Source organism: Bacillus sp. AFS015802, assembly GCF_002561455.1.
Classification (GTDB): domain Bacteria; phylum Bacillota; class Bacilli; order Bacillales; family Bacillaceae_B; genus Rossellomorea.
Genome location: NZ_NTUP01000067.1, coordinates 1 through 48,893 on the forward strand (window position 1 = coordinate 1; position 48,893 = coordinate 48,893).

Sequence of the window (48,893 nt, forward strand, 5' to 3'; positions counted from 1 at the left end):
GAAAATTAAAAAAGGTGAATTTGAGCACCCTCAAATTCACCTTTTTTCTATTAGAGACTAGTTTTGTCCCAGCCTCTTTTATGTTTATTGTACTTCTACTGTTTCCATTGTGTGTTCGTGTATTTCTTCTCCTTTGGTGACATGCACCTGTACATTATAAGAACCTTTTTCCGGGAATGTATAGGCACCGCTGTATTTCCCGGCTTCTGCAGGAGTCAGATCCACCCATTCATGTTTCTCCTGGCCGTCTTGATAAATTTCTAAACGAACTTTGGCGTCTTCCAGTGCAGATTCTTCATTTTCAACATGCACCATCATGTCAGCTTCTTCTCCGGCTGTAATACTGTCAGGTTTCATCAGATGAATGGACACGGTACTTTCATGGTCACCATGGTGGTGATCATCTCCTGCTTTCCCATGTTCCCCTGCTTCTACTTCACCGATCGCAATTTCTGTTTTTGGCATCGTGTGCATGTCGCGGGCGGTCACATGGACCTGCACTGTATACATGCCGTCTTCTTTAAACGTCTTCTCAGCCTTATATACACCACCCTTTTGATGTTTGGCTTCGATCATTTCGCTTTCATCTTTCTGACCATTTTTCCAGATTTCGTATTTCACTTCACCAGCATCGTCGACGTTCTCATCACCTTGTGTGACCTTCGTGGAAAGAGAAATGGTTTCACCCTTATCCCCTTTTTCAGGCACGTCTAACGTTGCCTCGATTGCTTCTAATTTCTCATCATCTTTTGCCCCGTTATTTTCATTTGAATTACCGCATGCAGCGATAATCAAAGCAAGGGAACCTACGAGCATATACAAGCTTATTTTCTTCATGACACTATTCTCCTTTAGACATTTTTACTTCACCATTATGTACCCCTCAACCATTAGTATACACGTTCATGTTCACGAAGGGTTTGTCCATTTAATGAAGAAAAAACGGCAGATGTGTGTGACATCTGCCGTTTTTTTCCTTAAGCTTCTACTGTTTTCGTATATTGTTTCTTGAATAGACCTACAAAGAACACGGCCGTCAATGCGACGAACACAATGAAGTAGCCAAGCAGGATGAAGAGGTTCTGCCACATGAAGGTAAAGTCCCCGCTTGAAATGACCGCTTTGAAGGCTGATACCGAGTATGTCATCGGTAACAGTGCACTGATTGGTTGCAGTGCAGTCGGAATTAGTTCGAGTGGGAATGTACCCGCACTCGTTGTTAATTGCAGAATCAAGATGATGATGGCGACGAATCGTCCCGGATCACCAAGGATTGTAACCAGCATTTGAATCAATGCCAGGAATGTAAGACTTGTAATAATCGTAGAAAGTAAGAATAATGGTACACTTTCCACTTCAAGACCCAATCCAAAGAGTAAGATCGCTGCTGCAATCAGTGATTGGATGATCCCGACTGTCGTCAGGACAGTGAATTTACCCATGAACCAGCTCATTCCGCTTGATGGGCGGTCGGATGGTTCCCGGAGTGGGTACACAATTGAGATTAATAGTGCTCCTACGAATAGCCCAAGAGACAAGAAATAAGGAGCAAATCCAGTTCCGTAGTTTGGAACATGATTGATTTTCTCATTTTTCACGTCCACAGGACCTGCCATCATGTCGTACGTATCATCATCGGCTTTGACACTGTTGGCTTCTTTTGCGGCGTCTTTTAATTTTGTTTCATATTGTGTTGTTCCATTTGATAGTTTCTTTGATCCATCTGCAAGCTCCGTTGAACCATCAGCTAGCTTCTTGGATCCATCTGCCAATTGATTGGAACCGTCATATACCCTGTTCAGACCCGAGCTAAGTTCGTTCGCACCTGAAGCCAGGCTTACTGTACCCTGGTATACGTCTCCAAGTTTTTCATTTAATAACCCGTAGTTTTCCACTACTTTGTTTTGACCGGCTACAAGCTGATTAGAACCTTCATCCAGCTGAGCAGATCCGGCCACAAGCTGATCGACACCGCCTTGTAGCTTCTTCTGACCTTCGTTTAATGCACCAATTCCCCCGGCAAGAGAGTTCGCTCCTTTTTGAAGCTCAGTGGCACCATTGCTTAAAGCACCGGTACCCGTTTCAAGTCCGGAAGCCCCCTGCTTGATTTGATTGATGGCAGCCTTTAATTCAGCCTGCTTTTCTTCAGGCAGGCTTCCCATATATGGAGCCAATTCACTTTCAAGCTTTGAGGCTCCTGCTCCGATTGCCTGAGCACCGGCTTGTGCACTGTCGGCTCCGCCTTTCAGGGCGCCGATCTTTTCAGCCAGGGTTTGAGATCCTGCTTGCAGTTTGGCTGTATTGTCCACCGCGCTGTCAAGTCCAGCATCCACTTGTTCCAATCCGGCCTTGCTTTTATCGATTCCGGCAGCAAGAGAATTTAATCCAGATTGGACATCCTGTGTCCCTTTATACAGTTGTTGAGATTTATCGGTCATGACCCCAACACCGTCAGATAATTCTTGAGAACCATTTGCTAGTTTCTCTGCACCTGCACGGGTTTTCGCCACACCGTCCGTCATCTCGACATTTTTTTCTGCAAGGACCGCTAAATTGTCCTTAAGCTTAGTGGCACCTTGAGACAGATCAATGGCTCCGTTGTTGATTTCGCCCGCTTTATCGCTGGCAGTCTGAAAGCCATCTCCCATTTCCTGAATCTTATCAAACATCGTTTCAGCATATGTTTCTGAAACGGATTTAGAGAGACTGGCTTTGATTTCTTTCATCGCCGTATCCCCGATTTGCGCAGATAAGAAGTTAAAGCTTTCATTCGGTACATATTTCAGAGAAAGCTTTTGAGGATTTTCTTCTAACAATGTTGTACCATTCTCAGAGAAATCCTCTGGAATTTCCACAAGCATGTAATAGTCCTGTTCCTTTAGATTCTTATAGCCTTCCTCTTTATCGACGAAGTGAAAATCGAATTGATCGCTATCCTTCAACTTATCTACAAGATCCGATCCGATATGCAATTCCTTTCCGTCAAACTCCGCGCCCTGATCGCTGTTGACGACGGCTACGGGAAGGTCGGAAAGCTGCTCGTATGGATCCCAGAATGCCCATAGGAACATGCCGCTGTACAGTACAGGAATAAAAAGAACGGCCAGTATCGGGATGAGAAGTTTTTTATTGCGGAAAATCGCTTTGAATTCTGAACCAATAAATGATTTCTTCATGTTTTCCTCCTATTATTTTTAAAATTGAACTATTGACCAATTAGACCAAACGGTCATCAGGGAGCAAAAAAATAAATGACTATTTTATTCGATTGGTCATTTTTTACCAAAAATGAAGGACTATCAATTCGATAACCCTTTAATGATATACAGCTCAAACAAGTTGGCTATTTCATCTTTATCAAGTGGACCGTGGGTACGTTCCCAATCGAAGATCAAGGAAACATAGAGCTTAAGCAAAACGAATGCCGTCATTTCAGGGTTGCATGGCTTAATCGCTTTTGATGCTACCGCCTTTTCGATACGCTTACTCAAGAATTCAACGACCACTTTTTCCATGCGGTCAATGACTTCTGATACAGCAGGTGTACCCATCTCCCTTGCTTCCTGGTACAGCTTGATGGTCAGTTTATGTTCTTTGCGGAATTCGAGTAAACGGAACAGCGCATGATGTACATTTTCCGAAAATGTCGCTTCCGGATCAATCACTTCTTCTGCTTCAAATGTCATTTCATTTATTAATGATGAGACAATTTCGTCGAACAATTCTTCCTTGTTCTTAAAAAACGTGTAAATGGTTCCTTTTCCGACATTCGCCAGTTTCGCTACTTGATCCATCGTTGTCGCTTTATATCCAAACAATGAAAAAGAATTGGTAGCGGCATCGAGAATTTGTTTCCTTCGATCAATCGCCATACACTCACTCCTCACTTTGACCGTTTGACCATATTTGTAATTTAGTCATTTTGTTAACATTGATAAATTTATCACATCTTATATCAATACACAAGTTTTTTTTTCGCTTTCCACTTCATCCTTCCTTCATATCGAATAAGCCCTCTTGAATAGGTTATAGGTATAAGGTTTGTAAGGAGGCGTCATATGAATATTTACGTAGTAAAAAGCGGGGATTCACTATGGTCGATTGCGTCGAGGTACGGGACTGATGTCAACCAGATCGCTTACGGAAATCAATTAAAGAACCCAAATATACTCATAATCGGACAAAGTCTCCTCATCCCGGACCCCTTAAAGGAGTATATCGTGCAGCCAGGGGATACATTGTATAATATAAGCCAAAAGTATCGTACGGATTTCAATGAATTAAAAGCATTCAATCAAATTTCTGACCCTTCCTCACTATTTGTCGGTCAGTTGATCGTGATGCCTGCCTTCCTATACACGGTTAAATCAGGGGATACCCTCTACACCATTTCATATAATTATAAAGTTCCCATTCAAGAGATTCTAAATGCGAATGATATTCCTAATCCTTCCCTTATTTATCCCAATGAACAGATTCGGATTCCTAACAGCAAACGTGTAACGGAAGTGAATGCCTACACGACCCGTACAGACAATGAAGGGGTAGCGGAAGTGAATGGTTTGGGAAGCTATTTCACGTATCTTTCCCCCTTCACCCACTCCATCAAAGAGGATGGCTCCGTAACAGAACTGAACGATAACGGTCTTATTTCTGCCGCGTACAAACAAAATGTCGACCCGTTATTGGTTTTGACCAATTATGTGGATGGAAAGTTCAACTCTGATCTCGTGGCAACGATTTTAAGAAATGAAACTCTGCAAAATACGTTGATTTCTTCCATTCTAAAAAAAATGGAAACAAAAGGTTATAAAGGTTTGAACATTGATTTCGAATACGTTTATCCTGAGGACCGCGAAAATTATAATTCCTTTTTAAGAAGGACCGTGTCCGCATTAAAACCCAAAGGTTATTCCGTCTCTACCGCTCTAGCCCCGAAAATAAAGGGCGATCAAAAAGGGCTTTTATATGAAGCTCATGACTATAAGGCTCACGGGGAAATCGTCGATTTTGTTGTGCTCATGACTTACGAATGGGGATGGGCTGGCGGTAAGCCATGGGCGATCGCTCCCATTAATGAAGTCAAAAAAGTGCTGGACTACGCCGTCACCGTCATTCCAAGCAGGAAAATCCTCATGGGAACTCCTTTATATGGACGTGACTGGAAAGTCCCATGGGTGGATGGCACTTTCGCGAAAACCGTCTCACCCCATGGTGCACTTGATCTGGCAAGCAAATACGGAGTGCGCATTCAATACAATGACCAATATCAGTCCCCGTTCTTTACGTATTGGGATGAAAACGGTCAGCAGCATGAAGTCTGGTTTGAAGATGCACGAAGCATGCTGGCAAAACAAAAAGTGCTTGACGACTATCAATTAAGGGGGCTGAGCTACTGGGTCCTCGGTTCTGCCTTTCCACAGAACTGGTTGCTTCAGCACTCCAGATACCGGGTTATGAAGTGAGGATGGCACCTTCCATTGTGGGGTGCTATCTCGTTGTATGTGTCTCCCTGTAAGGAAACCGAAAAAAAGACCACCAGTCACCCGGCAGTCTTAAAAAAATCATGTTAAATACTCCAACACTTTCAATACGGTCTTCTCCCCCTGACCAATACAGTCGGGAATACTCAAACCATCATATGAGCTGCCGGCGATAAATACGCCTGGAAGAGTGGCTTCTGCCTGACTATACATATCTTGAATACGTTCCCCGTGGCCAACCGTATATTGAGGCATAGAGTTTTTGTATCGGGTGACGATGGTAAAATCCGGTGACCCTTCGATTTCCATGATTTTGCTCAAATCATCGAGGACGATCTGTTCGATGTGATCATCGGACAAATCGACGATGGTTTCATCACCTGACTTGCCAAGGTAGCATCGCAATAAGGCTTTTCCTTCCGGAGCCGTGTGGGGCCATTTTTTATGGGTCCAGGTTCCGGCGGTCAAGGAGTAATCACTGTTTCTCGATACAAGGAATTCTGTTCCGGCGATGTCTTTTTTTATGGCCTCTTGTGAAAATCCCATTGCAACCGTCGCCACTGATGTCGCCGGCATGTCTTTTAAGAACGCTAAGAAAGGGTACGAGGAGAACATGGACTGCAATACATGATGAGGGGTGGTGACGATGACGCTGTCGGCTTCCAGCTGTTCCCCGTTCGTCAAGGTGATCGTATAATCATCACCGGCTTCTTTTTCGATGTTGGTCACTTTCATGCCTTTGTATACTGTATTGGGCCCGAGACCCGCTTCCATGGCATCGATCAGCGATTGGAGCCCCCCGGTGAAGGTCAAGAAATTGCCTTCTTCATTTGAATCAGATGCTTGTCCGCTCCTTTTGATGCCGGCAATCAAGCTGCGATGTTTTTGTTCCAATTCATAGAGTTGCGGGAAGGTGGACATTAAGCTTAATTGGTCGATATCACCGGCGAATATTCCCGTTAAGAGCGGTTCGATCAAATGGTCAACGACCTCATCCCCCATTCTCCTTCTAAAGAATTTCCCCAGTGACTGATCTTCTCTTTCCTGCGAGCGGGGAAGGATGAAATCCGCTGCAGCCCTCATTTTTCCTGATAATGAAAATAAACTTGTTGTAATGAAAGGGGCGATTTGGGTTGGAATCCCTACGATGGAACCACCGGGTATAGGATAGAGTTCACCGCCTGCTATACAGAAGGATGTGCCTTTTCGATTCCGGACGAGCGTGTCCTCCATCCCCAGCTTTTCCGCTAAGCGGGGAACTTCCAGTTTGCTTGATAAACAAGAATCCGGCCCCTTCTCGATCACATAGCCGTCCTTTTTCAGGGTTTGGACTTTTCCGCCTAATCGATGGGTGGCTTCTACAAGCTTTACTTCAATGGGAAGGTTTTTTTCTATTATTTCCTGTTGCAGATAGTAGGCCGTCGTCAATCCGGTGATTCCCCCACCAACGACCACGACCTTTTTGGTTTGTTGTTCCAACACGTTCATCGCCTTCTTTAACAAAATATCTTCCATATCAATAATAGAGAAGGACTAAAGCATTGAGCGTGAACTCATTTGCTTCAGTCCTTCCTTTACAGCCAAAAACGGGAAATTATTTTTTAAGATGTTTTAACACGACATCTGCCATGGCGTCGATGAATTCCGGTTTGGCGTTTGGCATTTCAGGACGATAGTAGGAAGCACCGATATCGTCTGTCACCACTTTGCATTCATAATCATTATCGTAGAGTACTTCCAGGTGATCAGCTACAAATCCTACCGGAGTGTAGACAAAAGTAGTATAGCCCTTTTCCTTATATAAGTCCCTGGTCAGGTCCTGGACGTCAGGTCCGATCCATGGATCCGGCGTATTCCCTTCACTTTGCCAGCCAACTGCGTATTCTTTCACTCCTGCACCTTCTGCAATCATCTTCGCTGTTTCTTCTAACTGCTTCGGATAAGGGTCCCCTGATTGCAGAATGCGCTCTGGAAGGCTGTGTGCCGAAACGATCAGAACCGCTTTGCTTCGTTCTTCGTCTGACATGGCAGCGTAGGTGTCTTTCACCTGATCCACCCAGTATTGAATGAATTTAGGTTCATCATACCAGCTTTCCACCGATGTAATCTGCGGTCCACCGAGTTTTTCAGCCGTTTCTTTCGCACGCCCATTATATGACTTAACGCTGAACGTTGAGAAATGTGGGGCAAGTACAATCGAAACCGCTTCTTCGATACCATCTTTATGCATTTGTTCCACTGCATCTTCAACAAAAGGTTCGATATGCTTCAGGCCGAGATACATCTTAAATTCAATATCATCTTGGGTCGCGTTTAAATGTTCTTCAAGACTTTTTGCCTGATCCAGCGTAATCTTCGCCAATGGAGAAATTCCCCCGATGGCTTCGTAACGTCCGCGGAGGTCTTCAAGTAATTCACTTGAAGGAGCCCTTCCGTGGCGGATATGTGTATAGTAGCGTTCCAGATCTTCTTCTTTATATGGCGTTCCATAGGCCATCACCAATAGACCCATTTTTCTCTTTGACATACCAATTCACCTCATTGTCAGTTTCATACATTATTGTGCCATGTTTTTTTCATAGAATCCATGTAAAGACATGTGTGAATGTGCTATCTGGCACTGTATTCATGTACAAAGGCCGCTAATCGCTTTAATGTATCCGGATTAACTTGAGGAAAGACCCCGTGTCCCAAGTTAAAGATGTGGCCGGGAAGCTCGATTCCTTGATCCAGGATCTCTTTCGCTTTTTCTTCGATTACATCCCATGGGGCTAACAGAATCGCAGGATCCAGGTTACCCATTACTGTTTTGGAGATGCCTCTTTCTCTTGCTTCGTTGATTGGTAATCTCCAATCAAGGCCCACTACATCAATGGGAAGATCATGCCATTCATTAGCCAAGTGACTTGCTCCGACACCAAACATGATCAACGGTACGCTCTCTTCCTTCAATTCATTAAAGATTCTTTCCATTACAGGCTTGATGAACGTGCGATAATCCTGTACATTCAACGCACCCACCCAGGAATCGAATATTTGGAAAGCAGATGCCCCAGCCTTGATCTGGGCTTTTGCATACGTGATTGTCATCGCTGCCAATTTATCCATTAACGCAAACCAGGCTTGTGGTTCTGCATACATGAACGCTTTTGTTTTATTATAATTCTTGGAAGGTCCGCCTTCAATCATATAGCTTGCCATTGTAAAGGGCGCTCCGGCAAACCCGATCAACGGAACGGATAATTGTTCCTTTGTCAATAATTTGATTGTATCCAATACATAAGGAACATCCTGTTCCGGGTTGATTTCACCCAGCTTTTCAACATCCGCAGTCGTTCGGATGGGGTTATCGATTACAGGGCCGATCCCTGACTTGATCTCTACATCCACTCCTATCGAAGGAAGCGGTGACATGATGTCCTTGTAGAGGATGGCTGCATCGACATCGTATTGTTCAACCGGAAGCCTTGTCACATACGCACAAAGTTCAGGCTGATGTGTAATTTCAAACAGGGAATATTTCTCCTTGATCTTCCGGTATTCAGGTTGTGAACGACCGGCTTGCCTCATATACCAAACCGGAGTGTAGTCCGTTTTTTCTCCCCTTGCCGCTCGTAAAAATGTATCATTCATCTGTTTCATACCTTTGTTCGTCCACCTTTCTATGTAACTCCATTAATCCCATTGTAAACTAATTTGAGTAGATTCAAAAATTGTCCTATGTATAATATGACCGTACGAATTGTAACCCTTTTAAACTATAGACGTTTTAGGGAGAATTGTATAGTTATCATGGGAAAATGTCATAAATTTGCCGATTTTCCCGGGGTGGGGAAAAAATATCGGGGAATCATGTTACATGCAGGAAAGAAAAGGGAAGAGTATAATAGAAGTAACTAATTTACTTGAGGTGATTTGAATGAAGCTATATATGACGACAGGAACACACGATTTCCTTCAAAAGATAATGGATCAGCATTCGAATGAAAAGATGGTCCTTATGCAGGGCGAGGATGCACTGCTTTTACATGAAACCAGCGGGGAAAGTATCTTTGAAGCACCCCGCAGCTATGAAGTGGTCGACCAATCCGGCGAACTTGAAAGGAAGGGATACGTGGTATTCAATAACATCCCCGTATCGGATGAGGGAAGGCCGCTATTTGAGTACCGTTTTAAAAACCGTGCAGGATTGATTGAAGAAGTACCGGGCTTTACAGCCATCCGTGTCCTGCGTCCCCTGAACAGCGATACATATGTGATCATGACCCAATGGGAGGATGAAAAAAGCTTCCTTGATTGGCAGGAATCCAAGCAATACGAAAAAGCCCACGCCAAGCGGGGGACAGAAGAAGGAATCGATAACCAAAAGGATATCTTCCCTCGTGCTTCTTATGTAAGTAAATATTACGTGTCAGGTCAATCCTGACAATAGGGCCTCCGGAATTCCGGAGGCTTTTTCTTTATTTCAATCTTAACCATTACAGTTCAGGTGTACATACATAATTACAAATTATTAACAGTATACTTTATCGTATTGGTCACAGGCATCCTGAATGAAAGGAGAGGAGTTCCAATGAGTCAAACATGTCTGCTTCTGATTGATTTTCAAAAGGCATTCAGTGAACATGCATGGGGAAGGCGAAACAACCCAAATATGGAAACCAAGGCTTATCAGCTGCTTCAAGGCTGGAGAGAAAAAGCCTGGCCCGTTGTTCACGTGCAACATTCATCCCTTGATATGGAATCACCACTGCATTCAAGCTCGGCAGGTTATGATTTCATCGAAAATTTCCGGCCATTGCGAAATGAAAAACACATCATCAAGCATGTCCACAGCGCATTTGTCGATACAGATCTTGACTTGTATCTAAAACGGGAAAAGTTTGAATCCCTTGTCATAATGGGCTTTACGACAAATCACTGTATCTCCACCACCGTCCGCATGGCTTCTGATCTCGGATATGATGTGACGGTTCCAAATGACGCCACTGCCTGCTTTGAAACATACTCGTTTGACGGTTCCCTGTTTTCCGCTGAAATCGTTCACGGCCTGTCCCTGGCAAATCTTCATCATGAATTTGCCACCATTTCTTCAGCAGAATCCCTGCTGTCATCACGATTGAAATTAAGTAAGCCGGCCATTTTTTAATAAACGTATCTGATACGAGCAGGAGGGGCTTAGTCAAGGGGAATGATCCCATTCCTTTTGACTAAGCCCCTCCTGCATTTCCCCAAGCACGTCTGTAAAAAGCGTTTCTACTCCTTCCTGCCGGCTCTGTAAAGAATCCCGTTACGATTCGCATAAATCGCTGCCTGAGTACGATCGGCCACCCCGAGCTTACTCAGAATATTACTGACATGGGTCTTGACGGTCTTGATCCCGATGAATAACTCTTCGGAAATGTCCTGATTGGTCATTCCCTCGCCCAGACATTTCAGGACATCCATTTCCCTTGACGTCAATTCCTCATGAGGCTTCCTATCCTGAGGGCGGAACCGGTTCATCATTTTATCGGCTACCTTGGAGGCGATGACGGACTCTCCCTTCACCGCTTTATAAACCGCTCTTGTCACTTCTTCCGCACTGGCTGTTTTCAATAAATAACTGTGGGCACCCGCTTCAATGGCGGGAAACACTTTTTCATCATCATAATAGCTTGTCAGGATGATGATTTTGCAGCTTGGATGAAAGGCCAGGATCTTCTTGGTGGCTTCGATACCATTCCCATCCTCCATCAATAAATCCATTAAAATCACATCAGGCATATACAGTTTTGCAAGTTGTGCCGCTTCATTCCCACTTTTGGCTTCCCCCAGAAAGTCCAGTCGTTCCTCTGTCAGCAAATACGTTTTTATGCCCAACCGGACCATTTCGTGATCATCTACAATCATTACTTTAATCTTATCCAACTGCTTCCCATCCTTCCCATTACACCGGAATCCGGAGGTCGATATACGTTCCCTCTTTTTCTTTTGAACGAATCTGAAATAATCCCCCTATTTCCTCGGCCCGCTCTCTCATCGTTTGAAGTCCGTAAGAGGTCATCTTGCTTTCCTGCAGATTAAATCCTTTACCATTGTCACTGATATATAATGTGACATATCCACCTTTTTTCTCCGTTACAATCTTCACTTTCGTAGCCTCTGAGTGACGAAGGATATTTGAAAGACACTCCTGGATGATCCTGAACATATGCGTTTCCGTTCCTTTCGAGAGCTCTTCGATTCCCTCCAGGGTGGCATCGATTTCAATCTGTGTCTTTTCCTTCAATTCCCTTATTAAGATGGATAACGCTTCACATAGACTTTCTCCCCTTAAATCGATCGGGCGCAAATGAAGAAGCAGGGCCCTCATTTCCCCCTGTGCCTTCCCGGCGATGTCCGCTACTTGCTTCACGATGATTCCCACTTTCTCAGAATCAGTCCCGATGCTTTTTTGCGCCGCGGACGAGAGCATATTCAGGGCAAATAATTGCTGACTGACAGAGTCATGCAGATCCCTCGCAAGCCTTTGCCTTTCTTCCATGACCGCAGCCTGGTGTGCCTGGTCCGCAAGTTCAGATTTTTCATCTGCCAGCCGCTGGAGTGACTTCACCTGCTCCTGAATGAATACGGCAAGCTGATTCAACTCATCCGATAAGATCCCAAGCTCGTCATGCTCGAACCGATCCACCCTCGCAGAGAACTTCCCGCTTCGGAGTAAGGTGACAAAGGTTGAAATATCATCGATTCTCCCTTTGAAGGTATAACCGGTGCGAAATCCGAAATAAATGCTTAATATAAGTAAAATGAGGGCCAACCATATTGTCAGATAAATCGAAAGTTCCAGAGAAATTCTCGGATCCTCTGAAAAATAAAGATAGATTTGCAGTGATATAAAGAAAAGCAGGATGGCCATGACAGACATCCTCATAAAGCTTTTGAAGATCCAATTTCGTATATTTGAGGATTTATTCAAGTTCTCCCCTCCTTTTACCGGCCGCCTTTATATCCGGGTAATCCGGATCGAACCGATTTTCACATCAACAGACAGCTTTATTTTCTTACTGGCATCGTCGTATTCCGGGGACCGGTAATACAGTTCAGAACGGATGTCCGCAGACTTCTGATCAAACAATTTCACATCCCCCACCTGCACCTTCAAAGTGATTTCCACAGGCACATTTTCGGGTATGATCATTTTCACGTCACCAATCCAGCCCTTGATTTCAATAGGTGTTTCTCCTTCAGGAATGAAGGCTTTACTGAAATCAAAATAATAATCTCCTATGGCGTTGTAGAGTTTCATATTTTCCAGGGGCCAGTTCGGTTCGGAAAAGCGAATATCCCCGACGATAAATCCTCTGTTGACTTTATTTTTTTTCTGAAGATTTTTTTCTCCCAACGCCTGATTTTCGGAGTTTGTGTCAGGGTTCTTATCAAAGGGATAATCGCTGCTTATACTCACTTTAATCGGTTTATTCCTTACAACCCTGTGAATGGCAATGGCGATAATGAAGATCGGCCACAGTTTCCACCAATTCCCATAATCGAACTCCACCATATCATATCCATCCAGGATGATCAGCGTCCCAAGCGCCAGGCTGAAAAGGCCAAATAATAATTTCCCGAAACTCTTCTTCAAAAAGCTGTCCACTGACCACTTCAAACCAAGCAGCAGTAACAAAATAGGAATAATATTGACAAATATCTGCGTTATTTCCAAGGAAATGACACCTATATTCAGTAATAATAGCAACAACCCAATCATCAGCAGTAAAAATGAAAAAAACCATTGCTTTCTTCCTTTATATCTCATATGAGCACCACCTTCACATCACTAATAGATACGCCATTGTGCATGGCTATTCCTGTTATTGCTTCCATTATAGATTGATTTCCATGCCTTATGGAGGAGCATCCGCATGATTTAGCCTCAGTCCAGAGACGGAAAAATGTTTATTATCCTGAATCACACCTCTTCTGTATTTTCATAATCTATAGTACAGATCAGGGCAAACGCCCAAGGTTTGAGGAACGATTTTTAGAGGAGGGTTTTTCTGATGGGGATTGACTTGACAGCTCTTCATTGGATTTATTTAGTTTTCATAGGATTGATCATTTTGTTTATGATTTTCCGTAAAGACACAACGATCGTATGCATCCTGGGGATCTTCAGTATTGCCTTAGTGGCAACCGGATCGTTAAGCGGATCGATTAGTAGTATATTTAATAGCTTTATCTTTGCCATCACCGAATTACTATCTACGATTCTCGTTATTTCCATCATCGTCGCCATGAGTAGAGGACTCACTTCTACAGGAATAAATGATGTAATGATCCGTCCGTTCACTAAGTTCATCCGCACCCCTGCCCTTGCGTATTGGACGATCGGTCTTGTGATGATGTTCATATCGTGGTTCTTTTGGCCGTCCCCGGCGGTTGCCCTCTTGGGAGCCGTATTAGTGCCTGTTGCCTTACGCGTCGGATTACCCGCCCTCGGCATTGCCATGGCCATGAACTTATTCGGACACGGAATCGCCCTTTCAGGTGACTTTGTCATTCAGGCTGCCCCTAAGCTTACGGCAGACGCTGCAGGCATACCGGTTTCTGAGGTTATTTCAGCAAGTATACCGCTCATCATTGTCATGGGGGTCGTCACCACCGTCACTGCATTCATTTTCCTTAAGCGCGATATGAAAAAAGGGATTCTCACAGTAGATCCCAGCTCCCTTGCCGCTACCGGACAGAATCTGGAGGATTCACATGAGCTTTTATCATCAGGTTGGAAAAGAGCCATTGCGGTCCTTATTCCACTCTTATTTGCCGCGGATATTACGGCAATGGTACTCTTTGACCTTCAAGGCGGGGATGCTACCGCCCTTATCGGGGGGACCTCCATCGTCATCCTCCTCTTGATTTCATTGGCCGCCTATAAAGGGAAAGGGCTAGAGAAAACAACCAGCTTCATGATTGACGGATTTCAGTTCGGGTTCAAAGTGTTCGGTCCGGTCATTCCGATTGCTGCTTTCTTCTATTTAGGGGATTCGGGATTCCAAACGATCATCGGTGATTTCCTGCCGTCAACATCCCACGGAATCGTCAATGATCTTGGGGCATCCCTGGCTGCGGCCGTCCCTCTTTCAAAGGCGGTGGGGGCCATCACCCTTACGACGGTCGGGGCCATCACGGGACTTGATGGCTCAGGCTTCTCGGGAATTTCCCTTGCCGGGTCCGTAGCCAATCTATTTGCTGAAAGCATCGGGTCAGGCATCGCCACCCTTACGGCCCTCGGTCAGGTCGCAGCCATATGGGTCGGTGGGGGAACCCTCGTCCCATGGGCACTCATACCGGCAGCCGCCATTTGCGGAGTCGATCCATTCGAACTCGCCAGACGGAATCTCATTCCCGTCATCATTGGATTGATCGCCACCACGATCGCAGCGATGTTTTTACTATAAAAATAGAGGGACGGACCTGTCCGGGGTCCGTCCCACCTATTTTTGCGGCCGCTTCTCATAAAGGAAGATACATAGTACGAAAAACGAGTATCCCAGAAGGAAACCGGCGGCGACATCTGAAGGATAGTGAGCCTGTTCCACTACCCGGCTGATGCCCGTCAAAAGGGAAAGGATGATGGCCAAAGTAAAAATTGTGATCTTCACTCCAATCGACGACATCTCCTTAGTGATGAAATAAGCGATGACCAGTAAGAAAACCAACCCGACCATGGCGTGACCGCTCGGAAAACTGAATCCCTCTTCTCCGTGTGAAAAAGGCGGCCTTTCCCGTTCCATTAAGCCTTTGATGGTTTTATTGAGAACATTGCTCCCCGCCACCAGCACCACAACGGTAATGATCCCGACAAAATCCTTCTTGACCCACCAAAGATAAAGGATCAAAGCGATGGAGGCGATGCCAATCACCACTTCAGTCCCTATCACAGAAAACATCTCCATAAAATGAAAGGAACTCATGTTGGAAAGCAAATACTCCTCTCCGAAAATCTCCATTCCATGATAAACAAAATGGGCGATTGCCATAAATAATGCGAACGAAATAAAAGCAGTTATATATAAAATTTTCTTCATCGTAGCCCTCCTTGAATTTCACTCGAATTATCCACTTCCCCTACGAAGTTTAGTGTTATAATATTCGTACTATTCACTAAACATTAGGAGGTTTTGCACATGCTCAATGAATTATATCAAAAATTAGAAGATCGTTGGATAGAAATGGTCAAGATCAGGAGATTCCTGCATCAACATCCCGAGTTATCCTTCCAGGAAAAGAACACGGCAAAGTATATTGCAGATTACTACAAAAACATCGGGGTCCCCGTTCAAGAACAAGTCGGAGGCAACGGCGTTGTAGCAAGGATTGAAGGAGCTCTCCCAGGTAAAACGGTGGCTCTCCGGGCAGACTTCGACGCTCTTCCCATCCAGGATGAAAAGGAAGTAGAGTATCGCTCTACCGTACCCGGCGTCATGCATGCATGTGGTCACGACGGACATACGGCGACGCTCCTGGTATTGGGGAAAACCCTTCATGAAATGCGTGACACCCTTTCAGGAACTGTGGTCCTCATTCATCAGCACGCGGAAGAATATGCACCGGGAGGAGCGAGATCCATGATAGAGGCGGGTTGCCTCGAAGGTGTGGATGTCATTTTCGGCACCCATTTATGGGCAACGGAACCGCTTGGAAAGGTCCTCTACCGAACAGGTCCGATCATGGCTGCAGCTGACCGCTTTGAAATTGTGATCAAAGGATCCGGCGGTCACGGGGCCCAGCCTCATAAAACGAAGGATTCCATCGTGATCGGAGCTCAAGTTGTTTCAGAGCTGCAGCAAATTGTGAGCAGACGGGTGAATCCGATTGATCCTGCCGTCGTGACGATCGGTTCCTTCATGGCCGATAATGCGTTTAATGTCATAGCGGATTCAGCTAAATTGATCGGAACGGTACGTACCTTCAATCCTGAAGTCAGGGACTTCATTGAAGAGGAAATCGAACAGATCCTGAAAGGGGCGTGCCTCTCCGGCCGCTGCGATTATGAATATGTGTATGATCGGGGTTATCCGGCTGTTGTCAATCATGAGGAGGAAACCGAGCTTTTCGTGCAGAGCGCCTGCGCTGTGGATGAAGTACACACGGTGGAACAAATCGAATTGCAAATGGGCGGCGAGGATTTCGCTTTTTATTTAGAACATATAAAGGGCAGCTTCTTCTTTACAGGAGCCAAGCCGGATGGTGTGGACATTGCCTACCCGCACCACCATCCCAAATTCGACCTTAACGAAAAAGCCCTTTTGATCGCGGCTAAATCATTGGCAAGCGCCACCCTTCACTACCAAGAAAAACACTCGGTATCAAAAACGGTTTCAAAATAAACAAAAAAGATCGGATGCTCAAGTAATGCAGCATCCGATCCTTTTTTTCTTAATAAAACCGGTGGTTCTTTTCAACTTTACTGACCACCAGCACCCACCAGATCAAGAGGGGCTGGAACAAAAGTCGGATCCAAAGCAGCAGCCGATTCGCCTCTTCCTGTCCAGGGGCTGGGATTCCTTTAATGGCCGCGTAAATATTGGCAGGAAAAACAAGAACCAAGTAAATCGCCGTAATGATTCCGGTCTTTTCTCGGGTCTTTGGAATCAATAAGAGTATGGACAGAATAAACTCCATGATCCCCGTTAAATACACGAGCTCTTCCCTTAAAGGAATAAATCCGGGAATCATTTCCGCAAATCCTCGGGCTTCGATAAAATGAAATACACCTGCTAAAAAAAAGAAGAAGGAGAACAGGATGAGTCCGATGACCTTCCATGCTTTATTCCGTTTATTCATCTATTCAACACCTCACTAACACAAATTCAGGTTACTTCCCACTATACAGGATATCATGATGGAAATAAAAAGATCGGTATGCCAAATGATCTCGACAAAAAGAAGATCGATCAAGATGACCGATCTTCCCTACGGTACTATTCTAATTCATTGAAGTAGCGAATCCGATAAGCAAATTTTGCCACCTCTCCAAGATGATCCAGGAGCTGATAGTTGGCATAAGCCCCCACCACAGCCCCGACTCCTGGAATGAGCTGAAGCATTTTTACAAAATCGATGTAATCCCTGTACTCCTGTTGAAAGGTTTTCCAATCGAGTTCTTTCAACTTTTCTCTTTCTTCCTCCCAGTTTTCAATGATGTGGAGAACACCCTTCTTATGGGGATCACTGGAAAAGGCAAGTTGAAAGACATATAAAAGGAATAGCCGTTCCTCATATTGTTTTGGATCATAGCCATGGATCAAAGCGCACTCACTAAGAAACTTCATCTTAATGGAGAGAAGCAGCGGGAAATCCGCAAGGCCGAGGAAGATCCCGCCTGCACCGGTACCCGCCCCTTCAATGGTCGCAGTTTTCCGGTAAAATTCCATTCGCTCCTTCATCAGGTCTTCCCGTTCCTGAAGTCCCGGCTCGCATGTGATTGTTTGGAGGGACACCCATTCGCTCCCCTTCAACGTGACCTCCACCATCTTCTTGATACTTTCCGTGACGACTTTGTGGGCTCTTTCAGGTATCCATTGATTCACTTTGGTTTGCGCCTGCTTGGAAACCCTCTGAAACAGGGACGATTTCCTGATGTATCTTCGTTTCCATGATTCCAACTCTTCTCTTTCATGGTTCATATAGAACCACCATCCTTTTTCATTAGCCTTCACTCATTATACGTTTCAACTGATCCTGCCGTTTCACTAAAACAGTGTTTCTTCCAACTTCTTCAATCGCTGCGCTAAATAGAACTGACTAAAGAATATGGAGAAGGTTATACCAGCAAGCAGCGTGATCAGTCCCTCGAGCCACGCTCCCCTTACTATGAGGGGAATGGAGAATACAACAGCCTGGATCATCATAGACTGTGTCATGAGTTTTTGGAAGGACGATTTCTTCCATTCCCTTGATACAGGATAAATAAGAACCCATATCTTATAATCAAAACGCTTAAACAATGGTATCAGCTGAAATGCCGTCAGATACAGGAATACTAAAGCCGTCAGAATACTGAAGATAAATGAAGCATTCCAATAAATCAGCAATGCCCCTATCACAGTCAATCGTACATATAGACCTGAATATTCACTAGTCCTCACAAGGGATCGGAGATATAGATAGCGATAGGTAGACGCTTGAGAAAATGGTGCCTTTACAAGCCAATCCAGCCATTTTCTCCGGTGCACCCTCCCTTTCAGCTTCGGAACATCCGTGAACATATTGGCGATGCGATAAAAGATCAGCATACGCTGCTCTTCCAAATGGATCAATAAATCCCATTTAAGGTTCTTTCCTTTTGTGGACTGATGAAAATAAAAGACATATCCGAGCATCAATACGGCGACGACGATCGGCGACCACAGTGGAGCATCCGATAAAACAAGAAAAACAAGTGCTCCATTCAGGAAAAATCGAACAAGGCTGTCCGTTATATGGGCCTCCCTTTCCTGAAACCTCAGCATGAACCACCGAACATAGAGGTTCCATACTTTGATGCACAATACGAAAGCAAGCAATGGAAAGAAGCTCTTGAAACTGCTTCCGCTTACAGCTACATACATGGGCATCAGCGCCGCCAGGACAAGCAGTTGAACGTACGATTGAAACATGAAGCTGATCCAGATGCATTTCGTGAAATAACTGGATAAACGCTCTTCCAATGGCAAGAGAAACACAGCATCCGCTTCTCTCAGGAAGGTGTACACGGGACTCCACGCAAGTAACAGCCCCAGTATGACCGCCATGATCAAAGGAGCGGGGAAAGACGGCTCAAGAGTCTTCACCCACTGATTATACGTAAATGCAGCCCCTCCTAGTGCAAAGATCAGGACGAATAGTAAATGGTCGTTGAACATGTATTTCAAATACTTCTGCAGCTCTTGATTATATTCTGCAATGCGCTTTCTCCAGATACCATCCACGTTATTCATCATGGGATTCTTCCTTTGTCAGCTGTATATAAATATCATCCAACGTTGCTTGGGGCATGGAAAACTCCCTTTGAAGCTCTTCGAGAGTGCCTTTTGCCCGTATTTCCCCTTCATGAAGGATGATGAATGAATCACAGTATCTTTCTGCCGTTGCAAGTATATGGGTCGACATAAGGATGCCCGCCCCATTTTGTTTCATTTCCTGCATCCAATCAAGTAACGACTGGATTCCGAGTGGATCCAATCCGACAAACGGTTCGTCAATGATGTAAAGACTCGGCTGGATAAGGAATGCACACATGATCATCACCTTTTGTTTCATCCCTTTTGAAAAATGGGCAGGGAACCAGCTCATCTTCTTCTCCATACGGAACGCCTTCAACAGCTTATCAATTCTGCCTTTATATTCGGTTTCTGATAGTCCATATGCCATGGCCGTAAGCTTCAAGTGTTCCTCCAGGGTTAATTCATCATATAAAATAGGTGTCTCAGGTATGTATGAGAATTGCTTCCGATATTGATCGGGATCCTTTTTCAATGTATGTCCATTGATGGAAACTTGGCCCTGCTTCGCCTCCATCAGACCGATGATATGTTTGATGGTCGTACTTTTTCCTGCTCCGTTCAATCCGATTAATCCTACAATTTCGTTTGAATGAATGGAAAATGATATATCCTTTAAGACCGGCTTCCTTGTATAGCCACCGACAAGGTGTTTGATTTCTAATAATGACACAAGCAGCAACGTCCTTTCTCTTCACGTATTATTTCTATTTTATCAAAACTTTAAAGTAAAGGCATGTTTAGAATATGGATCTTTTCCCCCAAGAGGCTGGGACATAACTAAATCCATTTCCTCTAAAGACGAACAATCAAGTCAATCGTTACACCGCTATTGATTTCCGTGCAAGACTTCGCTTTCCTCGGGCGGAAGGCGAGCACCTGCAGCGGAAATCAACCAGCACTCACTTCTTCTTAGGTGGGAATTTTCAAGACAACCGGTTGAACAACACCCTTCCATATTTTAGTATTCATAACAATCCGTTGATCTGCACAACATATTATCAGAAGGGGCCAGCAATAAGAAAAAGGGGATGGTTGTTAAAGACCAGCTAACCGATTTCACTATTGTTTGCGACTTGAAGGATTCGTCGTCTTCTATAGTGAATGACACACTCACCATATTCATTTGATCAAAAAATTGATAAATGAGGTGTTTGTTAAAGCACATTTTGACTGAATCAACTTACTTTAGTAGCTTACCTTAGCTTATTAGATAAGGGGATGGTCAGTTTGCACAAAGTCATTCATGTTTCCAGCGATTTACACATATCATCCTTATAGCAAATGAGGTGTTTGTCCAAGACGGCATACAGTTTCTATTGTCTTAATTGCTTAAATAGCGAAAAGATAAGGGGATGGTCGCATTGAACAATTTTCATTCTAACCCAGAATGGTACACTTTTCGAAGCTACTAGCGAATGAGGTGTTTATCAAAGAGAATGAAGCCTGACATTTAAACCTTTACAGTATTACCCCTTCTAAGAAGAGAGGCAGGAAAATCGTTCCTGTCTCTTCTTCATTTATTGTCCTATTAATGATAAAATACATACACCATTACTGAAAGGTGGAAATGAATATGAGTGACTGTATTTTTTGTAAAATCATCGATGGAGAAATCCCCGCAATGAAAGTCTACGAAGATGATCACGTCCTTGCTTTTCTTGACATCAGCCAGGTGACGAAAGGTCATACTCTTCTTATCCCAAAAGTACATAAAGAAAATGTATATGAGCTGACACCGGATATTGCGGGCCACCTCTTCTCTGTTGCACCAAAAATTGCAAACAGCATCAAGGCTGAATTCAATCCGGTCGGAATGAACCTGTTAAGCAATGCAGGTGAAGAAGCAGGACAATCCGTCTTCCATTTTCATATGCACTTCATCCCACGATACGGCAACGGGGATGGCTTTGGAGCCGTCTGGAAAACCCACAATGATGACTACAGTCAAGAAGATTTAAAAGAAGTTGCTGATTCCATCGCGCAGCACCTGTCATAGTCTTTAGAGTCCAAAACCTCCACTCATGGAAGGTTCGGTCTTTTTTCAGAAATTTTAATCTTTGACACAGATTCCCCATATGTTATAATGTACCTATCTTTTCGCTAATGGCAACAGTGCACATTAGGAGAAGCAGAATACACAGTATAGTTTAGTTGAGGAGAGATGAGAAATGAATACAAAAACACTTGTATCCCTATCATTATTAGTAGGGATCGGAGCGGTCCTGCACACAGTGATTCCGGGAATTTTCTTAGGGATGAAGCCGGACATGATGCTGACAATGATGTTCTTAGGCATTATCCTGTTTCCGGCAAAGAAAAACGTATTGCTTTTGGGTTTACTTACAGGAGTCATTTCAGGATTAACAACACAGTTCCCCGGAGGATTCTTACCAAACCTGATTGACAAGCCGGTTACGGCATTCGTTTTTTACGGATTATTCCTTGCAACAAAGAAAATCACCCGTTCATTAGTAGGCGCTTCTGTTCTAACCGCTATCGGTACACTCGTATCAGGAAGCGTATTCTTACTTTCTGCATATGTGATCGTTGGACTGCCTGGAGCTTTCTTTGCTCTATTTGCAGCTGTCGTACTTCCGGCAACACTTGTGAACGCCGGCGCGATGTTCGTCGTGTATCCGATCATCAACGGTATTTTAAAACGTTCAAGCATTCGAGAAGCTGTCACTACAGAACAGCTATCCTGATTGAAGTCATAGATAAGCCCTCCATTTTGTGCAACCGTCACGAAATGGAGGGCTTTTTTCTATTAACTGACTGCAAACCAAAACAGTATCCCTATGAGAAAAGTGATCAATCCACCTGACCCCAATATGGTCGCACGCTTCTTCAATATGTTCTTAGGAGGATACATTCCAGGCCTTTGAATACTAATGAAGTTATACACCATACTCAGAAATAAAACGCCACTGAGAGCAAAGAAACCGAAGATTATTCCGTCCATCCTTTTAGAACCTCCCCCTCTCCACCACCTCTTACCTTCAATTTTATGCGTTCGGTGAGAAAGATATGAACCGACTTGTTTCAATCTGTTCTAAAAGGGAAAAGGAGAATACCTGCTGATTGTAGAAATATAGTATTATAGAAATAGAAGAACGAGGTGAAAAATAGTGAATAAAAAATCTCTTGCTTACGGGCTTTTAATCGGTGGAGTGGTCGGTGGGGTTGCCTCCCTTCTTACATCCCCTTCATCAGGGAAAGAGATCCGTGCTCAAATCAAAGACAAGAAGGACGATTGGACTGGAGTCATCGAGGAAATGAAAGGCCATATCGGAGAATTGAAAGAATCCATCGGTACCCTTTCGCAGGAAGGAAAGGAAACCGTCCTTCAGCTTTCAAAGGACCTTCAAGCTTCCTTCAAGCAGTGGCAGGCTTCAACCGAGCCAAATAACCAGCGCCTTCAGGAAGAAATCCAGTCCATCCAGCGAACCATCGAAGAGCTGGAAAAATCGATCAACTCAGCCAATACGACGAATCAATAACCAAATCCCCGTCATCCATTTACGATTTATGGCTGACGGGGATTCTGTTTTGTAAAATAAAATTTATCCTCGCGCGCTTTTTTCAATATAGTGATTATCCCCACAAATCCCGTCATCACTGCGTTCACTCCCATTTCTTTTTCTATTTTAGAGCAGATGTACCAACCAGAAATTATATACTTCGAAAAATTTTGTCAATTTAGCCTTTATTAATTATTACTTTATTGGCATAATAAAATATAAGCGCTTTCTTTTTTGATGATCGTTGTATCAGCGAATCCTTTGGAACTGCTTACAACGCAACCATTTCAGAACAGCTTATATTAAAAAGATTTTCTAGCAAAGTGGGTGAATGAGATGAAGGAAAGAGAATTTACTTTGAAAGAGGCAATGCTCTTCAGTCAAAGGATGGCTCAGCTTAGTAAAGCTTTGTGGAAAGCCATCGAAAAGGACTGGCAGCAGTGGATCAAGCCATACGACTTAAATATCAATGAACACCATATTCTCTGGATTGCGTATCATTTAAAGGGGGCGTCCATTTCGGACGTGGCCAAATTCGGTGTTATGCATGTTTCAACAGCCTTTAACTTCTCGAAGAAATTAGAGGAACGGGAACTCCTTGAGTTTTCCAAACGGGAAAACGACAAGCGGAATACCTATATCCAACTAACGGATAAGGGTGAGAGAATCCTTCTTGATCTGATGAAGAACTATAAGCCTGAAAGTCACTCCATCTTCCAGGGGGTATCCCCATTACGGGAATTATACGGGAAGTTTCCTGAAATGATTGAAATGATGACCGTCGTGCGGAATATTTATGGGAATGACTTTATGGAAATATTCGAAAAATCATTTCATAATATTGAAAATGATTTTTCTGATGATAACGGAAAGCTTGGTGAACTGTTTGAAGACGAAGAAGAATTGGCTTAATCTACAAGCTCTTCTTTAATTGCCTCATTAAGGCTGGATACATGTTCTGTACGAGGCAGCTGTCCACGACTTCATGCACCTTCAACTTTGCATGAAGCTTAGCTTCAAATTCTTTGAAAAGCGGAGTATTGTAAACAAATCCTTCCGCTTTTTGTTTTTCAAGCTTCATGCTCAGTCTATCACAAGTCATAAAGAACTCCTTCACTTCCTTCTCGGACAAACCATTTCGAATGATCAACCGATAAAATGGGAATCCATTCTCGGGCAGCATTTCAACCATCAACCTCTGATGATATTCAAGTTTCTCTATTCGCTTCATTAGTTCATCCATACTTCTAACCCCGCTAAATTTCTCATACTCTTATTGTACAAAACTATAACATACCTGTCGCCCCAAAAGTCCTTCAAAAAATAAGAAAAAACCTTCTAAAAATGTATTGATTTTTTCCGGCAATCGTAATAAAGTATGTAAAGCACTTAATTAACCACAATTCGTCTAATGGAGGCGATTTTTTTATGCATTGCTGGAAAACAATCAATCTCGAAAAACAATTTGGATTTTACCGAGTCTTTTTACTTTCATCCATCATCATGATGATGGTATTCTCATTAATATACGTACCGATTAACTTACTATTTCCGAGTGCATTTTATGATAAGCATTTTCTCGGATTCTTTGTTGGTCTCTTGAGTATCTATCCACTGCATAAATTTTTTCACATCGTGCCGATACTGCCATTTGTGAAAAAAATCAAATGTAAATGCAACCGAAAGATGTATCTGTTGCCGATTCTCTCGTTGCGGGTGGATCAGCCCATTTCAAAATACCGTTACTTGGTCGCCCTGGTGGCTCCTTTCTTTGTTCTAAACAGTATTTTGTTATATGGCTGCTTCCATTTCCCACATTATTCGCATTACTTTACCATGCTGATTGCATTCCATTCAGGCATTTGTGCCATTGACTTTATTTATGCAAAGCAGCTCATGGATTCACCCAAGAATGCATTGATCGAAGAAAATGAAGATGGATATGAAATATTGATTTATCAGTAAGGATGATGGATGGCCATTGATGCACTCAATGGAATAAATCATCCTTCTCATATTTTTACGGTTCTATCACAGGTTTCGTTTCTTTACCGGCCCGGAGAACGTGATTCGTATGAAAAAAGCTTCATTTACATGAATTGGGTGACACTCTTGCTACCAATTAGGGAAATAATTTGGTAATGTATAGTCTATAGGAGATAACGGGGAGGGGTTTGGATGATCTCCATGTTTTTAGTATTTGCAGTTTTCATCTTATTTTATATAAATAAAATGACAAATGCATTATGTTTACAAAAAGAAATACCTGAAGAACGCCAACCTAAAGTGTTTAGAACCATCAATATCCTAATCACCATACTACTGGTCTCTTCCTATATAGAAATTCTATTTACATAGCTTAAATTGTCATTAAAAAAGCAGATCCGGAAAATCGGATCTGCTTTTTTCATCTATTTAAATTAGCAAACGTATGCTGCACCAATGATGATTAACAAAATGAATAATACTACGATTAACGCGAAACCTCCGCCGTACCCGCCGCAAGCACCTGACATATGCGCTTCCTCCTTTCATGTATGAAAAGCATTAACATATGAATATGAAGCAAAAGGGGCCAGCCTTACTTAAAGGTGTTGCCCCCTCTTACAGTCTTTATCCGATAAATCTAAACCCCGAGGCTAAATTATAGCCATGCTGCACCTACAATGATTAACAGGATGAACAGTACTACGATTAACGCGAAACCTCCGCCGTATGCGTGACCCATAACTTTCCACCTCCTTTGAAGCGCTACTTTATCTTATTCAAGTTAGCTGCCATTTGTTTTAGGCTATTGTCATAAATTTAATTTTTTTAGTAAATATATGCGGCACCAACGATGATTAATAAGATGAACAGCACTACGATTAACGCAAATCCAGAATTGTATCCACAGCTCATATTTATTACCTCCTTTTCTCTCTTCGCTCTTATCATATGAAGGAACCTGGGAAGTGGGTGTGTAAAATGCCCATTTTTCTGAAGATTAGTTTGGAAAATATTTTTTTTCATGGAAAAAGTGTGTTATAGTATGTTTTGTAGAAAATTGACAAGCCATCAAACGAATATAGTGTAGGAGTTGGTCACCATGAAAAAATGGATCATTTCAGTATCATTGGCTGCCGGAGTCGTTGGACTAGCCGGATGCAGCGGGGACGATGCTGAAGGAAACAGTGACGTTGTTGCAACAACAAAAGCCGGAGACGTAACAAAAGATGAACTATACAAATCAATGAAGCAAAAATTCACTCCGCAAATGGAACAAGCCCTTCAGGAACTCGTTTATACAAAAGTCCTGGATGAGAAGTATGATGTGACAAAAGAGGAAGTTGATGAAAAGCTGAATGAAGCAAAAGATCAACTCGGACCTCAATTCGATATGTTCTTACAACAATATAATCTGGACGAAAAGTCGTTCAAGCAGTATTTAAAGCTTCAATTACTTCAAGAAAAAGCCGCTATATCCGATGTCAAAGTCACGGATAAAGAAGTGAAAGAATACTACGAGAAATGGAAACCGGATATTAAAGTACGCCATATCCTTGTAGAAGATGAAAAGACAGCGAAAGAAGTCAAACAGAAATTGGCTGATGGAGCGAAATTCGAAGACCTGGCCAAGGAATACTCCACAGATCCAGGTTCTGCTGAAAACGGTGGAAGCTTAGGATGGGTGGACTACGCCGGTCGTCAAAACTTTGTTCCTGAATTCTCCAAAGCACTTGACACTCTCGAAAAAGGGAAAGTGAGTGAGCCGATCAAGACAGAATATGGCTACCACATCATCGAAGTGACAGACAAAAAAGAAAAGAAATCCTTTGACGAAATGAAGAAGGAAATCGAAAAAGAATTGAAGCTTTCCAAAGTGGATCCTCAAAAAATCCAGGAAGCAATGAAAGCCGAAATTGAAAAAGCGGACCTGAACATTAAAGATAAAGACCTTAAGAAGGCATTTGATCAAGTGCTGAATCCGCCGGCGGCACCTGAAGGCGGAGAAACACCTGCACCTGAAGGTGAAGCTCCTGCAACGGAAAAAGCGGAATAAATCAAAAAGGACTGACGGCCATATGCGGCCATCAGTCCTTTTTGTCTCCTATCAAGACGTTAGTTGACGTCTCTTCTCTTTTTCCTCTTCCATACGATGAATATAAACTTCTCCTTCTTTTTCAATCCATTCATCTTCCAGCGACTTTTCTTCCTTCGCCGATTTTATCGTCATAAAGGCACTTCCGAAAATCCCTGCTACAACCAGGTACATCCAAATAGGCAGTGTCAATTGCTTCATCTCCTTATAGGTTTGTCCTCTTTTATTTTCACTATATGAGGACAAGGATCAAAACATGACCATAAAATCAAATAAGACCCGATCAAAGACCGGGTCCCATCCTTTTATTTATGAAACGTTGGTTTATAGAACGAACGGTTATCAAGGGCGAATACTCTTTCCGTATATTCACCCGGCTTTACCCGCTCAAGAGCGCGATCGAGCATATTCATCTTCGCGTCTACATTGTCAATGTAATGAAGGATCTCCGCTTCACGGATAAGTGGCGGCTTAGGACTTCCCCACTCGGCTTTACCGTGGTGACTCAGCACGAGATGTTGAAGAATCATGACTTCTTCTCCTTCGATTCCCAGTTCATCCGCAGCTTTCCCTATTTCATTCACCATGATGGAGATATGACCGATCAGATTCCCTTCAATCGTATACGTTGTCGAGGTAGGACCTGACAGCTCGATGACTTTTCCTAAATCATGCAGGATCACCCCGGCATAGAGAAGGTCCGAATCCAGGGAAGGATAAAGCCCCGCAATGGCTTTCGAAAGATCCAGCATCGATACAACGTGGTACGCAAGGCCGGATACAAATTCATGATGGTTCTTTGTAGCCGCCGGGTATTCCAGGAAAGGCTTTTGATATTTTTTGATCAGGTGTCTCGTGATACGCTGTATGTTCGGGTTTCTCATTTCAAAAATGTATTGTGTGATTTTACTTGTCATTTCATCGATGCTTACAGGCGCCGTTTCAAGGAAGTCTGAAATCGCATAGCCATCGGCAGGGGAAGCAGGCCGGATCTGTTTGATTTTAAGCTGATTCTTTCCACGGTAACTGTGTATGTCACCCACTACCCTTACAATCGTTTCAGGCTGGTATGCCCTCTCATCCTGCTCAGAAGCATCCCAAAGCTTGGCTTCCATATCTCCGCTCTTATCTTGCAGGATCAAGGTCAAAAACGGCTTTCCCGTATTTGTGGTACCCTTGGTCATCTGCTTGATTAATAGTGGCAAGTCAATCGTCTCACCGACATTAAAATGTGTAATTCCTGACATCTCTTCTCCTCCGTCCAAGTGGAATGGTAGTTTCAGTATATCATAGATTGATTAAGAACAAGGTTGGAAAGGGTTGGAGGCCGTCTCCAAATCCTCCTGAATCCTGCTATTCTGAGCTGACTGCCCCATACAGGTCCGTCCCTCCCTTAGGTAGTCCGGATGGGTTCCCTGCGGTGCAGGACAATGATTTCATCGTCGGCAAAGGAATGTTTGATATGAGGGTGGCAGGTAAAGAACAATACCTGATGGTCCTTTGCCACCTTTCTTAGGAGCTTAAGAAATGACTGTGTCCTCGACAAGTCAAAATTGACTACTCCGTCATCAATCAGGACAGGCAAGGGATAATGGTCACCCATCGATTGAACGAGGGCAAACCGGATCGAAATGAACAGCTGTTCTTTCGTTCCTTGACTGAGTTCGACTGCATGAAAGACGGTCCCGTCCCCTCTCTCGACCTTGATCATTTCATCCTCGAGTAAGAAAATACGGTGATAATGTCCTTCTGTCAGATCCCTGAAGTTTTCTTCTGCAAGCTGAATGACTTTCGGCATTTTGGTTTTCTGGTATAACTCCATTGTTTTTCTCAGGGAGAATCCGGCAAGTGTATATTTGGCCCACTCAAAGGCAAGTTCCTGAAGTTCGGCTTTTTTACTTTGAAATTCCTGAAGGATCGCAGAATAGCTCTTTCCTTCCTCTAACGTTTTGATTTCATATGAAAGGGAGGCAAGCTCTTTTTGATGAGCGGACAGCTCTATGGACAGCTTATCGATGGCGTCTGAGATCCGGGTTGATTCTTTCCTGCTTTCTTCCAGTGATTCAAATGCAAGAAACGTATCAAGGGTTTTTTGGGTCAATCTCGTTTTCATTCCCTTGTATTGGGACCATAGCCCGTTCCTTTCCTCGATCTTCTGCGCCTTTTCCCGGAATTCGATTTCCCCTTTGCAATCAGCTGCCTCCATAAGGACGTGAATATCCTCACGAATTTTTCCTAATTCTTTGGAAAGCTTTTCAGTTTCAAGCGACAAAGGCTCCAATTCAGCCGTAAGATTTTCGGCGACGAGCTGACGTTTCTCGAGATCCTGTATGATTTTTTTAAACTGGATAAGGGCTTCGTCCATCGTGGTGAACGTAAGGGAGTGCTGTTGAAACCAGTCCTGACATTCTTCTGTGTAACCCTTCAATTTCCCGGCTGTGTGAACTTCATCTTCGGATAATTGGGTAAATGTTTCATAGGAAGAGACTAATTCTTTCATTTTGGAGAAAGCATCACGGAGCCACTTCCAATGGAATTCATCTGGTAAGTATAATTCCCTTTTCAGGTGCAACAATCTTTCTTCTCCAAGGGATATCCCTTGTTCAAGCTCTTCCCGCCTTCCACTGAGCTTTTGGATTTTCCCTTCCTGCTCTTCTAACGAAAGGATGCGCTGCTTCCATTCGTTCCGGTATTCGATTTGTTCCTTGAGGCTTTGTTCCGCCATGTCATGAAATGCATATTCCGTACTCCCCCCGGGCTGAAACTCCTTTGCCCTTTCCTTGATTTTTTGCAGGGATAGGGATTCCTTCCCGAGACTCCTCCTTGCCTGTAAGCCTGTTGCACCGATCGCCACAAGAAGCAGCAGGCTCATCCCGGCCAGGAGCCAATTACCAGAGGCTAATCCCCAGGCACCGACTCCCATTGAAATCAGGAGTGCTCCTGCACTGATAAGCAACTGACGGGAGAATGAAGCTTTTTTTCTGTGATAGTTTCCCTCTGCTTCTTTCACTTGCATGTTCATCCAATTTATCTGTTCCCTCGAAGCAGCCCCTGCAGAATGAGCCTTGACCTTTCGTTGTAACTCCTGATATTCATCCTCTTCCATCAACCGGGTTTCTAAGCTTTCACATTTCTTTTCCACTGCTTGAAGTTCTTCCGCTGCTTCTTCTTGAAGTTTCTTCAAGCTTTCCAGGTCGTGGAGTAGTTTGGACTGGCGTTCCAGTGCTTGTTCGATGTTTTCAGACATCATGAGGCTCGTATTCAGTCCCGGAATGTTTTCCATCTCGATCTTGAGCCCTAATTCCCTGATCGTGTCATTGATTTTACGTTGCAGTATTTTCAGTTCCCTGCTTCGTTCCCCGCTTCTTTCTTTCCATTTTTGATAAAGAGATTGCTGTGACAACATCTTTTCCATAAACGGAATGTCGTCTTTTAACGAGAAGTTCCGTTTTTCCTCTTCTAGTTTCTCCTGTAATTTCTCTTGTTTTTCGATCAGAGTCTCGAGATAGGCCGATGTTTGTCTTTCTGCGATTTTCAGCTCGTTCAGCCTTTCTAATCCTTTTGCAGGGAAGTCGATGTCTTTCAGCTGTGAAAGGCGCTCTTCCGCTTCTTTGAATTGGGTTAGGGTATCCCAATTTTCATTGGCGGAAACCAGATTTTCTCTCCTTACAGAGAGTTCTCCCTTTTCCCTCTCCATTGCCGAGATGGCTGCCTCCAAGGATCGCCGTCTGGCAATGAGGGGCAGGTACTGTTCGTTTTTCTCTTTTCCTTCCCTTACTCGTTTCTCAAGCGCTTTAAGTTGGGAGAGCACCTCGTTGATCTTTGGCTTCCTGCCTGATTTCTTAAACAGCTGATCCCTTTCCTTCTGCCAGTCCTGCTCCTGCTTCAGAAGGAGGTCCGACCCTGTTGAGCCTGCTGCGAAGAGATAGCGGTTCAGTTCTTCTTTTTTGAGCCGCTGGATGTTTTGGAGGCCTTCGAGGTTGAAGGAAAAAATGTTCTGGTAAGTCGACCGGTCCATCTTCCCGAGCAATTGTTGAAGGGTTTCCTCCCCTTCCATTCTCCCGTCTTCGAATTGGACGGTTACGTCGCCTGTTGCCTTCCCTTTGATTCGTTCGATGCTCACTATCCCTTGATCCTCTATTTGACAAAGGATCTTCCCTCCATACTCTGCAGATGATTTCGGGACGTATCTCAACAAAGACTGCTGCTTGGTTGGAAAACCGAATAAAATGCTGTGAATGAATGACATGATCGTCGATTTCCCTGCTTCATTTTCTCCATAGAATAATTGAAGTTCCTTCAGTGTATAATGCTTGTTTTCTATTTTTCCATATCCATAAATATAGAGTTCCCTCAGTTTCAACATCCATCACCTCCGTGTTTTACCGTTTGCCCTCTAGTAAGTGCTTCGTTTCTTCTATGAGAGTGATCACGTCCTCTTCCTCTATCGTGTCGAGAAACCGGTAGATGGAAGGGTGTTCATATAATTCTGCCAAAGCTTCCTTCCACTCTTCAGCCTCCAAATGTTCAAGGGTCCCCATCACTTCCTGTTTAAAGGGATCCCGTTCACGAGAGTCTGTACTGCCGGTTGACCGCCGTATGGAATGAACCCATCTCAGCTCCCCCTGACCTTCACTATCAGACTGCAATGCTTCCAGAAGATCGCCATTTTCAATCTTGACCATCATGTCCGCGGGCAGGGATTCTTCATCGGTTAAGATGATTTCGATCAAATTCTCTCCTCCCAGGGATTCCATCGCCTGCTGAATACGATGATACACCTCACCGAACCGAAGAGCCCCTGAAAGGGATACGGTGCATGTTTCCCATATCAGGTCGTGGGAAGGGATAAACGACAGCTCTGTATGATGTTCACCAAGCACGACTTCATAGCATCCCTTTGCGCCGGTTTCCTTCCGGTGCCTTCCCTGGATGTTCCCGGGATAGACGATATACGGCTCTTCATGTAAGATCCTGCGTTCATGAATGTGCCCCAGTGCCCAATAATGGTAATTCTTCTCTAATAATTCGCCTATCGTAAAAGGGGCGTACGTTTCATGAGAAGAATGAATGCTTCCTTCACTGCCATGCAGGATCCCGATCGTATACCGACCCTTCACCGCTTTAGGGTATTCGTCGATCCTTCTTTCCCTGATATGTCTCGTGCCGTAGCTGAAACCCACTATATCCACCATTTCCCCATTCCTGGTGATGAGCTGCTTCACTTCCGTATCCTTATCAAAGACATGAATATTGTCCGGCATATCAAGATCCAATCGATGGCTCCCCAGATGATCATGATTTCCGTGTACGACATATACAGGAATACCGCCTGCATGCAGGAGTTGAAACTGCTTCAATAATTTCGCCTGCGCCCGGATGCTCCGGTCTTCTTCATCAAATAGATCCCCACTTATGATCATAAAGTCGATTTCTCTTTCAACGGCTTCTTTCACCACTTTTTCAAACGAAGCAAAGGTACTATTATGTATCCGATCAAACACTTCCCGCGGTAAATGCTTCAGTCCTGTAAACGGACTGTCCAGATGTAAATCTGCAACATGAAAAAACCGGATGTTCTCCATGAAATCCCCTCCCTGCACTACGAATATACGTTCTTATATTCATCCATTATATCCTAAAACCGGGGAAGATTTCAGTATGTATTCACAATTTACCCCATTCATGTAAAAAGGCTGCCCTAAATAGGAGGCAGCCTTCCACTTATTTCTTTGATGTTAAATCGATTGCCTTCTTAATATCCTTATACGAATTGGATTTTCCGTATAACAGGACTCCACCGCGATAGACGCGTGCACCGAATACACCCAGGAGAATGATGGTCACAAGAAGGACCATGATCCCGATGATCGGTTCATACATGGGCAGATCCAGCATCCCGACACGGAGGAACATGACCATTGGCGTGAAGAAAGGGATGTAAGATGTAATCGTCACAAAGCCCGATTCCGGATTACCGAGACCGAACATGGAGATGAAAAATCCGATCATGATCAGGAAAGTCATCGGCATGATCATCTGCTGGACGTCCTCAATCCTGCTCACAAGTGAGCCCAATAAGGCAGCAAGGGTTGCATATAGGAAATACCCCAGCAAGAAGAAAACGACGGCATAAATGATGACGCTGATGGACAGGGATTCAAATCCGAATCCTTCAAAGAATCCGCCCACCAGTTCATCCTTCTTACTGATCAGGGTGAAGTATCCTACACCGAGGATCACCGCTAACTGTGTCAATCCGGCAAGACCGATCCCGATAATCTTGGCAAACATCTGTTTCACCGGTGATACACTTGAAATGAGAATCTCCATGACCCTGGAGCTTTTCTCAGTCGCAACCTCCATGGCCGTCATATTGGCGTATGCAATAACGGAGAAATAGATGAAGAATAATAGGACGTATACAATTCCCCGTGCCTGACTCAGTTCTTCTTCGGACTTCGCGCCTTCCACGAGGGCTTCCTTCTCAAATTCTACAGGGCTGCTTAACAGTGCGAGCTCTTCACCTGAAAGCTCCAGCTTACTGGCGGCCTGTGAGGATTTAATGTTTTGAAGGGCGATCTGTAACTCCCCGGTTATGCCGGACTCTGATAATGAATTCGACTTGTACAGTGCTTTCGGGAGTCCATCCCCTCCTTCTGTTACTACTAATAATCCCTTCAGTTCTTTTGATTCTATTCGTTTCTCGATCTCCTCAGTTGACTGGGAGGCCCGTTGCAATTGTATGTCGCTATTCATGATTTCCAGCTGTTGGACGAGCGGCTCATACAGTCTGCCCGTTTCATCCTGGACCGCTACCCTGCTTTCTTCATCACCTGTGAAGTTCGAAATCAAGCTGTCGAAATTGGCCAGCAGGACAAGGGCAGCGGCAATGATGACCGTTGATATGATAAAAGACTTGGCTTTAAGCTTGGACAGATAGGAATGACCCAGGATCAAGAAGAAATTATTCATAAGAGGTTCCCACCTTTTCTATAAAAATGTCATTCAGGGATGGTTCCTCTAATTCGAATTTACGAAGGAAGCCTTTTTGGACCACATCGTGAAATACCTCTTTGGCAACATCCTCGGATTCCACCTGAAGAAGGACCCCTTCCGTCATTTCCTTCAATTTCGTCACCCCTTGCATCTCCCTTAAATAGGTAAGGTCGAAGTCTGCATGAATCATGACATTCTTCTTACCAAAGGAACGCTTGATTTCCTTCAAGCCCCCATGCACCACGGGACGCCCTTTATGCATGATGCACAAACTTTCACAAAGCTCCTCCACATGCTCCATCCGGTGGCTGGAGAATACGATGGTCGTCCCGTTTTTCTTGATTTCCCGGACGGCGTCCTTCAACAGCTCGACATTCACAGGATCAAGACCGCTGAAAGGTTCATCCAGGATCAATAACTTTGGTTTATGGATGACCGATGCGATGAATTGAATCTTTTGCTGATTTCCTTTGGAGAGCTCCTCCACTTTTTTATTAAGATATTGAGGGACATTGAATCGCTCCAGCCAACCGTCCAATTCCTTCAGGATCGTTTTTTTCTCCATTCCGCGAAGGCGTGCCAAATAGACGATTTGATCGCTTACCTTCATTTTTGGATAAAGACCTCTTTCTTCCGGAAGATATCCGATTTCCGGACTGGTTGAATAATCGATTCCCTTCCCGTTCCACGTGATCATGCCATCGGTTGCATCCAATAGTCCCAACACCATCCGGAAGGTCGTCGTCTTTCCGGCCCCATTCGCTCCAAGGAATCCAAACATCTCACTCTTGGGGATTTCAAGTGACAGATCATCTACCGCCGTGAAATTTCCAAACCTCTTGGTTACCTGTTGTATTCTCAAACTCATTTTCAGCATTTCCCTCCTGCTGCCCTTTGTCATTTTTTCTCTCTAGTACTCTACGATTTTCACTAAAAAAGGTTTCATTTTCCATTCTTTTTTCATTATCAAACTATTTGGACTTCCCAAAAAAATGATAATATGAAAAAATAAAGGAGTAGATCATTTCTAGACAAAGGGGTATGACAAAATGAAAGTGTACAAACTGACGGTATTCGAAAGTGACGGCAAAAAAATCCTGGATGAATCATTCGAGGCTTCGTCCGATAGCGACGCGAAGAAAATGGGAGAAGCGATGCTGGAGGAAAAAGGCTATGCCGAACATACGCATCGCTGTACATCCCCACTTGGGAAACTTTTGCTTTTTCATGTGTAAGATCACGTTTGCATTACAGGCTGGGCTGTAATGCATTTTTTATTGCGTTTTGACAAAAAAAGAACCAACCCTTAAGGCTGGTTCCCGTTGTCGATCATTCTCCCTTGAACCGGGGTCTTCTTTTTTCCACGAATGCACGGATCCCCTCCTGGTGATCGGAGGATTGACGCATGAGCCACTGCCCTTCCTTTTCGAGGTCCAGGGCATGCTGGAGTCTTTCCTTGTTCAGGGAGACATACACTTCTTTCGTTTTCAGCATGGCTTTCGTCGGCGCACTCAATACCTGTTTCGCATAGCGCTCTATGCCTTCCTCCAATTTCCCTGAAGGAATCGCTTCATCGACAAGACCTTTCATAAGGGCTTCCTGTCCTTCGAATACCTTTCCATTCCAGATCAATCGTTTCGCTTTATGCGTCCCGAGGCGTTCCTGCAGAAGAAAATGGCTGCCTCCATCAGGGATCAAAGCGATTCCGATGAAATTCATGGCAAGCTTACTGTCTTCCTCACACAGAATATAATCCGAAGCAAGTGCAAGACTCAACCCAAGACCCGCCGCTGCCCCATGGATGCCTGTCAGGACCACTTTCGGCATGGAGTATAAGGTCATGACAAGTTCACTGATCGTATCCATGATCTGCGAGAACTGCTCTTCTCCACTTAAAGAAAGCATGGACTTAATGTCTCCCCCTGAGGAAAACCCCTTTCCTTCCCCGGTCAGGATCAATAACGAGATCGACGGATCATGTTTCACTTCCTTCAAGGCCAGAAGCATTTCTTCCATGAGCCGGGCATCCAACGCGTTCAAGGATTGAGGCCGATTCAGCCGAAGCCTCGCCACCTTCCCGTCTTTATGTAATGTTACTGTTTCATACTGATTTGACACTGTCAAAAAAATCCCTCCCCTTTCTATTAGCATAGCGCAGAATGAGTATTTGGAAAAGTACAACAATTCGAAAGGGAGATCGACTTAGAACCGATCTCCCGTCCCTTTAAACCTGTTTCATTTGATCTTGAACCTGGTCCCTGAGGGCTCTCTTTAAAAACTTCCCTACGGATGTTTTCGGGATTTCATCAAGGAACAGGATTTCATCCGGAAGCCACCATTTCGCAAACTGCGGCTTCAGGAAGTCCAGGATCTCCTCTTTGGTGACATTTCCTTTCCCCGACTCTTTCAAGACGACACAGGCAATCGGACGCTCCTGCCATTCCTCATGGGGCACTGCCACTACAGCGGCTTCAAAGATATGTTCATGGGCCATGAGTGCATTTTCAAGGTCTACGGAAGAAATCCATTCCCCACCCGATTTGATCAGGTCCTTCGTCCGGTCGACGATCTTGATATATCCTTCTTCATCGATGGTGACGACATCACCCGTATACAGCCAGCCATCACGGAACGCATCCCCGGTCCTTTCGTCTTCATAATACTCAGAAGCAATCCAGGGGCCCCTTAAGGCAAGCTCTCCCATCTCCATGCCATCCCAGGCGACTTCCCCGTCTTTCCCGACGATCTTCATATCCAAACCGGGAACGAGGATCCCCTGCTTCGCTTTCAAGTCGAGCTTCTCTTCTTTAGACAGGTCATCATGATAGCTTTTGGATGCAGCGATCACAGCGAGGGGGCTCGTCTCGGTCATTCCGTATGCATGCATGAATGGAATGCCGAATTTCTCTTCAAAGGCCCGGATCATGCCTTTGGGGGCAGCTGACCCTCCGCATAATACGGAACGGAGACTCGATAGATCATAATCCTTTTTCTCCAATTCATTGAGTAATCCCAGCCATATCGTCGGAACGCCTGCTGAAATCGTCACCTTTTCTTCCTGCATGAGTTCAGCAAGAAGCCCAGGGGTGAAATACGGTCCCGGCAGAACCTGCTTTGTACCGAACCAGACCGAAGCAAAAGGGAGTCCCCATGCGTTCACATGGAACATCGGGACCACCGGCAGGGCTACGTCCCTTTCACTGACACCTGTCGTATCGGCAAGCCCCAGTGCCATGGCATGCAACACGATGCCCCGGTGGGAATAGACGACCCCTTTAGGATTTCCGGTCGTGGCAGACGTGTAGCACATCCCGGCTGGAGCATTTTCATCGATGTCCGTGCGGAACGGGTAAGATGGATCTCCTTCTTCCAATAATCTTTCATAGTGATACACAGGCTCAAGTGTCGTCTCAGGCAGATCTCCATCGGTCATCACAATGAAGGCTTTAACCGTCGGGATCTGATCTTTGATTTTTTCAATGAGCGGGACGATATCGGGATCGATGAGCAATACTTGATCCTTCGCATGATTGATGATGTAAATGATGTGCTGGGGCGATAAGCGGATATTGATCGTATGTAGGACTGCCCCACTACACGGGATCGCAAAGTACGCTTCCAGATGACGATGATGATTCCAAGCGAGTGTCCCGACTTTATCCCCTTCTTCAACCCCGAGATTTGAAAGGGAGCTTGCAAGCCTCCTCGTCCTCTCACCCCACTGTTTGTATGTGAAGCGGCTGATACCGGATTCCGTCCGGGAAACGATTTCTTTCTTTGGAAAATATTTTTCGGCCCGTTCGATCATTTGTGTCAAAAGCAGAGGTGTTTGCATCATATTCGATCTCTCCCCTCAATTTGGTAAGCGTTTGCAAAAAATGTCTGATTTTCTATGTCTATCATACTAATTCTACTTAAAATTGAATTTATCCTCTAAGTATTTTTGAAAAAAACAAAGAAACGCCACTCAAATGGGGTGGCGTTTCTTTGTTATAAAAATAAATCATTCAGAATCTTGATTTTCTTTTCCGTATACTCCTTGAATCCAAGGTTATAGGCATTGGGCTCTTTCGGGTTGGCGAAATGCGTGATCTTTCCGGTCTTCGGATCGATGAATTTACTTGCTGCACCACAGCCGATACCGATGATGGTCTGGACTTCTTCCATGATCATGATGTTATAAATGCTATCCTGTCCCGGAAGAGCGTACCCTACATTTTCAAGGTTACCGAGGATGTTCTTCTGGCGATATAAGTAGTACGGCTCATAGCCATGCTCCTTCGTCCACTCTTCTGCAAGATTCATCATCTTCCCGATCTCTTGCCGGTCCGCCACTTTATACCTGTCTTTGTTCTTCGTCATTTCAGACGCCCGCTTAAAGGACAGGGTGTGTACCGTAAGTGATTCCGGCATAAGCTTTTCGGTTTCGTCCAAAGAATGCTGAAGCTCGGGAAGCTCTTCTCCCGGAAGTCCGATGATCAGATCCATATTGATGTTATTCATTCCCATGTCCCTGGATAGATGAAACTTATCAATCGTTTCTTCCACCGTATGATGGCGTCCGATCGCTTTTAATGTTTCCTGGGTGTAGGATTGAGGGTTGATGGAGATCCGGTCGATATTCCATTTGTTGAGCACCTGAAGTTTATCAGGTGTGATCGTATCCGGCCGTCCTGCCTCCACTGTCACTTCCCTTACCTTGTCGACATCCGGGAAGGAACGATACATCTCCTCATACAGTGCATCCATTTCTTCTGCTGTGATGGAGGTCGGTGTACCGCCACCGTAATAGATGGTCGTAATCTTGATGTTATTTTCCTTCATCCAGCGACCCATCTCCTGGATTTCATAGTGAAGACCGGCCAGGAATGAATCGACCCGCCCCTGCTTACCGAGAATCGCATAGGCCGGGAATGTACAATAAGCACATTTGGTTGGACAAAACGGGATGCCGATATAAATGCTCACTTCATGCTGAAGATCATAGAGATCCGGCACAACGGATAACTGACGGTCCACGATGCTCTGCATCAGCTCGATCTTTTCATCCGTAATCAGATATTCTTCTTTCAGTTTCGCATGTATCTCTTCTTTCGGCATTCCAAGCTGCGTCTGCTTATGCAGGAGCTTCGTCGGGCGGATCCCCGTCAAGATCCCCCACTTCTGTCTGATTCCCGTCAAATCTTGAAGAACATTCAGATACACGTGGGAAACAGCTGTTTTCAGCTGTTTGAAGCGCTCTTTCTCGTTCTCATAGGGAACCCACTCATGCTCATAGCAGGCAGTGTATGAATCCTCTGAAGACCGTTTCAGGACTGCTTTCGCTTCTATTTTTTCTTCTGTCAGAAGTTCTATATGGACTTGAAGATCAGCATTGTCACACGAACCGAAGTGAACCTGAGACTCTTCAAAGAATAAATTCGCTATCAATCGAAGGGGGCGTTCAAAGCGCTCATCCTCGATTCCTTTTATTAAAACATTCACGTTGTAATCACCTTTCACCAAAACTAATAAGCTTTTATAAGTGTACAGAAAGGCCCTGGAATGGTCAATGCCCGTACCCCCTCCGTCAAAAAAACACCCCGCATTCTTTAAGGGAATACGGGGTGTTCGGGCGTTATGATTTAATGATATTCATTTTCTTCAGGAAAGGGATGGGGTGCTGTTTCCGGAATAATTCCGTTACAAAGTAAGGGATCCCTTTTTCAACCTGACTGCGGGTGATCCAGTTGGCCGCTTCCCTCACCTGGCGGGGCGCATCTCCCATGGCGACGCCGAGTCCGCAGCACTCCATGGCATCGATGTCATCGATGCCTGACCCGACCATCACGATTTGATCCTTCTTCACTCCAAGGCGTTCAGACAGGTACATCAATCCCCTGAGCTTCGAGACACCCCTCGGCACGATATCCAGTTTATAATCGGATGTCCGGATGATGTCCACTTCTTCATACATCCCTTTTATTGAAGCGATCACGTCCCAAACGTCCTCCTGATGCTCCATCACGACCGAAATCTTCGGTACCGACATCGGATTTTCCAGCAGGTGATCACTCACACGGTCGACAAACTGCTTGCTGTAAAGTAGTTTGGATTCCCGTTGCCAGGAGACCTTCGCCATCTCCCTTGCCTGGGCATCGGTTTTGCCGACGATCGATCTCTTTTCATGGGAAAGGTGTACCTGACAGGAAAAGCCTTCAAGAAATTGTGCAATTTCATAGGTGATGTCTTCCCCGATCTTTTTCACATACATCGGTCTTTCAAGCTCTCCGGCGATATATGCACCGCTGTGTGTCACAATCGGGTTGTCGAGCTTCAGGGCCTTGGCTACTTTCTTAGCGGAAGCAAAGCTCCTGCTTGTCACCAATGTGACCGGTACCCCTTTATCTTGAACGTACTCGATTGCTTCCTTCGTTTCCTTCGCAATTTTTCCGTTTTCATTCACGATCGTGCCATCGATATTCAAAGCCAGCATTCTATAGATCATCATTGGTGTCCCCCTATATGTTGTCTACTCCCTTTCTTTACTTTTATGAAGGTGTGAAGACAAATATGACAAGGTCGGGTGGAATTGTTACTCATGTTTTAATAGAAGTTGAGGAGGAACTAAAGGGGAAATCCTTTAAACATGACCCATAGGGGAAGGTTATCCACATGGCTTTCATTGGCGAGGAGGATGAACCTGCCTTTTTTTAGGCTCGTACCAGGGAGGTTATGCGGTATTTGAGAGAGCTAGATAAGGAGATTTTAGCTTGATTGCGTCGTTTTTTTATTTATTGCGTCACTTTCCTCGTTATTTGCGTCTTTTAACAATAAATGGAATCACCCCATCCACAACCCTTCCCAACAAAAAAAACCGACTCCCCATCAGGAAGCCGGTCCCTATTCACCACTATTATTTTTGCATGGAACCATAAAGTTCTTCCAGCGGCTTCATGATGACTTTGTTTAAGTCATTGATGACCATGCTCATGCGTTGCTCAGCTTCCATAAGCTTCGCGATCTTTTCATGTTGTTGAACAAGTTGAGCTGTTTTTTGTGCCTGCTCCACTTCTTCCTGAGTGATTTCTTCACCGCTCATTTGTTTTTGCTGAAGTGTCATTTGAATGTTTCTGAAGTTTTCAAACATCTTGTTGGCAGATTCGTCATTGTTTACTTCGTCGTACATCTTTTTCAGTTGTAGAAATTCATCACTCTTACGCAATGCACTTTCCAATTCGTTCGCTTGATCGTATAAGTTAATCGCCATCATACGTACCTCCTATAATTTCACTCTTTGTTTCCTTCCCCACTATAACAAACAATGGGGTGGATTTCTAGGAAGGACCCTTACAGGTCCGGGTATCAGGAGATCAAAAGGGCGATGATTCCCTGAACGATCCCGATCACGCCGCCGAGCAATGCCCCGAGATACGTGATCATCTTGAACTCACGCCGGGATATCCCGAGGACAAGTTCCTCAAGCCTTCCGACAGAGAAGGATTCAACCTGCTCCTGAACGATATGCTGCAGGTGCATCTTCTCCATCAGATTCGGAATCTTCTTCGATAGAAGGTCCGTCCCTCTATCCACCCACTTCGGGAGCTGGGTGTGGAAGAATGCATGTTTGTGAGGCTCGAGCCAGTGACTCAGCGGTCTGGAAAGATGGCCGTCAATGTTGACGAGCTTGACCAGAGTGGTTTGGGCCGTCCGGATCAGGTCTTCTTCCGGTAATCGGTCGATGAACTCCTCAAGCTTCATCTCCTTCAGCTTCGCCCACTCTTTTGTGAGCAGGTTGAAGAGGATCTCCTGGGTCCCTTCATGCTTGATGAACTTCACGATTTCCGGCTGTACTTTATCCGCTACCGACGTGTTACCAAGGAACATGCCAAGCATATTCCCTAGCATCCCTCGTTCCTTCAGGAAATCGTCGATCATGATTTTTACTTTCATCTTTCCTTCAGGGCTTGTGAAATAGGTTTCTGCCCGGTTTGCAATGAAGTCAACAAGTTTCGGGATGCTCTCTGACACTTTTTCCTGCCATCTTTCCGGAAGGGCTTCTTCGAGTGTCTTGGATGTATACGATGATTTCGCATCCTTCAGCTTGACAGCGACCCACTCCTCCAGCCTTTCTTTCAGCCGCTCTGAAGATACGGGGATCTGAAGGATACCGAGCCATTCATTCACGGTTTTATCCGATGTGAATACCGGCTGTAACTCTTCGGATAGCCACTGGGTCACATCCTCTTGAAACTCTTCATTCATGACTTTTTTCTGAAGGCTTTCAGGTGTGATTAAATGATCCACCACCATCTTCCCAAGCTGTTCTGCCAATTCCCCCCGGCGTTTAGGGATCAGCCCGGGTGTGAATGGGACTTTGAATTTTCCGATATAATACGCCCGATAAGGCCTGAATAACATTTTTATTGCGAGTGAATTGGTGACTCCTCCGATGAGGGCGCCGACAATCACCATGAATAATACTAGGATGAAAGCATCTAGCATGAGTGCACCTTCCTTTTCTACTTCTCTCGTTTGAACATTTTGCCCATGTTTACATAGAATGCTATATCAACATTAGCCCAATAAATCATTATAAAATCAATCTCACGGGTTATGCAAACGGGGAATGCCGGATGAAAATAAAATGTTCATTTATTTCGCATCAAAATACGACGGATCACCACACTTTGTATGTCCCAAGAAACATGATGGACCGTCTTCCTTTTAAGCGGAATATGACGCTGAAATGCGGAAATACGACTCTTGACGTAACATGCATGGAGACAAAAGCGGATTCTTTACAGATTATGTTGGATACGGCCGATTCATTATTCGCCTCCATACCAAACTTACAGAATATATGGATCTCCATTGTGCCAGGGTCAAGCGTCATTCATATGGGGCCGGTTGTGGCCCTCTTAATCAATCAATTTTCTTTGAACAGCATCCATTCACACTCTTTAAAAGAATATTTTACAGAGTGTCAGAGCTGGATTCAACGAAAAGGTGGATTTTTTTACCTGCTTCCCCTTTCCTCCTTCATCGGAAATGAAGCAGAAGGTGTTTATTATAACGGGAGAGGATGGGAATCCGCTTCGCTCCCTGCTCCAAATGTCATCTACAATCGCTGTCATTCACGGAAAATAGAGCGGACCCCTTCTTTCCAACAAGCTCTCTCCCGCTCTCTAAACCGAGACATTCACCTGTTCAATTCCGGCTTTTTGTCCAAAGACCAGGTTTATCATGCCTTAAAAGACAGCCCGGCCCTTTCTCATCATCTGCCGAAAACCGTACTGGGATTCGAGGCACTTGAAGAAATGCTTTCTGTGCACAGGGATATTTTCGTTAAAGGAATCAATGGAAGTAAAGGAAGGTATATCATGCGCATTCAAAAGGTCGACGATCGGTTCCATATGCAGCAAAACTCTTTTTCAGCGGAGAATCCCCTCACCTTCCCATCATACCCTGCCCTTTATAAACAACTTCGATCATGGTGTAAAGGTTCTTCCTATTTAGTCCAGGAGACCATCCCCTTTCTTACAGTGGAAGAAAAGCCACTGGACTTTCGGTTCCTCTGCCACAAGAATCGAAACGGGGAATGGGAGTTGATCTCTTCGGTTGCGCGGATTGCTGCACGCGACCAATTCGTGGCAAATGTAGACCAGGGCGGCCGTATCGAAAAGCCCCTGCATGTCCTCGGAACGTTTTTTTCGCAAAAGAAAAGCGTTGCCATCATGAAGGAGATGAAGGAATTATGTACGACAGCCTCAACGCTCCTGTCCGAGAGCATTGACGGTCATTTCGCAGAGCTTGGCATCGATGTCGGGATAGATGAGAGCGGCAAACCTTGGCTGATCGAAATCAATTCCAAGCCTTCCAAGCGAACATACTTAGAGAATGACCGGATTCGCCCGTCGGTTCAAGCACTCTATGAATATAGCTTTACCAAATGGACTAAGAAGGAGGAGTAACGCGATGAATCATTCACTCGGTATCATGACCCTCACACCACAAGTGACGAACGGCTATTTCCTGGAGATCGCAAAGCAATCCGTTTCCTATCCGATTGACCTTTACCTGTTCTCTCCACGGGGAATATCCCCGTTAAGCGAAACGGTAGAAGGATTCCATTACAACAGGGTTACAGGGGAATGGGAAAAAGAGGCCTTTGATATCCCTGAGTATATCTATGACCGGACGTATTATCAGAAGGATCTCCATTCCAGGCAGGCGAGAGCCGTCGTTCAATGGTTGAAAAACCAGAAGCATATCCGGTTCCTCGGTTACGGGTTACCGGACAAATGGCATTTGTATGAAAAGCTGCGCCACACAAGTCTTGCCCCCTATATACCTGAAACCCACCTTGTAAAGAGTGGAAATCATTTATTAAATCTCCTGACCGAACATACAGATATAATAATCAAACCAGTCGACGGGGCACATGGATTTGCCGTTTACCACCTCACCCTGCTTCCACATGGAATACTGGTTCGAACAACCAAGAAACAAGGAGTCATCGAACAATCCTTCCCAGGTGAAGATGTCTTCCTAAAATGGTCTGAACGCATTCTCCGGCAGCACACGTTCATTTGTCAAAAAAGGCTTTTGAATCTGACGAAAGGAGATGCGCCCTTCGATCTGCGCGTTCTCCTGAATAAAGATGGGTCTGGGGAATGGAGGGAATTTCAACGTGCGACCCGTGTAGGGGAGGAAAAAGGAATCCTGACGAACATCAGCCGCGGCGCTACCTATCACTCCTACAGCGATTGGAAGAGGACCGGGAATTCGATTTCATGGGATTTTATCGAAGAAGAACTCACAACCATTCTGGAAGAGATCCCTATACTCCTTGAGGAACATTTTTCACCTCTATTTGAAATTGGCGTGGATCTGATCATCAGTCAGGATCATTCCCTGTGGATCCTGGATATGAACTCGAAGCCCGGCCATAAGGTAGTGGAAACATTACACCCCGAGAAGCTGTCACCACTATACAAAGCACCTTTAGATTATTGTGATTTCCTTTTTTCCCAATCTCTTTCATCCTTAAGACGAGGTGATTTCTAATGCTCCATACGTATAAAGTCGAACAATTCCAGGAGGAAGAAAGCATCCTCTACCTCCCAGCGGGGTTCAGGCTTGAAGAAGACATCCTCCCTCACACAGTGATACTTGGAACAAGGAGACAATCCACCGCCTGTAAACGACATCCGAATGGCCGTAACGTAATCGGGATCAGCACAGGATTAGCAAGAAAACTGTACCTTCCTTCAAAGGTGGTTTCCCTTTCCCTCTTTTGTAAGGATGAGTGTTTATATGCGGGTGTACTGATTGGAATATTCACCGCAGGATTCACCGGCTTTCGATTAAGTCCCATCGGGCAACGCTCCCACTTCTTCAAACAGCTCTTATCGGTTCAATCTTCCTTGGGAGTCATCCCCTTTGTATTCGGGGAGCGTCATATTGATTGGGAGAACGGACTCATAAAGGGGTTTTTCCATTTTGGGGAAGGATGGGAAATCGAAGAAATCCCTTTTCCGAATGTGATATATGACAGACTCCCGAACAGGCGGAGTGAAAAGAGGAAAACCTATCAGAGCCTGAAGGAGAGACTGGAGAGGGAGTACGGCATTCCATGGTATAATCCCGGATTCTTCAATAAACTCGATCTTTTTGAGAGATTGGAAAATGATCAGACGGTTCGTCACTTCCTTCCGGATACCCAGCCTTTCCAATCCTTTGATGAAATGGAAAGGCTGCTGTCAGCGTATCATCATATTTATCTGAAACCGAAAAACGGAAGTCTCGGTAACGGGATCCACAAAATCACCTACAACCGGACATCCGAAGAATATTATTGCCGCTTCAGGGATGGGGACCAGAAGAACCGTTTACTTAAATTCAAAAGCCTGGAACAGCTATCCAATACAGTGTTCAGAAACCGAAACCTTGATACCTATATCGTCCAGCAGGGGATTTCCTTACTGAAAGAGAATAATCGGCCCATCGACTTCCGGGTTCATACGAATAAGGATGAAGAAGGAAACTGGCAAGTCAGCGCATTGGCCGGAAAGGTAGCCGGTTCTGGGAGTGTGACGACCCATGCCAATAACGGCGGAGAAGTAAAGGTCCTTTCAGAGCTATTCACCGATGAAAAGGAACGGGGGCACATTGAAGAAGCATTGAAGGATGCAGCATTGCTTCTGTCACATGCCATCGAGCGGAACCTTGAAGGCTATATCGGGGAAATCGGATTCGATTTCGGTGTGGATGAAAAACATCATATCTGGATGTTTGAGGCAAACTCAAAGCCCGGCAGATCGATCTTCTCACATCCTGACTTAAAGAGTTTTGATTTATTAACAAGAAAGCTTGCCTTATCATTCGGCATCTTCCTCACTCAGCAAAGCCTGCATCACCCTGAGGAAATGATTCCATGAATATCCTTTATGACCGGATAAAGAAAACCTTTTTTCACGAGGAGAAGTCCATTACGACCTTTGGATTTGCAAAGAATTCCTTTCTCCTCTCGTCTAAAGATTCCAATGAATGTTATACATTTACGATCTCTGCTCCAAAGAATCGTCCTGACATCCCCGTGATCGGCATCGTCTCGGGTAAAGAAGGCAGGAGCAAATACAGAGGGAACTTCGAATTATTCCGGGCGATCCAACAAGACGTTGAAGGGGCCGGGGGAATCTGTTTCGTCTTTTCCCCTCAGGATGTAATAGGCGATTCGATTGGGGGGATCATGTATAATCACCTCTTACACAAATGGGTAAGATGCCAGTTCCCTGTGCCGAGCGTCATTTACAACCGGGTCCCCTCACGGCACGCCGAGCAAAACCAGTCATACGAAAAGCTTCTCCACTTCATCAAGAAGCATAAGATTCCTTTCTTCAATCCCCACTTTTTCAATAAGTGGGAAATCTACGAGCTTCTTTCTAAGAATGAAGGGATCAAGACCTACCTGCCTCGGACCGCCGTTGTGACCGATGAAGAATCCTTTACACACTTCCTAGGCACTCACAAAAAAGTATATGTGAAACACGCTCTTGCTTCACAAGGGAAAGGGATCAGGCTGATTGAAATCGACCCGAGGGGCAGGGTCTTATGTAAAAGCATTAAGAAAATGGAGAGATTTGTATCCATCTCCCGCCTTCATCAAACATACAGTGAATGGTTTACGGGCGATCAATGGATCATGCAGGAAGCCATCGCCTGTAAAACACTGCGTGATCACCGTTATGACTTTCGCATATTGGTCCTTCACACGGGGGAGGACTTTCGATTGATTGGCATCGGCGTCCGGATGTCACAGCGTCAGGAAGTCACCACCCATGTCCCTGCCGGTGGAAAAATCATTTCCCTGAAGGAAGTGGCCGATGCTGAAACAAAAAAAGAAATTTCCCGGATCGTACAAATTTGCGGGGAAGAGCTGGCCAAATCATTCGGGTATATAGGGGAGTTTTCCATTGACCTGGCTCCTAGGGAACAAGGAGGATTCGTATTGTTTGAAATCAATTCAAAGCCGATGAGTTTCGATGAAATAGACATTGAAACGAAACGGAGGAAACAGCTTGTCCGTACGTTCCTTACACTCAGTTCAAAAAACGTGGAAGGTTGAATCTTTTGTGAATGACATAAGGTTCAACCTTTTTCCCTTCCGCTTATCGCAAGGAATTATAGATGGTTGAAAATCTGGTTGCATGTTCCTGTTCGTCTGTCATGGCAATAAAAAGGGGCTTATATGCCTGCTGATTCGGAATCTCGAGGAGCATATCCCGGTAAAACTCCGCCCCCTCCAGTTCATCCTTCAGTGCACGGAGCACCCCTTCTTTAAAGGTGGTGAACCCCACCTTTTCTTTTTTATGCTCATAATACTCTCCCGTTAATAAATAATGAAGATATTGAAACATTTCATAATGCTCTTTTTCGTCCTTCTGGGCATGCTCGATAAATTCCACGTATAACGGATTATTGGTCCGCGCTTTTAACTCTTTATAGAAATAATAACCTGTCCACTCATCACTTATCGCTTTCTGCAAATCACGGATAAACGTATTCATTCTTTGTCCCTCCCCTGTCTCTTCAGTAAATTCTATTAGGGGAACGACCCGATTATGATACATCTCACCCGGCAGTCCTACACAGTCCGCAGTAAAACGTTTACAATATGAGTGGAGGTGATGAACGATGATCCAACATTTTCAATATAAGAGCATGTTCGAAAACAAACAGCTTCCCGGCTGGACGTTTTCCTTTTACTTCAGCGGAGCGAAATACACCGGAACGTACCATAAGGATGGAAGAATTGAATGGACCGGTCCCATCCCACCTGCTGATAAGGATGAGATCCTTAAGAAGCAGCTCCATGAACTGATGCTCTTCCATGTGTATGAGTGATAAATCCTACATAATTCCAGGACCTGAAAGAATTTAATTCTTCCCCCGTGCATAACTTCAGCTCCCTTTCCAACACTAAAGAAAGGAGGCTGATGAGCATGAAAAAAGACAATAAAAACGATCAATTCCTTCCAGATACGAATCACGAAGGAAGGGAAAAAGCATTTCTGGATGTCGACCGCTTCATCAACGAAGGCATGTCCGGGGGCTCCGTCCACATGAGGGAAAACACCACCAACATCGAAGAAGCGATCGAAATCACCGAGCACGAAGAACCACCACACTAGAAAAGCGGAGGCGGCTTGCTTAGAGGCGACAAGCATAAGACGGAAAGGCCGGAAAGGCGCTCTTTGCCTTTTTGGCTTTTCCGTCTTATGACCTCGAGCCTCTA

The 48,893-nt window shown here is 44.6% G+C and carries 51 protein-coding genes; 19 read left to right on the top strand and 32 right to left on the bottom strand.

The features are described from left to right. Positions 1 to 84: 84 nt before the first annotated feature. The 3 genes from CN378_RS20215 to CN378_RS20225 form a co-directional block, all read right to left on the bottom strand. The gene (locus CN378_RS20215; protein ID WP_098354306.1) at positions 85 to 837 is read right to left on the bottom strand and encodes a FixH family protein; all 753 of its coding nucleotides are present in this window, start codon (positions 835 to 837) and stop codon (positions 85 to 87) included. 140 nt (positions 838 to 977) lie between these two features. Continuing rightward, positions 978 to 3,176: a YhgE/Pip domain-containing protein gene (locus tag CN378_RS20220; RefSeq protein WP_098354307.1), complete on the bottom strand. Its 2,199-nt coding sequence runs from the start codon at positions 3,174 to 3,176 to the stop codon at positions 978 to 980. Positions 3,177 to 3,299: 123 nt separating this feature from the next. Then, positions 3,300 to 3,872 (bottom strand): TetR/AcrR family transcriptional regulator, encoded by a 573-nt coding sequence (locus tag CN378_RS20225; protein WP_098354308.1) that lies wholly within the window; start codon positions 3,870 to 3,872, stop codon positions 3,300 to 3,302. A gap of 186 nt (positions 3,873 to 4,058) precedes the next feature. On the opposite strand from CN378_RS20225, the gene CN378_RS20230 reads away from it, so the two are divergent. Beyond that, complete coding sequence (locus CN378_RS20230; protein WP_098354309.1) at positions 4,059 to 5,465, top strand: LysM peptidoglycan-binding domain-containing protein; 1,407 nt, start codon at positions 4,059 to 4,061, stop codon at positions 5,463 to 5,465. A gap of 99 nt (positions 5,466 to 5,564) precedes the next feature. Here the strand turns inward: CN378_RS20230 and hemY are convergent, their stop codons facing one another. From hemY to hemE, 3 genes are all read right to left on the bottom strand, one after another. Next, on the bottom strand, positions 5,565 to 6,962 hold the full coding sequence (gene hemY / locus CN378_RS20235) for a protoporphyrinogen oxidase (protein WP_098354345.1): 1,398 nt from the start codon (positions 6,960 to 6,962) through the stop codon (positions 5,565 to 5,567). 115 nt (positions 6,963 to 7,077) lie between these two features. After that, on the bottom strand, positions 7,078 to 8,010 hold the full coding sequence (hemH, locus tag CN378_RS20240; protein WP_098354310.1) for a ferrochelatase: 933 nt from the start codon (positions 8,008 to 8,010) through the stop codon (positions 7,078 to 7,080). A gap of 83 nt (positions 8,011 to 8,093) precedes the next feature. Beyond that, positions 8,094 to 9,125, bottom strand: coding sequence for a uroporphyrinogen decarboxylase (gene hemE / locus CN378_RS20245; protein WP_098354311.1), 1,032 nt, complete (start codon positions 9,123 to 9,125; stop codon positions 8,094 to 8,096). A gap of 277 nt (positions 9,126 to 9,402) precedes the next feature. Here hemE and CN378_RS20250 point away from each other — a divergent pair, with 277 nt between their 5' ends. Both CN378_RS20250 and CN378_RS20255 read left to right on the top strand, forming a co-directional pair. Further along, positions 9,403 to 9,909 carry an antibiotic biosynthesis monooxygenase family protein gene (locus tag CN378_RS20250; RefSeq protein WP_098354312.1) on the top strand — a complete coding sequence of 169 codons (507 nt, stop codon included), beginning with the start codon at positions 9,403 to 9,405 and terminating at the stop codon, positions 9,907 to 9,909. A 147-nt stretch (positions 9,910 to 10,056) separates the two neighbouring features. After that, positions 10,057 to 10,632: a cysteine hydrolase family protein gene (locus CN378_RS20255; protein WP_098354313.1), complete on the top strand. Its 576-nt coding sequence runs from the start codon at positions 10,057 to 10,059 to the stop codon at positions 10,630 to 10,632. A 107-nt stretch (positions 10,633 to 10,739) separates the two neighbouring features. Here the strand turns inward: CN378_RS20255 and CN378_RS20260 are convergent, their stop codons facing one another. The 3 genes from CN378_RS20260 to liaF are packed head-to-tail and all read right to left on the bottom strand — an operon-like array spanning position 10,740 to position 13,281. Further along, on the bottom strand, positions 10,740 to 11,393 hold the full coding sequence (locus CN378_RS20260) for a response regulator (RefSeq protein ID WP_306471894.1): 654 nt from the start codon (positions 11,391 to 11,393) through the stop codon (positions 10,740 to 10,742). Between the two features lie 19 nt (positions 11,394 to 11,412). Beyond that, positions 11,413 to 12,441 (bottom strand): sensor histidine kinase, encoded by a 1,029-nt coding sequence (locus CN378_RS20265; RefSeq protein ID WP_257141222.1) that lies wholly within the window; start codon positions 12,439 to 12,441, stop codon positions 11,413 to 11,415. 27 nt (positions 12,442 to 12,468) lie between these two features. Then, a complete protein-coding gene (gene liaF, locus CN378_RS20270) occupies positions 12,469 to 13,281 on the bottom strand; it encodes a cell wall-active antibiotics response protein LiaF (protein ID WP_098354314.1) in 813 nt (270 codons plus the stop codon). A 244-nt stretch (positions 13,282 to 13,525) separates the two neighbouring features. Between liaF and CN378_RS20275 the strand changes: the two genes are divergently transcribed. Continuing rightward, the gene (locus CN378_RS20275; RefSeq protein WP_098354315.1) at positions 13,526 to 14,923 is read left to right on the top strand and encodes a hypothetical protein; all 1,398 of its coding nucleotides are present in this window, start codon (positions 13,526 to 13,528) and stop codon (positions 14,921 to 14,923) included. A 36-nt stretch (positions 14,924 to 14,959) separates the two neighbouring features. On the opposite strand, the gene CN378_RS20280 is transcribed toward CN378_RS20275, so the two are convergent. Continuing rightward, a complete protein-coding gene (locus tag CN378_RS20280) occupies positions 14,960 to 15,553 on the bottom strand; it encodes a phosphatase PAP2 family protein (RefSeq protein ID WP_098354316.1) in 594 nt (197 codons plus the stop codon). Between the two features lie 99 nt (positions 15,554 to 15,652). On the opposite strand from CN378_RS20280, the gene CN378_RS20285 reads away from it, so the two are divergent. Beyond that, a complete protein-coding gene (locus tag CN378_RS20285) occupies positions 15,653 to 16,855 on the top strand; it encodes a M20 family metallopeptidase (protein WP_098354317.1) in 1,203 nt (400 codons plus the stop codon). Between the two features lie 49 nt (positions 16,856 to 16,904). On the opposite strand, the gene CN378_RS20290 is transcribed toward CN378_RS20285, so the two are convergent. From CN378_RS20290 to CN378_RS20305, 4 genes are all read right to left on the bottom strand, one after another. After that, a complete protein-coding gene (locus CN378_RS20290) occupies positions 16,905 to 17,312 on the bottom strand; it encodes a DoxX family protein (RefSeq protein WP_098354318.1) in 408 nt (135 codons plus the stop codon). Positions 17,313 to 17,449: 137 nt separating this feature from the next. Continuing rightward, positions 17,450 to 18,154 (bottom strand): EcsC family protein, encoded by a 705-nt coding sequence (locus CN378_RS20295; protein ID WP_098354319.1) that lies wholly within the window; start codon positions 18,152 to 18,154, stop codon positions 17,450 to 17,452. 66 nt (positions 18,155 to 18,220) lie between these two features. Further along, positions 18,221 to 19,450 carry an ABC transporter permease gene (locus CN378_RS20300; RefSeq protein WP_257141223.1) on the bottom strand — a complete coding sequence of 410 codons (1,230 nt, stop codon included), beginning with the start codon at positions 19,448 to 19,450 and terminating at the stop codon, positions 18,221 to 18,223. Beyond that, positions 19,440 to 20,183 (bottom strand): ABC transporter ATP-binding protein, encoded by a 744-nt coding sequence (locus CN378_RS20305; protein WP_098354348.1) that lies wholly within the window; start codon positions 20,181 to 20,183, stop codon positions 19,440 to 19,442. The genes CN378_RS20300 and CN378_RS20305 overlap by 11 nt, the downstream gene beginning before the upstream one ends. A 903-nt stretch (positions 20,184 to 21,086) precedes the next feature. Between CN378_RS20305 and CN378_RS20310 the strand changes: the two genes are divergently transcribed. Continuing rightward, entirely contained in the window at positions 21,087 to 21,509 is a 423-nt protein-coding gene (locus tag CN378_RS20310) for an HIT family protein (protein ID WP_098354320.1), read from the top strand. A gap of 172 nt (positions 21,510 to 21,681) precedes the next feature. Beyond that, the gene (locus CN378_RS20315; protein WP_098354321.1) at positions 21,682 to 22,218 is read left to right on the top strand and encodes a tryptophan transporter; all 537 of its coding nucleotides are present in this window, start codon (positions 21,682 to 21,684) and stop codon (positions 22,216 to 22,218) included. 62 nt (positions 22,219 to 22,280) lie between these two features. Here the strand turns inward: CN378_RS20315 and yhzF are convergent, their stop codons facing one another. After that, positions 22,281 to 22,475, bottom strand: coding sequence for a membrane protein YhzF (yhzF, locus tag CN378_RS20320; RefSeq protein ID WP_098354322.1), 195 nt, complete (start codon positions 22,473 to 22,475; stop codon positions 22,281 to 22,283). A gap of 166 nt (positions 22,476 to 22,641) precedes the next feature. On the opposite strand from yhzF, the gene CN378_RS20325 reads away from it, so the two are divergent. Together CN378_RS20325 and CN378_RS20330 are read left to right on the top strand one after the other, a co-directional pair. Further along, positions 22,642 to 23,013: a YtxH domain-containing protein gene (locus CN378_RS20325; RefSeq protein WP_179885005.1), complete on the top strand. Its 372-nt coding sequence runs from the start codon at positions 22,642 to 22,644 to the stop codon at positions 23,011 to 23,013. A 357-nt stretch (positions 23,014 to 23,370) separates the two neighbouring features. Next, positions 23,371 to 23,946 (top strand): HTH-type transcriptional regulator Hpr, encoded by a 576-nt coding sequence (locus CN378_RS20330; RefSeq protein WP_098354324.1) that lies wholly within the window; start codon positions 23,371 to 23,373, stop codon positions 23,944 to 23,946. A 1-nt stretch (position 23,947) separates the two neighbouring features. Here the strand turns inward: CN378_RS20330 and CN378_RS20335 are convergent, their stop codons facing one another. Then, positions 23,948 to 24,277: a DUF1878 family protein gene (locus CN378_RS20335; protein WP_098354325.1), complete on the bottom strand. Its 330-nt coding sequence runs from the start codon at positions 24,275 to 24,277 to the stop codon at positions 23,948 to 23,950. A gap of 185 nt (positions 24,278 to 24,462) precedes the next feature. On the opposite strand from CN378_RS20335, the gene CN378_RS20340 reads away from it, so the two are divergent. Then, positions 24,463 to 24,999 carry a DUF3267 domain-containing protein gene (locus CN378_RS20340; RefSeq protein ID WP_098354326.1) on the top strand — a complete coding sequence of 179 codons (537 nt, stop codon included), beginning with the start codon at positions 24,463 to 24,465 and terminating at the stop codon, positions 24,997 to 24,999. A gap of 213 nt (positions 25,000 to 25,212) precedes the next feature. After that, a complete protein-coding gene (locus CN378_RS23055) occupies positions 25,213 to 25,392 on the top strand; it encodes a hypothetical protein (RefSeq protein WP_034763303.1) in 180 nt (59 codons plus the stop codon). Between the two features lie 62 nt (positions 25,393 to 25,454). Here CN378_RS23055 and CN378_RS20350 read toward each other — a convergent pair whose 3' ends face one another. The 3 genes from CN378_RS20350 to CN378_RS20360 all read right to left on the bottom strand — a co-directional run bounded on the left by CN378_RS20350 (position 25,455) and on the right by CN378_RS20360 (position 25,935). Beyond that, entirely contained in the window at positions 25,455 to 25,550 is a 96-nt protein-coding gene (locus CN378_RS20350; RefSeq protein ID WP_079534381.1) for a YjcZ family sporulation protein, read from the bottom strand. A 128-nt stretch (positions 25,551 to 25,678) separates the two neighbouring features. Next, positions 25,679 to 25,762 (bottom strand): YjcZ family sporulation protein, encoded by an 84-nt coding sequence (locus CN378_RS20355; protein ID WP_060670486.1) that lies wholly within the window; start codon positions 25,760 to 25,762, stop codon positions 25,679 to 25,681. 86 nt (positions 25,763 to 25,848) lie between these two features. Then, positions 25,849 to 25,935, bottom strand: a complete 87-nt coding sequence (locus CN378_RS20360; RefSeq protein WP_034763301.1) for a YjcZ family sporulation protein — start codon at positions 25,933 to 25,935, stop codon at positions 25,849 to 25,851. A gap of 187 nt (positions 25,936 to 26,122) precedes the next feature. Here CN378_RS20360 and CN378_RS20365 point away from each other — a divergent pair, with 187 nt between their 5' ends. After that, the gene (locus CN378_RS20365; protein ID WP_098354327.1) at positions 26,123 to 27,076 is read left to right on the top strand and encodes a peptidylprolyl isomerase; all 954 of its coding nucleotides are present in this window, start codon (positions 26,123 to 26,125) and stop codon (positions 27,074 to 27,076) included. A gap of 51 nt (positions 27,077 to 27,127) precedes the next feature. On the opposite strand, the gene CN378_RS20370 is transcribed toward CN378_RS20365, so the two are convergent. The 6 genes from CN378_RS20370 to CN378_RS20395 form a co-directional block, all read right to left on the bottom strand. Beyond that, the gene (locus CN378_RS20370; RefSeq protein WP_483295106.1) at positions 27,128 to 27,307 is read right to left on the bottom strand and encodes a sporulation YhaL family protein; all 180 of its coding nucleotides are present in this window, start codon (positions 27,305 to 27,307) and stop codon (positions 27,128 to 27,130) included. 113 nt (positions 27,308 to 27,420) lie between these two features. Beyond that, positions 27,421 to 28,362, bottom strand: a complete 942-nt coding sequence (gene yhaM, locus CN378_RS20375; protein WP_098354329.1) for a 3'-5' exoribonuclease YhaM — start codon at positions 28,360 to 28,362, stop codon at positions 27,421 to 27,423. Positions 28,363 to 28,508: 146 nt separating this feature from the next. Continuing rightward, positions 28,509 to 31,481 carry an ATP-binding protein gene (locus CN378_RS20380; protein WP_098354330.1) on the bottom strand — a complete coding sequence of 991 codons (2,973 nt, stop codon included), beginning with the start codon at positions 31,479 to 31,481 and terminating at the stop codon, positions 28,509 to 28,511. A 16-nt stretch (positions 31,482 to 31,497) separates the two neighbouring features. Beyond that, positions 31,498 to 32,700 carry a metallophosphoesterase family protein gene (locus CN378_RS20385; protein WP_098354331.1) on the bottom strand — a complete coding sequence of 401 codons (1,203 nt, stop codon included), beginning with the start codon at positions 32,698 to 32,700 and terminating at the stop codon, positions 31,498 to 31,500. 139 nt (positions 32,701 to 32,839) lie between these two features. Continuing rightward, positions 32,840 to 34,090 (bottom strand): ABC transporter permease, encoded by a 1,251-nt coding sequence (locus tag CN378_RS20390; protein ID WP_098354332.1) that lies wholly within the window; start codon positions 34,088 to 34,090, stop codon positions 32,840 to 32,842. Next, positions 34,083 to 34,982 (bottom strand): ABC transporter ATP-binding protein, encoded by a 900-nt coding sequence (locus CN378_RS20395; RefSeq protein WP_098354350.1) that lies wholly within the window; start codon positions 34,980 to 34,982, stop codon positions 34,083 to 34,085. Before CN378_RS20395 ends, CN378_RS20390 begins: the two co-directional genes overlap by 8 nt. Positions 34,983 to 35,163: 181 nt before the next feature. On the opposite strand from CN378_RS20395, the gene CN378_RS20400 reads away from it, so the two are divergent. Continuing rightward, positions 35,164 to 35,349: a YhzD family protein gene (locus CN378_RS20400; protein ID WP_098354333.1), complete on the top strand. Its 186-nt coding sequence runs from the start codon at positions 35,164 to 35,166 to the stop codon at positions 35,347 to 35,349. Positions 35,350 to 35,443: 94 nt separating this feature from the next. Here CN378_RS20400 and CN378_RS20405 read toward each other — a convergent pair whose 3' ends face one another. The 6 genes from CN378_RS20405 to CN378_RS20430 all read right to left on the bottom strand — a co-directional run bounded on the left by CN378_RS20405 (position 35,444) and on the right by CN378_RS20430 (position 42,598). Next, complete coding sequence (locus tag CN378_RS20405) at positions 35,444 to 36,238, bottom strand: enoyl-CoA hydratase (RefSeq protein ID WP_179885006.1); 795 nt, start codon at positions 36,236 to 36,238, stop codon at positions 35,444 to 35,446. Positions 36,239 to 36,338: 100 nt separating this feature from the next. Next, the gene (locus tag CN378_RS20410) at positions 36,339 to 37,952 is read right to left on the bottom strand and encodes a long-chain fatty acid--CoA ligase (protein ID WP_098354334.1); all 1,614 of its coding nucleotides are present in this window, start codon (positions 37,950 to 37,952) and stop codon (positions 36,339 to 36,341) included. A gap of 152 nt (positions 37,953 to 38,104) precedes the next feature. Then, the gene (locus tag CN378_RS20415; protein WP_098354335.1) at positions 38,105 to 39,598 is read right to left on the bottom strand and encodes a coproporphyrinogen III oxidase; all 1,494 of its coding nucleotides are present in this window, start codon (positions 39,596 to 39,598) and stop codon (positions 38,105 to 38,107) included. 133 nt (positions 39,599 to 39,731) lie between these two features. Next, positions 39,732 to 40,604 (bottom strand): Cof-type HAD-IIB family hydrolase, encoded by an 873-nt coding sequence (locus CN378_RS20420; protein ID WP_306471896.1) that lies wholly within the window; start codon positions 40,602 to 40,604, stop codon positions 39,732 to 39,734. Positions 40,605 to 41,009: 405 nt separating this feature from the next. After that, the gene (locus CN378_RS20425) at positions 41,010 to 41,363 is read right to left on the bottom strand and encodes a YlbF/YmcA family competence regulator (protein WP_098354336.1); all 354 of its coding nucleotides are present in this window, start codon (positions 41,361 to 41,363) and stop codon (positions 41,010 to 41,012) included. 95 nt (positions 41,364 to 41,458) lie between these two features. Beyond that, a complete protein-coding gene (locus CN378_RS20430) occupies positions 41,459 to 42,598 on the bottom strand; it encodes a DUF445 domain-containing protein (RefSeq protein WP_098354337.1) in 1,140 nt (379 codons plus the stop codon). Positions 42,599 to 42,729: 131 nt separating this feature from the next. Here CN378_RS20430 and CN378_RS20435 point away from each other — a divergent pair, with 131 nt between their 5' ends. From CN378_RS20435 to CN378_RS20450, 4 genes are read left to right on the top strand one after another with little or no spacing between them, the layout of a single operon-like run. Then, complete coding sequence (locus CN378_RS20435) at positions 42,730 to 44,067, top strand: YheC/YheD family endospore coat-associated protein (protein ID WP_098354338.1); 1,338 nt, start codon at positions 42,730 to 42,732, stop codon at positions 44,065 to 44,067. A gap of 4 nt (positions 44,068 to 44,071) precedes the next feature. After that, the gene (locus CN378_RS20440) at positions 44,072 to 45,163 is read left to right on the top strand and encodes a YheC/YheD family endospore coat-associated protein (protein WP_179885007.1); all 1,092 of its coding nucleotides are present in this window, start codon (positions 44,072 to 44,074) and stop codon (positions 45,161 to 45,163) included. Then, entirely contained in the window at positions 45,163 to 46,536 is a 1,374-nt protein-coding gene (locus CN378_RS20445) for a YheC/YheD family endospore coat-associated protein (protein ID WP_098354340.1), read from the top strand. The genes CN378_RS20440 and CN378_RS20445 overlap by 1 nt, the downstream gene beginning before the upstream one ends. Further along, positions 46,533 to 47,723: a YheC/YheD family endospore coat-associated protein gene (locus CN378_RS20450; RefSeq protein ID WP_098354341.1), complete on the top strand. Its 1,191-nt coding sequence runs from the start codon at positions 46,533 to 46,535 to the stop codon at positions 47,721 to 47,723. Before CN378_RS20445 ends, CN378_RS20450 begins: the two co-directional genes overlap by 4 nt. Positions 47,724 to 47,766: 43 nt before the next feature. Here CN378_RS20450 and CN378_RS20455 read toward each other — a convergent pair whose 3' ends face one another. Then, complete coding sequence (locus tag CN378_RS20455; RefSeq protein ID WP_098354342.1) at positions 47,767 to 48,165, bottom strand: ferritin-like domain-containing protein; 399 nt, start codon at positions 48,163 to 48,165, stop codon at positions 47,767 to 47,769. Between the two features lie 127 nt (positions 48,166 to 48,292). Here CN378_RS20455 and CN378_RS20460 point away from each other — a divergent pair, with 127 nt between their 5' ends. Together CN378_RS20460 and CN378_RS20465 are read left to right on the top strand one after the other, a co-directional pair. Next, positions 48,293 to 48,502, top strand: a complete 210-nt coding sequence (locus CN378_RS20460; protein ID WP_098354343.1) for a YheE family protein — start codon at positions 48,293 to 48,295, stop codon at positions 48,500 to 48,502. A gap of 98 nt (positions 48,503 to 48,600) precedes the next feature. Then, a complete protein-coding gene (locus tag CN378_RS20465) occupies positions 48,601 to 48,789 on the top strand; it encodes a hypothetical protein (protein ID WP_098354344.1) in 189 nt (62 codons plus the stop codon). The last annotated feature ends 104 nt before the right edge of the window (positions 48,790 to 48,893 follow it).

What these genes read in the sequence shown, in the direction of transcription:
- CN378_RS20330 (WP_098354324.1), top strand. Translation starts at nt 23,371, where the DNA reads ATGAAGGAAAGAGAATTTACTTTGAAAGAGGCAATGCTCTTCAGTCAA.
- CN378_RS20460 (WP_098354343.1), top strand. Translation starts at nt 48,293, where the DNA reads ATGATCCAACATTTTCAATATAAGAGCATGTTCGAAAACAAACAGCTT.
- CN378_RS20420 (WP_306471896.1), bottom strand. Translation starts at nt 40,604, where the DNA reads ATGATGATCTATAGAATGCTGGCTTTGAATATCGATGGCACGATCGTG.
- CN378_RS20465 (WP_098354344.1), top strand. Translation starts at nt 48,601, where the DNA reads ATGAAAAAAGACAATAAAAACGATCAATTCCTTCCAGATACGAATCAC.
- CN378_RS20340 (WP_098354326.1), top strand. Translation starts at nt 24,463, where the DNA reads ATGCATTGCTGGAAAACAATCAATCTCGAAAAACAATTTGGATTTTAC.
- CN378_RS20380 (WP_098354330.1), bottom strand. Translation starts at nt 31,481, where the DNA reads ATGTTGAAACTGAGGGAACTCTATATTTATGGATATGGAAAAATAGAA.
- CN378_RS20410 (WP_098354334.1), bottom strand. Translation starts at nt 37,952, where the DNA reads ATGATGCAAACACCTCTGCTTTTGACACAAATGATCGAACGGGCCGAA.
- CN378_RS20450 (WP_098354341.1), top strand. Translation starts at nt 46,533, where the DNA reads ATGAATATCCTTTATGACCGGATAAAGAAAACCTTTTTTCACGAGGAG.
- CN378_RS20285 (WP_098354317.1), top strand. Translation starts at nt 15,653, where the DNA reads ATGCTCAATGAATTATATCAAAAATTAGAAGATCGTTGGATAGAAATG.
- CN378_RS20225 (WP_098354308.1), bottom strand. Translation starts at nt 3,872, where the DNA reads ATGGCGATTGATCGAAGGAAACAAATTCTCGATGCCGCTACCAATTCT.
- CN378_RS20430 (WP_098354337.1), bottom strand. Translation starts at nt 42,598, where the DNA reads ATGCTAGATGCTTTCATCCTAGTATTATTCATGGTGATTGTCGGCGCC.
- hemE (WP_098354311.1), bottom strand. Translation starts at nt 9,125, where the DNA reads ATGAAACAGATGAATGATACATTTTTACGAGCGGCAAGGGGAGAAAAA.
- CN378_RS20310 (WP_098354320.1), top strand. Translation starts at nt 21,087, where the DNA reads ATGAGTGACTGTATTTTTTGTAAAATCATCGATGGAGAAATCCCCGCA.
- CN378_RS20295 (WP_098354319.1), bottom strand. Translation starts at nt 18,154, where the DNA reads ATGAACCATGAAAGAGAAGAGTTGGAATCATGGAAACGAAGATACATC.
- CN378_RS20315 (WP_098354321.1), top strand. Translation starts at nt 21,682, where the DNA reads ATGAATACAAAAACACTTGTATCCCTATCATTATTAGTAGGGATCGGA.
- CN378_RS20365 (WP_098354327.1), top strand. Translation starts at nt 26,123, where the DNA reads ATGAAAAAATGGATCATTTCAGTATCATTGGCTGCCGGAGTCGTTGGA.
- CN378_RS20335 (WP_098354325.1), bottom strand. Translation starts at nt 24,277, where the DNA reads ATGGATGAACTAATGAAGCGAATAGAGAAACTTGAATATCATCAGAGG.
- yhaM (WP_098354329.1), bottom strand. Translation starts at nt 28,362, where the DNA reads ATGTCAGGAATTACACATTTTAATGTCGGTGAGACGATTGACTTGCCA.
- CN378_RS20290 (WP_098354318.1), bottom strand. Translation starts at nt 17,312, where the DNA reads ATGAATAAACGGAATAAAGCATGGAAGGTCATCGGACTCATCCTGTTC.
- CN378_RS20215 (WP_098354306.1), bottom strand. Translation starts at nt 837, where the DNA reads ATGAAGAAAATAAGCTTGTATATGCTCGTAGGTTCCCTTGCTTTGATT.
- CN378_RS20395 (WP_098354350.1), bottom strand. Translation starts at nt 34,982, where the DNA reads ATGAGTTTGAGAATACAACAGGTAACCAAGAGGTTTGGAAATTTCACG.
- CN378_RS20385 (WP_098354331.1), bottom strand. Translation starts at nt 32,700, where the DNA reads ATGGAGAACATCCGGTTTTTTCATGTTGCAGATTTACATCTGGACAGT.
- CN378_RS20360 (WP_034763301.1), bottom strand. Translation starts at nt 25,935, where the DNA reads ATGAGCTGTGGATACAATTCTGGATTTGCGTTAATCGTAGTGCTGTTC.
- CN378_RS20275 (WP_098354315.1), top strand. Translation starts at nt 13,526, where the DNA reads ATGGGGATTGACTTGACAGCTCTTCATTGGATTTATTTAGTTTTCATA.
- CN378_RS20440 (WP_179885007.1), top strand. Translation starts at nt 44,072, where the DNA reads ATGAATCATTCACTCGGTATCATGACCCTCACACCACAAGTGACGAAC.
- CN378_RS20250 (WP_098354312.1), top strand. Translation starts at nt 9,403, where the DNA reads ATGAAGCTATATATGACGACAGGAACACACGATTTCCTTCAAAAGATA.
- CN378_RS20280 (WP_098354316.1), bottom strand. Translation starts at nt 15,553, where the DNA reads ATGAAGAAAATTTTATATATAACTGCTTTTATTTCGTTCGCATTATTT.
- CN378_RS20455 (WP_098354342.1), bottom strand. Translation starts at nt 48,165, where the DNA reads ATGAATACGTTTATCCGTGATTTGCAGAAAGCGATAAGTGATGAGTGG.
- CN378_RS20220 (WP_098354307.1), bottom strand. Translation starts at nt 3,176, where the DNA reads ATGAAGAAATCATTTATTGGTTCAGAATTCAAAGCGATTTTCCGCAAT.
- yhzF (WP_098354322.1), bottom strand. Translation starts at nt 22,475, where the DNA reads ATGGACGGAATAATCTTCGGTTTCTTTGCTCTCAGTGGCGTTTTATTT.
- CN378_RS20230 (WP_098354309.1), top strand. Translation starts at nt 4,059, where the DNA reads ATGAATATTTACGTAGTAAAAAGCGGGGATTCACTATGGTCGATTGCG.
- hemH (WP_098354310.1), bottom strand. Translation starts at nt 8,010, where the DNA reads ATGTCAAAGAGAAAAATGGGTCTATTGGTGATGGCCTATGGAACGCCA.
- CN378_RS20400 (WP_098354333.1), top strand. Translation starts at nt 35,164, where the DNA reads ATGAAAGTGTACAAACTGACGGTATTCGAAAGTGACGGCAAAAAAATC.
- liaF (WP_098354314.1), bottom strand. Translation starts at nt 13,281, where the DNA reads ATGAGATATAAAGGAAGAAAGCAATGGTTTTTTTCATTTTTACTGCTG.
- CN378_RS20350 (WP_079534381.1), bottom strand. Translation starts at nt 25,550, where the DNA reads ATGTCAGGTGCTTGCGGCGGGTACGGCGGAGGTTTCGCGTTAATCGTA.
- CN378_RS20300 (WP_257141223.1), bottom strand. Translation starts at nt 19,450, where the DNA reads ATGATGAATAACGTGGATGGTATCTGGAGAAAGCGCATTGCAGAATAT.
- CN378_RS20355 (WP_060670486.1), bottom strand. Translation starts at nt 25,762, where the DNA reads ATGGGTCACGCATACGGCGGAGGTTTCGCGTTAATCGTAGTACTGTTC.
- CN378_RS20435 (WP_098354338.1), top strand. Translation starts at nt 42,730, where the DNA reads ATGAAAATAAAATGTTCATTTATTTCGCATCAAAATACGACGGATCAC.
- CN378_RS20255 (WP_098354313.1), top strand. Translation starts at nt 10,057, where the DNA reads ATGAGTCAAACATGTCTGCTTCTGATTGATTTTCAAAAGGCATTCAGT.
- CN378_RS20390 (WP_098354332.1), bottom strand. Translation starts at nt 34,090, where the DNA reads ATGAATAATTTCTTCTTGATCCTGGGTCATTCCTATCTGTCCAAGCTT.
- CN378_RS23055 (WP_034763303.1), top strand. Translation starts at nt 25,213, where the DNA reads ATGATCTCCATGTTTTTAGTATTTGCAGTTTTCATCTTATTTTATATA.
- CN378_RS20445 (WP_098354340.1), top strand. Translation starts at nt 45,163, where the DNA reads ATGCTCCATACGTATAAAGTCGAACAATTCCAGGAGGAAGAAAGCATC.
- CN378_RS20425 (WP_098354336.1), bottom strand. Translation starts at nt 41,363, where the DNA reads ATGGCGATTAACTTATACGATCAAGCGAACGAATTGGAAAGTGCATTG.